The organism is Arthrobacter sp. NPDC057388 (assembly GCF_042668165.1).
Lineage (GTDB): Bacteria > Actinomycetota > Actinomycetes > Actinomycetales > Micrococcaceae > Arthrobacter.
Map to the genome: position 1 here is coordinate 1 of NZ_JBHVBL010000033.1, position 51975 is coordinate 51975.

Sequence of the window (51975 nt, forward strand, 5' to 3'; positions counted from 1 at the left end):
CCTCGGAAGGTGACCGGCCGTCGTCGTAATAACCAGAAGCGCCGTCCGGCGCCCCCAAAAAAGAGACTTACCAGCCGCGCTCGGCGAGGCGGTGCGGCTGCGGGATCTCGTCGACGTTGATGCCGACCATGGCTTCACCCAGGCCGCGGGAGGCCTTGGCGATGACGTCCGGGTCATCGAAGAAGGTGGTAGCCTTCACGACGGCGGCGGCACGCTGGGCCGGGTTGCCGGACTTGAAGATGCCCGAACCGACGAACACGCCGTCGGCGCCGAGCTGCATCATCATCGCGGCGTCAGCCGGGGTGGCGATGCCGCCGGCGGTGAACAGCACCACCGGGAGCTTGCCGGTGGCGGCAACTTCCTTGACCAGTTCGTACGGTGCCTGCAGTTCCTTGGCCGCGACGTACAGCTCGTCCTCGGGCAGGGCCGCGAGCTTGGCGATCTCGGCGCGGATCTGGCGCATGTGGCCGGTGGCGTTGGAGACGTCACCGGTGCCGGCCTCGCCCTTGGAGCGGATCATGGCCGCGCCCTCGTTGATCCGGCGCAGCGCCTCACCGAGGTTGGTGGAACCGCAGACGAAGGGAACCGTGAAGTTCCACTTGTCGATGTGGTTGACGTAGTCGGCCGGGGTCAGGACCTCGGACTCATCGATGTAGTCGACACCGAGGGACTGCAGGACCTGGGCCTCGACGAAGTGGCCGATGCGGGCCTTGGCCATGACCGGGATGGACACGGCGTCGATGATCTGGTCGATCATGTCCGGATCGGACATGCGGGACACGCCGCCCTGGGCGCGGATGTCGGCCGGGACGCGCTCGAGCGCCATAACGGCAACGGCACCGGCATCTTCGGCGATGCGGGCCTGCTCGACGTTGACGACGTCCATGATGACGCCGCCCTTGAGCATCTCGGCCATGCCGCGCTTCACACGGCTGCTGCCCGTCACGCTGTTGGCGGACGAGCCGGCTTCGTTGCTTACATCAGGTGTAGACACAAAAACCCCTATGGGTAGCTAGATGACCTTTCGCCGGCAGTGCAGGCGGCAAGGACATGCCGTTTTTTGCACACACCGGAACACCGGATCCATTGACCGGCAGTTCTAATATACTAGTCCCACCGCGGGGGCGCGGCTTAATCAGGGGCGGCGCGGCCTAATCAGGTCTGCTCGGAGTCTTCCAGCGACTGGACACGCACCGCGAGGACGCGCTGGACCACCGTGACCAGGCTCGCCAGGGCCAGCAGCACCAGGGTCGCCAACAGCACCACGGGCGGCAGCCCCACGCCGGTCAGGCCGGTGATCACCAGGACGGAGACCAGCCGTTCAGCGCGTTCGGCGATGCCCACGTTCGCCTGGAAGCCGAGGGATTCGGCTTTCGCCCGGACATAGGAAACCACCATGCCCAGAACAAGGCAGACGACGGCGGCAACGGCTATGGGCGCGTTGGCACCGCCGGTGAAAAACCAGATGGCGACCCCGGCGAAGAGGGCGCCGTCTGCCAGCCTGTCCAGCGTGGAGTCCAGGAAGTTGCCCCAGCGCCCGCCGAGGTTCTGCATCCGCGCCATGATTCCGTCGATGACGTCGGAGAAAATGAACGCGGTGATAAAGACTGTTCCCCAGAACAGCTGTCCCAAGGGATAGAACACCAGGGCGCCGACCACCACCCCGGCGGTTCCCACAATGGTGATGGCGTCCGGTGAGACGCCCATTCTTAACAGCCAGCGTGCAATCGGGGTGAACAGCGCGGTGAAGAACCCGCGGGCATGCCTATTCAGCATGCGTCTCCCCGGGCCAGGCGTCGGCGACCTGCTGGCGGACCTCGTCCAGCGTCTGCGTGATCGCCTTGGTCTGGGCGATGATCGGGAAGAAGTTTCCGTCCCCGCCCCAGCGCGGAACGATGTGCTGGTGCAGGTGGCCCGCGATGCCCGCCCCGCCCACGACGCCCTGGTTCATGCCGAGGTTAAAGCCGCCGGGATTGGCCACCTTCCGCAGCACCCGCATGGCGGTCTGCGTCAGGTCGGCGAATTCAGCGGTTTCCTCCACTGTCAGGTCCGTGTAGTCCGGGATATGGCGGTAGGGGCACACCAGCAGGTGCCCGGGGTTGTACGGGAACAGGTTGAGCACCACATAGCATGTGCGTCCGCGGTACACGATGAGCGATTCCTCGTCGGTACGGGCAGGCGCGATGCAGAACGGGCAGTCGTCCTGGTTTTTGAACTGGTGCTGTCCGCCCTTGATGTAGGCCATGCGGTGCGGAGTCCACAGCCGCTGGAAAGCATCCGGAACGCCGGCCAGGCCAAAATCGTCCGTCACTTCCGCGTCGCCCGGATAGCCCGACCCCGTGTTCTCCTGCACGTGTGCCCCCTCCGCCGCGGCTAGCTTGTCCGGTTGCGGACGGCGTCCACGATCCGCTGGACGGCCTCTTCGACGGGCACGCCGTTGTCCTGGCTGCCGTCCCGGAACCGGAAGGAGACTGCCCCCGCCTCGGCGTCCTCTCCGCCGGCGATCAGCACGAACGGAATCTTGTCCTTGCTGGCCGTACGGATCTTCTTCGGGAAGCGGTCCGAGGAGATGTCCACCTCGGCGCGGATGCCGGCAGCCTTGAGCTTGTCAACGACGTCGAACATGTAATCGTTGAAGGCCTCGGCCACGGGGATGCCCACCACCTGCACGGGGGCAAGCCAGGCCGGGAAGGCGCCTGCGTAGTGCTCGGTGAGCACACCCATGAACCGCTCCACGGAGCCGAACAGGGCCCGGTGGATCATGACGGGACGCTGGCGGGTTCCGTCAGCGGCCTGGAACTCGAGCTCAAAGCGTTCAGGCAGGTTGAAGTCCAGCTGGATCGTGGACATCTGCCAGGTGCGGCCCAGTGCGTCCTTGGCCTGGACAGAGATCTTGGGTCCGTAGAACGCGGCTCCGCCCGGGTCCGGGACCAGTTCCAGTCCGGACGCCTCTGCCACTTCGGCGAGGGTGCGTGTGGCTTCCTCCCAGGTGGCGTCGTCGCCGACGAACTTGTCCTCGTTCTTGGTGGACAGCTCGAGGTAGAAGTCGTCAAGGCCGTAGTCCTTGAGCAGGCCCAGGACGAAGTTCAGCGTGGTAGTGAGCTCGTCCTTCATCTGCTCGCGGGTGCAGTAGATGTGGGCGTCGTCCTGTGTCATGCCCCGCACCCGGGTCAGGCCGTGGACCACACCGGACTTCTCGTAGCGGTACACCGAGCCGAACTCGAAGAGCCGCAGCGGCAGTTCGCGGTAGGACCGGCCGCGTGAGCGGAAGATGAGGTTGTGCATGGGGCAGTTCATCGGCTTCAGGTAGTAGTCCTGGCCGGGCTTGCGGACCGTGCCGTCCTCGTTGTGCTCCGCGTCGATGTGCATCGCCGGGAACATGCCGTCGCGGTACCAGTCCAGGTGGCCGGAGACCTCGTACAGGTGTCCCTTGGTGATGTGCGGGGTGTAGACGAACTCATAGCCGGCGTCCACGTGGCGCTGCCGGGAGTAGTCCTCCATGGCCTTGCGGATGATGCCGCCCTTGGGGTGGAAGACCGGCAGGCCGGATCCCAGCTCGTCGGGGAAGGAGAACAGGTCAAGCTCGGCGCCCAGCTTCCGGTGGTCGCGGCGCTCGGCCTCGGCGATGCGTTCCTGGTATGCCTTCAGGGCGTCCTTGGTGGGCCACGCGGTGCCGTAGATGCGCTGCAGCTGCTGGTTGTTCTGGTTGCCCAGCCAGTACGCGGCCGAGGACCGGGTCAGGGCGAAGGCGTTGGAGATGAGCTTGGTGTTGGGCAGGTGGGGGCCGCGGCAGAGGTCGCACCACACACTGTCCCCGCTCTTGCGGTCCACGTTGTCGTAGATGGTGATGTCGCCGGCGCCGACCTCGACGTTGACACCCTCGCCGGCGTCGGCGGCGTCGTTCTTCTTGCCCAGCAGTTCGAGCTTGTAGGGCTCGTTCTTCATGGCCTCGCGGGCCTCGTCCTCGGAGACGACGCGGCGGACGAACTTCTGGTTCTGGTTGACGATCTTGAGCATCATCTTTTCCAGCTGGCGCAGGTCCTCCGGGGTGAAGGGCTCGGCGACATCGAAGTCGAAGTAGAACCCGTCCGTGATGTAGGGGCCAATGCCAAGTTTGGCGTCCGGGCGCAGCTGCTGCACGGCCTGTGCCATGACGTGGGCGGTAGAGTGGCGCAGCACGTTGAGCCCGTCGGGGGAATCGATGGTGACGCCTTCAACCTCGGCGCCCTCGGGAAGGGGCTGGTCCAGGTCCTTGAGTTCACCGTCGACCCGGGCCACCACGACATCGCGGCGCTCAAAGAAGAGTTCCGCGCCGGTGGTCCCGGTAGTCACCTTCATTTCTTCGCCATCGACGATGAGGGTGATCTGCTGGGCATCTGACACGGGTGTCTCCTATTCAAAGTTCAGGCTTCGTAGCTTGTGGCGTACGGGGACCACAGCCAGCCTCGTCAATGTTATCTGTTGCTGAAGTGGCGAACCAAAGCGCCACGGCTGGGGGCACTGGGAGCCGTTGAAAAGGGCCAGGACAGGTCAGCTTCCCAGCCCGGTGATGGCCAGGTTCCTGCTGATGCCCTCCAGAGGCCCAGGCTGTCTGATTTCCGCCGTCACGGAGCTGTGTTCGGTTTCAGGGAACGGCAGGGTGTCCACCTGGCTGAGGTCCCAGGCCATGCTGGCGCTGAGGCTGATGCCGCGCGGGCCGGTCCGCCGGGTGGTCCCGCGGATCAGCAGCAGGCGGGTGCCGAACAGCAGCGGGCCGGCATGCTCCTGGGCTTCATGGAAGAACACGGAGTCGACGCACCCGGTGCCATCGTCGATGCTGATGAAGACCACCCTCCTGCCCCCGCGCATGGGCGGCGTCTGGGTGGCAATCCTGACCCCGGCCACCAGGACCTCGGTGCCGTTGCGCAACCCCAGCAGCTTGTCCGCGGTGGTGACGCCAAGCCGTTCCAGGAGCGGCCGGTGGCTGGACATCAGGTGTTCGCTGACGTCAACAGCCATCAGGTCAAGTTCCGCCCGGACATTTTCCACCGTGGTGGGCTCCGGAAGGCCGGCCTTGACGTTCCGCAGTTCAACATCCCCCAGCGGGAGCGCGAGCTGGCCGTCAATGACGTCTGCCCCTTTCTTCGAAGGCTTGCCCTGCAGGATTTGCAGGTGGTGGACAAGGTCCGCCCGGTTGGCCGTCCCGCCGGATTCCCGGTGCAGGGAGTCGAAGGCCCCCAGCTGGGCGAGCCGCTTGATGCTTGGCTTGCTCAGCCGTGAGCGGTCCCTCAGATCGGCGAGGGAGTCATAGGGCTGGCCGGCAACGATACGTTTCAGTTCGGACCCGGAAAGTCCGAAAATGCCGTTGAGGCTCAGCCGGATACCCAGCTTTCCTGCATCTGCCCCTTCCGCGACACGCTCCACCCGGTATTCCGCGCCGCTGCGGTTGATGTCCAAAGGCAGGATGGGGATGCCCATGCGCCGCGCTTCGGCAACCAGGAGCCGCTTGGGGTACATCCCGGGGTCGTGTTCCCACAGCCCCGCAAGGAATGCCTCGGGGTGGTGGGCCTTCAGCCAGGCAGACTGATAGGTGGGAACGGCGAAAGCAGCACCGTGGGCTTTGCAGAAACCAAAGCTCGCGAACGATTTCAGGGTGCCCCAGACCTTGTCCACGACGTCCGGCAAGTAACCCCTGGCCTTTGCCTCGCGGCGGAAATACTCCTCGACCTGGGCTTCCCCGACCTCGCTGCTCAACGCCCTCCGGAACTCGTCGGCCTTGGCCAGTCCGCAGCCGGTCATCACGTCAAAGGTCCGAAGGATCTGCTCGTGGAAGACCGTCACCCCGTGGGTTTCCTGCAGCACCGGCTTGAGGTCCGGATGCGGGTAAGTCTCCGGCGCGAAACCGTGCCGGTGTTCGAGGAAGGGCCGGACCATGTCCGATTTCATGGGCCCCGGGCGGAACAGCGAGATGTCGATGATGAGGTCGTTGAACTCCCGTGGGGCCATTTTGCCCACCAACTCCCGCTGGCCGGGAGATTCGATCTGGAAACACCCCAGCGTGTGGGTGCTCCTGATCAGCTCGTACGTTGGCTCATCGTCCAGGGGCACGGCATTGAGGTCGATCAGGCCGTCCTCCCTGATGTAGTCAGGCCCGGTGCCGCCAGGGCCGGCAGGGTGGGCGCCGGCGGCCACCACTTCAGCCTTGGAGGGATGAATGCGGATGATCTCCCGCACGGCAAAGGCCATGGCGCTTTGCATCCGGACGCCCAGGACATCAAGCTTCAGCATGCCCATGGGATCCATGTCGTGTTTGTCGAACTGGCTCATGGGCAGGCCAAGGCCGCTGGGCTGGACGGGGGTCCGGTCCAGCAAAGTGGCATCACCGAGGATCACGCCGCAGGGATGCATGGAGATGTGGCGCGGCAGCCGGTCCAGCCGTTCGGTGAGGTCCACCAGCAGGTCAAGCTGCTGGTTTTCGGCAAAATTGCGCTGTTCCACCCTGCCGGCGAATTCGCGGAGTTCTGGCTTCTCCTCCAGCGCCTCCCGGAATTTCCTGGCCGAAAAGCGCCACAGTTGCTTGGCGATTTCCCCGACATCGCCGTCGTCCATCCCCAACGCCATTCCGGCGTCCCGCACCGCACCGCGAGCGCGGTAACCGTTCTGCATGCTCATCAGCGTGACGCGCTGTGAGCCGAAACGTTCGAAAATCTTCCGGTAGACGTTGTGCCGTTCTGCACTTTCGACGTCGATGTCGATGTCAGGGAGCGTGGACCTGTCACCGGAGAGGAACCGTTCGAAAATCAGGTCGTGCTGGAGCGGGTTAACCTGGCTGATGTCGATCAGGTAGTTGACCAGGCTGGATGCACCCGACCCCCGGGCCGCTGCCCTCACACCCATGTCGATGATCATGCGGGAAACCTCGGCGACCGTGAGGAAGTAGGAGGCGAAACCGAGGCGGGCAATGATCTTCAGTTCATGCTGCAGCCGGGCGCGCATGTCCGCCTCCGCCTTCCCGGAGATGCCGGGGAACCGTCGCGCAATACCGGCCTCGCAGCGCTGGGCCAGTTCTGCCAGCGGATCTCCCTCAATGCCAATAACGGCGGCCTCTGGCACCACAGGCTGCTTCCAGCCCATGTCAGATTCGGGATCCATCCGGCACCTGTCCGCGAGCGCCTCTGTTTGCGCCAGCAGCACCTGGAGGTCTGCGGTCCCATATCCTGCGGCATGGATAATTTCCTTGCCCAGCTCCACCATCTGGTCCGGGGTTTTCAGCCAGCCCTGCCCGTTGGGCTGGAGCTGCGGCGCGGCGGACAGCTCGGGAAGAGACTTGAGCGTGCGTGCTGAATCCAGGACGTCGGCTGTGGCTGCCCCGTCCTCCGCGCAGTAGCGCACAGCATTGGTAAGCACTGCCGGAACGCCATACTCCTGCGCCAGCTTGAGCATGCGGACGGCGTGGGCAGTGCTCAACGGCTCACCCGGAGCGCTGAGGTGGGTAACGATCTCCGCTGCGACGCTTCCGGCCGGCAGGGCGTCCAGCCAGCCCTTGAACAGGGTGCGGGGGCGGAGGTACCGCCGCCCGCCCAGTGCGAGGCCGACGTCGGAATCCGGCCCCAGCAGCACGGTGAGCACCGGCTTCAGGGTTTCCGGGTCCAGGACGCGCGAGGCGAGTTCAGCCCTGGTGACCGCAACGGGCACCGTTCCGCCGGCCTTGCCCGAAGTGCGGGCATGTGCGTCGGAGATCAGCCGGCACAACGCTTTGTATCCTGCCCCGTTGTTGTGGCCATGGGCCAGGACCACAACCCGGCCGGTGACCCGCGCCGCCGAATAGCGGGTTTTGGCGGACCGGGCCGCTGAAACCTGCTCAGCGGGCATCCCGGCCTCATGGTCCCCCTCGTCGTCGAACACGGACAGATCGACGCCGACAACCGGGTCAATCCCGGCAGCCATGCATGCCTTGAGGTGTTTTACGGTGCCGTACAGGCCGTCCCGGTCGGTGCAGCCAAGGGCGGTGGCCCCTTGGGCGGCTGCCGCCTGGGCGAGTTCATCGGGCCAGGAAACACCGTAGTGCGCGCTGAAGGCGGTGGAAACGTGAAGGTGAGTGAAGCTCATGCTGATTTGGGTCGGGGTACGTCTTTGGGCCGGGGCACGTCTTTGGTGCGGAGGGCGTCATGGATCCTGAGCAGCCGCCAGCGTCCGGCATGCCGCACCAGATCAAGGGTCAACGGTTCAGGTGGTTCAGTTGCCTGGATTTCCAGGGCTGGAGTGTCAGGGTCTGTGATGTCAGGATCTGTGATGTCAGGTTCTGTGGCTTCAGGGGCCGGGCTGTCAGGCATCCGGTTTCTGCCGGCAGGCAGAACCTGCACCCGCCAGATCTCATGGTCCACAAGGCCGGGTCCGCTGCCCAACGGGGCACGCCGCTCCTCGACCCACCATTGGCGGCGTTCATACCACCGCATTGGTTCAGCGCAGACCCGGTATTCCTTGCCGCCCCACCGAAGCTCGGCAGGTTCTCCGGTGGGTGCGCAAACGACGTCGACAGGCTCGCTGAACAATCCCATGGGTACCTCCGGAACCAGACTCATCCTGCTGCAAATACGCAAGCTTTGGAAGCAGGGATTCACAACAGTTATTCGAAGCAGTTATTCGAACATGTATTCGAACAACTTCAGTCTACGCCGGAGCTAGGACAAAACCCAGATGGGTGTGGACGGACGGCGGCTCACAGGGCAGGATGGTCCCATGAGTTCCAATGACGCGCTCCTGAAGCAGGTAAGCATCGCCGCCAAAGAAAGCACATTGGTGGCCAAGTTTGATATCGACGGCAGCATTCCAGCATCGGGAGCCTTTGTTGTGGGGCTCGTGGCTGCCACTCCGGATTATTCACATCAACGGAGGCTGGGAATCGAGTTCATGAACGGCGAGGCGGTCTCGATCTACTCCTTCAGCCATGACGGCACCGAGGAGAACTTCGATCTCAGCAGCGTCGAGCACTCGGGCAACACCATCACGGGCAACTTCCCGATGAGCACGGTCCTGGGGCTCGACAAGAGCCACCTCATGTCCGCGTTCAGCGAGGCCGACGGGCGGGAATTCCAGTCCGGCGTCCCCGTCGAGGAGAAGCTCTAGAGGGCTACGGCTCTACAGGGCAGGCGGCATCGGGGACCGGTCCGGATCCGCTCTTGCAGAGCCCCAGCATGCCTGCCATCGAGCCAGCGCCTGTCACCAAGCCCGCGCCCCCAGCAGGCCACATGCCTATGCGGACAGAACGCACCGAACCTGTCCGCCGCAGAGGCAACAGCTCAGCTGTTGTCGTTGTGGATTTTCATCTCGAGCTCGATGAACTTCGAGATCATGGCCCGGTACGTGGTTTCCACGATGTCCGGGTCAATTTCTTTTTTCTCGGCGGCTGAGCGTACGTGCTCGATGACCCGCTCCACGCGTCCCGGGGCGCGCACTTCGGCGTCGTCCCCCTTTAGCGTTCCCGCGATGCGGATCAGGCGCTCGCGGCGGGCGATCAGCGTGACGATCTGCTCGTCCACCTCGTCCACTGCGATCCTGACGGCGGCGAGCTGTTCCCGGTCAGCCTGGGCGGTTTTCTCGTCTCCGTGATTTGTGGCCATGTTCATGACAGTATCGAACCATGCAGCCCAGAGTCGATATTATTTCGTTGGGAGTGCGCAGCGTGGCCGCCTCCCGCCGCTTTTATGTGGATGGGCTGGGCTGGCCGGTTCACCGTGAGGTTCCCGGCGAGGTGGTGTTTATCCAGGCGAACCACGGGCTGATTCTCTCCCTGTGGGACGCCGCGCAGATGCAGGCCGAGGCCGCCGTCGATGCGCCCGCGGCAGTGCCCTGCATTACGCTCAGCCACAACGTCCGCAGTTCTGAAGAAGTGGACCGGGTGATGGCCCAGGCTGAGTCCGCCGGCGCCGCCGTCGTATCTCCCCCCAAGACGCAGCCGTGGGGCGGGTACACCGGATACTTCGCAGATCCGGACGGCTTCCGCTGGGAGATTGCGTTCAACCCCACGTGGACAGTGGACGACGGCGGCCGGGTCACCGTCTGATTGGCAGGTCCGGCCCCCGGCTCATAAAAGGCGCCTCAGAAGAGGGCCTCGACCGGTTCGATGAGATCCGGGGAGTTGTTGCGGACATTGCCCACCGCCTTGCCCACGGAATCCACCCGCCAGCCTGCGGCAACGTCCTTAACGCCGGACCGGACGAGGTCCACGAGGCCGGCGGCGTCGTCCACCTGCGGATCAAGCCACGCCGACATGGTGGCACGGCTCATCGGCAGAGGGACGCGGTCGTGGAGCGCCGTCAACTCGGCGAATACAGTGCCTTCGGTGCCTGCCGGCGGCGAGTCCGCCGTCATGATGGACATGGAAAGCAGCCATTGGCCGGGCTCACCCGGCGGCACCGCGGGGTCCTTCCACCACTCATACAGCCCGGCGAAGGCCATGGCGGAGTCGTCCCGGGGATGGACGTAATACGGCTGCTTGCTGCGGCCCTCGCCCTGTTTCCATTCGTAGTACCCGTCTGCCGGAACCGCGCAGCGCCGCGACTGGACGGCCTTGCGGAACGCCGGCTTCTCGAGGACCGACTCACTCCTGGCGTTGATCATCTTTGCGCCGATGCCCGGGCTTTTTGCCCAGGAAGGCACCAGGCCCCACCGGGCGACGTGCAGCTGGCGCGCAGTGGCCCCGTCGATAAGCCGCTCCAGGACTATGGGCGCACCATCAGTCGGCGCCACGTTCCACGACGGCGGGATCTCGGTTTCGTTCTCAAGTTCGGCATCGAATTCGGCCAGCAGATCCCCCACTGCCCGGGCCATGACGTAACGTCCACACATGGCACCAGCATGCCATCGCAACAGAGGCTGGGGAATACCGGTGCCCGGGTTACCGTTGAGGGGAAGGAACCGACAGGTCCATATCAATCAGAGGAGAGCCCGTGGACTTTACCCCCGAAGACGGCACCATCACCATGTTCTCGACCACGTGGTGCGGATACTGCAACCGGCTGAAGAAGCAGCTGGACGCCCAGGGCATTGGCTACACCGAGATCAACATTGAAGAGGTTGACGGCACGGCCGAGCTCGTGGAGCAGATCAACGGCGGCAACCGCACCGTCCCGACCGTTCTCTTCCCGGACGGCACGGCTGCGACGAATCCGTCCGCAGCCGAGGTCAAGAGCAGGCTCGCCGCATAGGGCCGACGCCACAGTTATGTTTCACCAGTAAAGGCACCGGAGAACCGGTGCCTTTACTGTTTGACTGCCTGTACTGCTCCCGTGCTGTCCGTTGTTCGCTTCTCCGGCGAGTCAGACCTTTTCGCCGATCCGGTCCGGCACCGTCCCGGGCGCGTGCACTTCCTTGCTGCGGGGCTCCTTGCGGCTTGCCAGAAAAGCCCACAGCCTGGTGTCGTCCGCATGGCTGTGGGATTCCGCATAAGCCACCGGAGCCGGTTTCCTTGTCGCGGCCTGCGGCGGCGCCGGCTCCAGTTGCACCTCGGGTTTCCGGTGCACCTCCGGCTTACGGACGGCATCCTGCCCGGTGTCCCAGCCAAAATCCGCCCGCGATGAATAGCACATCACCGACCTCCTGTTCAGCGGCTGTTCTTTAATCGTCCTCCCCTCCGCGTTTGAAAGCGACAGGCCTGGGTACGAAAAAACCGGGCGGACCCCGCCCCCGGCGACTGCCGGTCCGGCGCGTTACAGTTCGAGTTCCTTCCCGCGTTCCAAAGGATTGCTGTGAATCCAGTTTCCCCGCAGATAGGTACCGTCTTCGTTCCCGTCAGCGATATCGAGGAAGCCCGCGACTGGTACTGCGGCATGCTGGGCGTGCCCGCCGATGGCAAAGTCCTGCTCGACCATCTGTACATACTCCCGATGGAGGGGGCCGGTCTGGTCCTGGACAGCAGGATCTACTCCCCTGGCGCCGTTTTCCAGGTTCCCGCGTTCCACTTCAACACCGCCGATATCCATGCTGCCCACGCGTTTATGGAGACCCGCGGCGTGGAGCTCACGGATGTCAATGATGACCAATGGTTCAACTTCCGCGATCCGGACGGGAACGTCCTGATGATCTGCCAGATCCCTGCGGCCACGGAATAGACGCAGGAACACGGAGTAGAGGCAAGTACACAGGGTAGACGCAGGAACACGGAGTAGACGCAGGATGCAGCGCTAGGCGCGAAGGCTGCTGAAGTCGGCGGAGCCCATTGTGGCGTAATCCGCGTACGTGCGGACCACGGCATCCTCGACGGTCTGCACGTCAAGGCCGGGCACCAGGTCGTTGGCCGCACCGGCGGTCGCCGGCTCCCAGTCCAGGCCGAGGGCAGCATAACTCGCGGTCAGGACCTCACGGATGGGTGCCGAGTTTTCCACCACGACGACGGAGCTGAACAGCCAGGCACCGGACACCACACGCTGGGCTGTGCCCACCAGCTTGATCTTGTGAGCGGGGGCAATGGGCGCAAAGCCGTGCACGCTGTACTCGCCCGGGCAGTACTCCCCCGGGATCTCCCCGACGGCGGCATGCACGCCCACGTTCTGCAGGGCCTGAGCCAGCATCCCGCCGAAAAACGCGAACCGGCCTTTGGCTCCGGCGATCGCGTCGCTGTGCGGCTCCACATGGTCGATGATGAGGGTGCCTTCGTGGTAGGCAGCAGCGCGGCCCCCGGCCTTGCGGATCAGCGGCTCGAACCCCAGGTCCCGGCACGCCTGGGCGGCAGCGCCGAAGCCGGGCAGGCGGGTGTCCCGCTGGCCAAAGGCGACGGTCGGCGCGGGCCGGTACAGCCGGAGGGTGGGTCCGATGTCCCCTGCCCTGGCCTTGCCCAGCAACTCAATCCCGAAGTCGAGGTCCCGGACCGCGCCCAGGGACTGCTCCTGCCTGACGAGAGTCAGGCTTCGTGAATCAGCCCCGGCCTGCTGCATGTTGCTAGCTCCCTTATGGTCATATTGCATCGGTGAATCGCCGGCCGACCGGCCCCATCTAGGGTACGCCGGGCCGTGCCAAACTGCCGCCATGCCGGCAGTGGTCAGGATTTGCGCAGTGTGAGGATCTGTTCCGCCCGCCCGAACGGCCCGGACAGATCATGGAGCACCGTGGAGGTGAGGCCGATGCCGTCGGCGCCAAAGGAGACGGCGTTGTCCAGTCCCAGCCACTCTCCCTCCGGCCGCCGGTACATGTGGATCTGGAGGTCAAGGTTCGGGAAAGCGTAGCTGTCCCTGCCCGGAGGCACCCGCGCGGCGATGCCGTTGGCCGTGTCCACGAGTCCGAGGAGCCGGGCCATGTCCGAGCTGTCCTTTCCGTCTGTCAACGGATGCTCCGTGCGCAGCCACACTTTCCCGGCGCCGGGCCGGTGGCCCCCCGCCACCCGCATCTCCAGGGAACGGATGTAGCCTCCGGGCCACACGCTCGCGCCGTCGTAGGGCTTGCATTCTTCCGGCGAAGGAATGGGCCCGTCCTCGACGGCGGCAACTGCGGACGTGTCACTGGTGATCATCCGCCAGGCTGTAGCCCTGATGGCCACGCGCTCCGCCGCCACGAGTTCGGCCTGCACCAGCTCGATCGTGCGTCCCGGCCGGAGCGTGGTGGTGACGATTTCAAATTCGCCGCCAGGGATCAGGCCCAGGATTTCGTAGCTGAGCCGGGCCATCCGCATGTCGTCCCGGCTCTCGTGCCGCTCCAGACGGTCCGCCATGAGGCCCGACGCCGGCGCCATGTGCTGTTCGTGGGCGTTCCAGGCGCCCTGGGCGTGGATGGAGGAGCGGAAACGGCCGCCGCCGAGGTCCTGGTAATAGAACTCGCCGTCGGCAAGTTCCGGGAGTTCAGCAGTCAACGGTGACTCCTTCGAAGCGTAATGGGTAATCCCGGATCACCCTATCGCTTCCGGCGCAGGGAACCCTTCCCCGGCCGAACCCTTTCACAGCTTCCTCAAATGTCCGGCTCACAGCAGGCATAAGTCAGGTCCATACAAATGATGCATGACACCACAGCAGAACTCCCCCACCGAAGTGCGCCAGCACGGCAAACAGGTAAGAAAGCCATCCCGCCGGGCCTTCCTCACGGCAGGCGCCGCGCTTGTACTCTCCGCGGGCGGCGCCACCGCCTGGGCGCTGGACCGGTTCGTGGTCCAGCACGTGGAAATCTCCGATGTGTCGGCCTACGAGGCCGCGCAGGGTGTGTCTGCCGGGACCACCACGGCTGGGTCCGCCGCCTCCCTCACCGACACCTCCTATACGGGCAACGGCACTACCATCAAAATCTCCACGGTGGCCACCGGCAGCGGTGACGGCACCGTCACGTACTACGTTGCCGACGTCGTCCTTGACGACGCGACGACGCTCAAGTCCGCGTTCGCCAACGACAGCTTCGGGGAGAACATCACCCAGACCACCTCGGAAATTGCTGCCGCCCACAATGCCGTCTTCGCCATCAACGGCGACTACTACGGCTTCCGGGACACCGGCATCGTCATCCGCAACGGCGTTACCTACCGGGACGAGGGCGCCCGCCAGGGGCTGGCCTTCTACCGGGACGGAACCGTGAAGGTCTACGACGAAACCGCCACGAACGCCAAGGAGCTGGTTGCCGACGGCGCCTGGAACACGCTGTCCTTCGGACCGGCGATTGTCCTTGACAGCCAGGTCGCGGACGGCATCGAGGACATCGAGGTGGACACCAACTTCGGCAACCACTCCATCCAGGGCGAGCAGCCGCGGACCGCCGTGGGACTGATTGATGCCAACCACCTGGTCTTCGTGGTGGTCGACGGGCGCAGCCCGGGTTACAGCGCGGGCGTCACCATGACCGGAATGGCCCGGATCATGAAGGACCTCGGTGCCCGGACCGCATACAACCTCGACGGCGGCGGCTCCTCCACCATGTTTTTCAACGGCGCCCTGGTGAACAATCCCCTCGGCGCCAACCGGGAGCGCGGCACCTCTGACATCCTCTACATCGGCAAGTGAGGCACCGCCATGATCATCCTGATCCCCGCATACGAGCCCGACGCCCAGCTCCTCGAGCTGATTGGCGCGGTCCGCGCCGCAGCCCCTTCCCTCAATCTCGTCGTCGTGGATGACGGCAGCGGTCCGGCCTACGGGCAGATTTTCGACGGCGCCCGCCGTGCAGGCGTGCACGTCATCGCCCATCCGGTGAACCGGGGCAAGGGCTCCGCGCTGAAAACGGGCTTCGCATTCATCCTGGACCGGTTCCCGGGGCAGGACGTGGTGTGCGCTGACAGCGACGGCCAGCACAGCGTCGTGGACATCCTCCGCGTGGCCGAGCGAGCCGGAACGGACGCGTCCTCGATGGTGCTCGGCGCCCGCGCGTTCGCCGGCGGCGTTCCCGCACGCAGCCGCATCGGGAATGCCGCCACCAGGCTGCTGTTCCGGCTGGCCACCGGCGAGCGCATCCCCGACACGCAGACGGGGCTGCGGGGCTACCCGGCGGGAATGCTGCCCTGGCTCCTGACGGTGGGCGGCGAGCGCTACGAATACGAGCTGAACGTCCTCCTCGAGGCGAAGGCGGCGGGATACAGGATCGCCAGCGTAGGCATCGCCACCATCTATCTGGACCACAATGCCGGGTCCCATTTCCGGCCGCTCGCGGATTCGATACGCGTATACGCCCCGCTACTGAAGTTCCTGCTGTCGTCCTTCGCCGGCTTCCTGATCGACACCGTGGCTTTCCTCACCCTCAGCGCCGCCACCGGCTCTGTCCTGGGGGCCGTCGTCGGCGCACGCTGCCTGAGCGCCACGGCCAACTTCCTGATCAACCGCAGGCTGGTGTTCAGGCACGGCCGCGACAAGCCCGCGAGCGCCGCCGCGGCCCGGTACTTCCTGCTGGCCCTTTTCCTGCTGATGGCCAACTATGCACTTCTGACGGCGCTCGCAGGCGCCGGCGTCGCGGACCTTCCGGCCAAGCTGCTCACCGAACTGGCTCTTTTGGCCGTGAGCTACGCCATCCAGCAGCGGTTCCTGTTCGCCGCAGGTCATAAACCAGACCTTGTTCCGGCACAGCCCCGGCACAGCTTCGCCGTGAATCGTAGCAAGTAGCTAACCACGAGACCCCGGAGAACTCCCATGAACCACCTGATCCTCATCGCCGCAGACGTCATCGCCATCTGCGTGCTCACCTTTGCCCTGTATGTACGCCGCCACCGGCGCAGGGACCTGGCGGTGTCCTACCTCGGAATGAACATCGGCGTCCTGGCCGTGGCCACAGCACTCTCCGGTTCGGCCGCCGGCCTGGGGCTGGGCCTGGGCCTCTTCGGGGTTCTCTCGATCATCCGGCTCCGTTCCACCGAGCTGGCCCAGCACGAAGTTGCCTATTACTTCTCTGCCCTGGCGCTGGGCCTGATCTCGGGCATCGGCGTCGAGCCGGTCTGGCTGACGCTCTCCCTCATGGGCCTGGTGCTTGCCGTGATGTTCGTGGGCGACCACGGCCGGGTCCTTCCGGCCTACCGGCACCAGACCGTCGTCCTGGACCGCGCGATCTCCCGGGAGGACGAGCTCACCGCCCGGCTTGAGGACCTGCTAGCGGCGAAGGTCCACACGGTCACGGTGCAGGAACTGGATCTGGTGAACGACAAGACCATCGTGGACGTCCGGTACGCCTGCCTCCCCGCCCGCGAAACCCGCACCGGCATGGCCGGGATGGACAGCGCAGGTCCGGACAGCGCCGGTCCGGACAGCGCCGCCGGAAACCCCGCGGGGTGGCACGAAGCGCTTCCGTCGCCAGCCACGCAGGCTCCCGCCCCGGCAGCTGCGGCATGAGCGCCGCACCCGTGACCGCCGGGGCCGGAACCATGGATGTAACCGCCCTGCCACCGATCAGCCTTGAGGAACTCAACGCGGCGGCCGCCCTGCAGACCCGCGTGGACCGGAAGTATGTGGTCCCGGCAGCAACCGCCAGGCAGGTGCTGGCAACCTTTGGCGGCCAGGCCCGCGTCCTCGAAATGGGCGGCCTCCGGTCCTTCGCCTACGACTCCGTCTACTTCGACACCCCGCAACTGGACAGCTACCTGCTGGCCGCACACGGGCGCCGCCGCCGCTACAAGATCCGCACCCGGACCTACACGGACACCGGCACCAGCTTCCTCGAGGTCAAAACCGAGGGGACACGGGCAGCCACCGTCAAGGAACGCATCCCCTACGACCTTGCGGACCGCTCCCGGATCACGGCAGAGGGCCTGGAGTATGTCCACGAAACCCTGGCCGCAGCCGTTGGCGATGTCCCGGCCGGCACCCTCGGCCCTGTCCTGGAAACCCGATACCGCCGTATCACCCTGTACCTCCCTGAGTCGGGCAGCCGGGCCACGATCGATTCGGACGTCACCTGGCAGGCCCGGGACGGCCAGCCGTGGGTGCTGACGGGCAGCGTGGTTCTCGAGACCAAATCCGGATCGGCCGCCGGGCCGCTGGACAGGCATCTCTGGCAGCACGGTGTGCGGCCGTCCAGGATCTCCAAGTTCGCCACCGGCATGGCCGCGCTTCACCCGCATCTCCCTGCCAACCGCTGGAACCGGACACTGAGGCACAGCCTGCGGCTCGTACCTGCAGCCTGACCCGGCCCGGCTGTTCCAGCCCTTCCTTTTCCCCCTTACCCAGTCCTTCAAAAGGAACCATCATGCGTAAATTCACTAAGACCTTCTCCGTGGGCGCCTTCGCCCTGGCCCTCACCCTCGCCGGCTGCTCAGCCTCCGGAAACACGGCGTCCAGCGGAACTGCCGGCACCGGCTCGGCGTCCGGCACGCGGATTGTCACGGCAGCCTCGATCTCCGAAGACACCCACTACGACGCCGATGACCTCACCTGGGATGCGGCGAAGGAAGTCGCTGTCACCCTGAAGGGCGGCGCCAGCACGGCGGCGGCCAATGCCGCCGGGGTAAGAGTCGACGGCGACACCGTCACCATCACGGCGGCCGGCACCTACCGGCTTTCCGGCTCCCTCAGCGACGGCAGGGTGGTCATCGCCGCCGGTGAGGAGGATGTGGTCCGGGTGGTCCTCGACGGCGTGAGTCTCACCAGCTCAACGGGCTCACCGTTCATCGTCCAGAGCGCCAATGAGGCCATCGTGTTCCTCGAGGAAGGCAGCAGCAACTCGATCAAGGACGCTGCCACGTACACGGACCAGGGGACGGATGCTCCGAATGCGGCACTTTACTCCATGGCCGACCTGACCCTGGCCGGCACAGGGTCCCTGGACGTCAACGGCCAGTACAACGACGGCATCGTGTCCAAGGACGGTCTCGTCCTCGCCGCAGGGAACGTCACCGTGAACGCCGCTGACGACGGCATCCGCGGCAAGGATCACGCCGTGCTGCTGGACGGCACCTACTCGGTCACGGCCGGCGGCGACGGCTTCACATCGGACAACGACACCGACGACGGCCGCGGCTGGCTGCTGGTCAACGGCGGCAAGCTGACCGTCAACGCCGGGGACGACGGCGTCAAGGCGCAAAACCAGCTTGCCATCGCCAACGGATCGGTGACGGTAGCCGAATCCTCCGAGGGCCTGGAATCCCAGCACATCGCCATCAGCGGCGGCGCGGTGGCCGTGACCGCCAGCGACGACGGCGTGAACGCCTCCGGAGGCGCTTCGACCGCAACACAGGGCGGCGGCATGGGCGGCGGGCCCGGCGGCGGCGAAACCGTTGGCGACTACTCAGTGGACATTTCCGGGGGCTCCCTCACCATCAATTCGGCGGGCGACGGCCTGGACTCCAACGGCAACGCCTCCATCTCCGGTGGCACCGTGGTGGTCAACGGCCCCGAAAGCAACGGCAACGGCGCCCTGGACGTCAACGGCGAGCTGGCCGTCAGCGGAGGAACCGTCGCCGCGGCAGGAAGCGCAGGCATGGTGGTCACACCCGGAACAAGCTCCACCCAGTCAGGCGTGCAGGTCACGTTCACCTCCACCCAGCCGGCCGGCACCACCGTTCAGCTTGCCGGCGCCGACGGCAAGCTCGTGGCCACGTTCGTGACCACCAAAGCCAGCGCCTCCCTCGTCTTTTCGTCGCCGGCCATCGAAGCAGGCAAGCAGTACACGGTGTTCACCGGCGGGACGGCGAAGGTCGGGTCAGGACTGGGCGAGGGCTCCCTCGACGGCGCCAGCGAGCTCGGGACGGTCACGGCCGGCGAGTACACCCAGGGACACGGGCCGGGCGGCAGGTAAACAGGCCGCGGGACACAGGCCCTGGCGTCCGGCGCGGGAGATTTTGCCGCGCCGGACGCGCGCTTAACGTCGCGGCCTCCATATGATGATCTGGATAGACTCGCCAGACAGGTCCTTCTAGCAGCCCTCGGAAGAGGTGTTCCACCGATGAGAGTTATTAGCTACAACCTCCGCAAGCACAAAGCGAGTGGCGAACTGATGAGTCTGGCCCGCAATTTCGGGATAGACGTCCTCTGCCTCCAGGAATGTGACTCATCCGACCTGCCCGACACCCTCGGCCCGCTCCACCTGGCCGACTACACCAAGGGCAACCGGCTGGGCCTGGCCATCTACTACCGGACAGACCGCTTCACGGCCCTGGACACTCAGACCTTCGCCCTGAAGAAGTCCATGCATGACCGTGTGATGGCGCCTGCGCATGAGCGGCTGATCGGGACGCGCATGGTGGACAACGAAACGGACCACGAGCTTGTGGTGGGATCGTTCCACGCCGCCCCGCTCACTGCCTCAAACTCGCTGCGGCGCAAGCAGATCCACGCCGCGCATGCCGAGCTCCTGAGCATGGGCACCGGGCTTATGACCCTGATGGTGGGCGACTTCAACTACCCGTTCTTCACCAAGAGCCTTCACACGCACATGAAGAACTCCGGCTACGCCCTGTCGCTGAGCAACCGCAGGACATACACCCGCTACAAGGTGTTCAAGGGCCACTTCGACTTTGCGACGTCGTTGGGCCTGGACATTGAAAGCGTGGAGACCCTCCCCCGGGGAAAATCGGACCACCTGCCCATCCTGGTGACGGCCGAATACGGCGCGGACCGGGCTCCGATCAAGGGGCTGCCCGTTTCCTGAGGCCAAAGTCCCCGGATTCATGCGGTGCGTCCGTGTTCTCCCGCACGGGGATAACCTCGATCCGGGCGCCGGGTCCGACGACGACCAGCACCTTCTCCCCAGTCACACCTTCGAGCGCGGCCACGACAGCTGCCGGCTGCGGCCCGCCGCTGTTGGGTTCCCCGGGCTCCGGGCGTTGGGAGTCTACGGCTGGGCCGGTCCGCAGCCAGACCGTCACGTCCGCCCCGGTCGCCTTCCGGATGGTCTGTGACAGCGGCTCCGGATCGGAGCCCGTCACCAGAATGACCTGGCCGATGGCGCTGGCCGGACCGGCCCCTTTGACTGAATCTGCGCCGCTCTCCGGCTGCGGCGCCCGTTCCCCTCGCCAGACACTGTAGTGATAGGCGGCCACGAGTGCGGTGGCGGTCAGCAGTCCGAGCGGCGCCCGGATCCGTCCCACCAGGTTTCCGGAACCCAGCGGATCCAGCAAAAACTCAAAGGCCTGGTAACCGGCAACCAGCAGGGCGACCAGCGCCACGACAGCGCTGATGCCGAAAATGGCCACCAGGTAGATCCGCCGTGCAGCGCCCCTGGAAGGAACAGCACCCCTGGAGGGCACACCGCCCGATTCATCGGCGCTCACCAGTCCGCTGCGGTATGCCGGTCGCCAGGCCCGCCACCAGACCGCCCCGCCAACGGCGAGTGCACTGATGCCGCCGAGCAGCAGTGTGCGCGTTCCCGTGCCCGCGAGGGTTGTTTCGGCAAAGCCAAGGGCCGCGTTGACGACGACTCCCACGCCCGAGGCAGCAGCGGTCAGCCCCGCTCCCGACACCAGCAGCAGCCCCGTCTCCGCCAGCCTGCCGGACCGCTCGGCCGTGACTAGCCAGTAGTAGCGCCAGACGAGTGCCCCAACGGCCGCCGCGGCCAACGCCGGGCCAAGGGGATCAACAAGCCGGACAGTCTCATCCGAACGGTCCAGGGCCAGCCGCAGGAGGACGAACACCGCCGTGATGGCGCCCGCCACTGCCGTGAGGCAGCCGCCCAGCACGCCAAAGACTGCAGCAGCCACGGCGGCCAGCGCCGAGGAAAGGCGCCGGGCTTCGCCGCGGACCCAGTGCCACCACCAGACCAGGAGTCCTCCGCCGGCCCAGAAGAGTGGCTGCAGCACGGAGACCCACCACGGCTGTCCCAGGTCCTGTGCGCCTGACAGCCCCCGCAGGGCTGCGTCAATAAGGTTGCCGAGCGCGGTCACGGCTCCGCCGGCACCTATTAGCAGGCCGAAGACAGACCCCGCGAGCGCGGGGACGGTGTCCAGCCGGCGGGGCCCCTTCCCGCGATGCTGCCACATCCACCAGTGCCAGGCCCAAACCGCAGCCCACACCAGACCCGTGGCGAGGGACGAGCGCCAGTGGGCGCCCTCAATCCCCCGGGGTTCACCCGCAGCGCCGGACGCGGCAGGGGCCAGCAGTCCCGCCAGCTCGGAGGCAGCGCCGAGCAAGGCAGTAACGGCGGTGATCAGGGCCACCGCGTAGACCCCTCCGACGTAAAGACCCCAGGCAACCGAGGACCGCTCAGCTTCCGAACCCTGCCGGCGCCAGACAAGCCACCACAGCACGGCGGCCATGCAGCCGCCAACGAGCCCGAAGGCGAGGGACCGGGCCAGACCACCGGCGTCGTTCCCCGCCGGGGTAGTGCCCAAGGCAAACAGCCGCTCCAGCAGGCCTCCCACACCGGAGGTGCCGACCAGCACGAGGACAAACAGGAGTGAAAACACCACCAGCCGCCGCACCGTGGCCAGGGCGGACGGTGCCGCCGCCACCGAACCCGTCCCCGCCCTGCTCATGGCTTCGCCGGAACCGGGCAGATGCTGAACTGCCACGGGGCAGTGGAAACAAGCCAGTTGCCGTTCACCCGTTCAAGGCCAAACACGGCCCCGGTCTCATACTCGGAATTTCCGAACGGGCCGCTGCCGCTGGAGGTGGCAAGGACGACGTGCACCTCCGCCGTGTCGGCATGCTCCACAGTGGACACCAGCGTGACCCGGGGTGCGCCCGCCGCCGGACGTTCCACCTGGGTACAGGGCCCGTCCGGCTGCCCGGTTCCGTAACGTCCGTCAGTCGAATAGCGCCTGGTTGCCGCCTCGTCGCCATCGAGGACGGCCGCGGCGTACCGCTGGACCACACCCGCGGGAGTGTTCTCGGGCAAAAGCTCCGTCTGGCCGCGGAAAAACACCACGGCGAGCGCCACGGCCACGAGACCGGCAATGATGGCAAGGACTGCGATCAGGGTCCGGTCAGGCCGTGGGCGTGTGGGCATCCGGGCAGCTAGGTGGTGTGGTGCTCGACGGTAAAGTCGCCGCCCGGGTACAGGATGGTCTCGTGGCCGTCGTCAAAACGGACGTGGTACGGCGGCGTTCCGTTCGGGCCCTTGACCTCCAAAATCTCACCGTGCCGGTCCGAGGACTCCACTGTCCTGCCCCGGATGATGATGCGGTCTCCCTGGGTTGCCTGCATGGCAATCACCTCCCAGCCCTAGAGTACGATGCTCTTCCCTCCGGTGGAACAGGCTCCGGGTACGGCCTGCGGACTGAAAACGGGTTAAGCCCGTCCGCCCGTGTGGCGGATGCAGAAAGGGGTCCAGGGGCGGGCTTCCAGCCGCCCTTCGGGGATCTCTTCCCCGCACACCGTGCAAATTCCGTACGTGCCCGCTTCGATCCGGTCGAGCGCCGCATCCACCTCCGCCAGGCCGGACCGGCTTTGGTCCAGGAGAGCCGACGCCTGCGACAGTTCAAAGGCGATGGTGGCTCCCTCGGGATCGTGCTCGTCGTCGACGTTGGAGTTCTGCCGGGCGGCATTGGCCGAGGAGATGTCTGCGCGAAGGGCCGGCAGGAGGGCGACCTTCCTCGCCCGCTCCTCCTCCAGCAGCAGCCGGAACTTCTCAGAATCGACCATGGCTAAACCTCTCCGGCATCGGAGCCGTTCAGCAGCCTGCCCCGCAGCTCCGGCCAGGAGGCGGCAAAGGAAGGATGCAGGTCAATGCCGGCCACTTCCTCGACTGGGATCCAGCGCAATTCGATGCTCTCGGGGTCACTGATGGCCGGTTCGAACGGTTCGAGCACGCGCGCCGCAACGGTGGTGTAGGTCCAGTAACCGACGTCGAACACGGACGTGAAGAGCACCCTGACGTTTTGTTCCGGTACAGCCGCCTCCTCGAAAGCCTCCCGCAGGGCGCCCGCCACGGCGTCCTCGCCCTGGTGCAGTGCGCCGCCAGGAAGTCCCCAGGTTCCGCCGTGGTGGCTCCAGGTGGCGCGGTGCTGCAGCAGGACCCCCTTCCGCTCATCATGGACCAGGAGCCCGGCTGAGCCGAACCGGCCCCAGAACCGCCCGCGCTCTCCCTCCACCCAGGCATCGCCCGGGTCGCGGGGGCCGAGGGGACGGCGGGGGTCACCGGGCGAGGGCGGGACTATTTTCTCCATCGTCCCAGTCTGCCTCATGGGAAGATGCTTCGATGAGCCTTCGCCTGGTCTTCGTTGCCGATACCCATGTCCCGAAGCGCGCCCGGGCGCTCCCTGACCAGGTGTGGGCCGCCGTCGACAGCGCCGACGTGGTGTTCCACGCCGGCGACTGGGTCAGCGAGGCGCTGCTCGACGAGTTCGAACAGCGAAGCCGGCACCTGGTCGGCGTGTACGGCAACAACGACGGCGACGGACTCCGGCAGCGTCTGCCCGAAACCGCCAGTGTGACACTCGACGGCGTCCGGTTCAGCATGATCCACGAGACCGGACAGGCCAAGGGCCGCGAGCAGCGCTGTGAAGCGCTGTTCCCGGATGCCGATGTGCTGGTTTTCGGCCATTCCCACATTCCCTGGGATACGGTGGCGCCCGGCGGAATGCGCCTGCTGAACCCGGGCTCGCCCACCGACCGCCGCCGGCAGCCTGCGTGCACGTACATGACCGCCGTCGTTGTGAACGGGCGTTTGGACGACGTCCTGCTGGTGACGGTCTGAACGGGGTTTGCGGTAAAGCGGAGCTCAGCGCCCGCCGTAGGCCATGCTCAGGAAAAGTGCTTTGAAGGCCTGGCCCTCGGTGCCGGCGAGCCAGGCCTTGGCGGCGTCGTCGCTGGCGAAGGGCTTCGTAAAGTGGGCCTCTGCCACCAGGACGTCCTCCCCGACCCGGATGATGCCGTCGAGTGCAGCGGAGTTCCCGGCAGCGGGAGCACCGGCCGTCAGGTGCATCCGGTAGGTCGGTTTGCCGTCCATCCGGTCCACATAGAAGGAGTAATTGGCCGCAGGTGCAGCCTGCCCGCTAAGACCGGGGACCGGCTCTGACTCGAAGACGGTCCTGCTGACCGGATGGCTCACAGCATCTGCAGTCTTTCCCAGATACACGGTGACCTCATTGGTGCTCTGGGGGTCGGAAAGGGTTGCGGTACTTGACCCCTGCGGCATCCCGCCGCCCTCGGCAAGTCCGGCATGCCACTCGAGCGGATACTGAAGGGAAAGCGGGCCGTTAGGGAAGGTGAAAGGGATCAGCTCTCCAGAGTAGCCAGGAGCAGGGCTGCCGGGACCTGTCGGAGCGACGGCGGAGGGCGGGGTGTCGCCGGATGCGCCCGGCGGGAGGCCGGACCCGCAACCGGTCAGGCCCAGAGCAACGGCGGCACCCAAGGAGGCAATCAGGTACGGGCGGTGGACATGGCGCATGGGGTGCCTTTCGATCACGGACGAAAGATGGAAGGCGGGAAAAGGGAAGGGAGCCCCGCCGCAGTACCGGCGGAACTCCCTCGAAATCTCCGCTGCAGACGGAGAGTCAGGCGTGGTGACCTGAGTGGTCAGTCCTTCTTAAATGCGTCCTTGACCTTTTCGCCGGCCTGTTTCAGATCGGCCGCGGACTGGTCAGCCTTGCCCTCGGCCTCAAGCCCCGGGTCGTCGCTGGCCTTGCCGGCGCCTTCCTTGGCCTTGCCGCCAAGCTTCTCTGCTGCATTGTCGATTTTGTCGTCCAGACCCATGCCACTGTCCTTCCGTCTGCGCAGCCTGCTGGGTGCAGGCCGGCTCGTGCTCCCAGTCTAGGTCCGGCAACTGGCGGGGTGAAGGGCAGCTGCCACTTAGGTGCCCTGGCCCGCCAGGAGCCTGTCGGTGGCCGGGTCGGCTTCCCCGTTGAAGAAGTGTTCCAGAACGCGGCCTAACACCTGCTCCTCCGGGGCCGCCCGCAGGAAGAGCGTCATGGAGGACTGCAGCTTCCGGGCGTCGATGCCGCCGAAAATCTCGGTGGCGCCGCGGTTGCTTACGTTGTCCACCGCGGCGGCACACTCGACCAGCCGCCGCCCCAAAACGGGGTGCCGCAGGTAGGCCCGCGCTTCATCCAGGGATGCGATGGCGTACCTTCTGGAGGTGGCGCTTTGCCCCAGGCCCGCGATCTGGGGAAAGACGAACCACATCCAGTGGCTCCGCTTGCTGCCTGCCCGGAGCTCCTCCAGGGCCTGGGTGTACGTGGCACCGTCGTCCTGCGCGGTGACGAACCGCTCCAGGTCGTGAGGGTCGTTCATGGCGGTTCCTAACTGGAGACGTCCCGTTCAATGTCCTCGGCGAGGTCGTCCACATCCTCGGGGCGCATGCTGATGCCGGCATCGTCCAGCCGTTCCTCCAGGACGTGGCTCACCTCGTCGTCCACGTGGCCCAGCCGGATCTCGTCGCGCACCTCCTCGGCGATGTCCTCGACGGTCTCGGGGCTTTCAGGAGCTTCCGGGGTGCCAGCAGCTTCCGCCGCAACGTCCGCGTGGGGATTCTCAGTGAAGTAGTCATCGCCGGTGGCAGCAGATTCAGTCATATCCCATGGTGACGGCGCCACTCAGATGCGGTCAACAGGCCCGGCAGGAATTGCATCGGCCGCACAACGGAGCCGGGGAACGGACCCGGACATGGATATGTTTCAGTCATCCGCCTGTAACGCGCGCTGCCGGAGGCCGCTTTCACGGCACCCGATCCCGTTTTCCCCGCCGTTCCGGGCAAGTTCTCGCGGCATGCACGAAGAATGGTTCCTGCAGAAAGGCGCCGTTAACAAAACTGAAACACGGCAGTCACGCGGGCTTTACGTTGCCACGATTTTTGAAACCCCTGTGTAACTTGCCGCGCCCAGACCCGAAACATAACTCCACCAATATCAATGAGGGGCGTGGCGCCGGCATCAGCGGTCCGCGGAGAGGAAGAGTTTCCTGGGAAGGGAAAGCGCGTGGAAATTACTGCGGCGAACGTTTGGATGATGGTGTCGGCGGCACTGGTGCTGCTCATGACCCCGGCACTGGGCCTGTTCTATGGGGGCATGACCCGGGCCAAGGCCTCCCTCAACATGATCATGATGAGCTTTGTGTCCGTCGGCATCGTGGGCGTCGTCTGGGTTCTCTGGGGCTACTCCATGAGCACCGGTGAAGGCGTTCTCGGCGTCTTCGGCAATCCGTTCGCCAGCTTCGGCCTGAACGGCCTCATGGGCGCCGATCTCATCAAGGCAGGGTTCGCCGGAACATTCGCGATCCTTACTGTGGCCCTCATCAGCGGCGCGATTGCCGACCGTGCCAAGTTCACGGCATGGGTCCTCTTCGTGCCGATCTGGATCACTGCCGTCTACTGCCCGCTCGCTTTCATGATCTGGGGCGGGGGCCTCATGAGCCAGGGCGGTGCAGTGACCGCCATCTTCGGCCAGGTCATCGACTTTGCCGGCGGCGCCGTCGTCGAGATCAGCTCCGGCATCGCCGCGCTCGTCCTCGCCCTGATCGTCGGCAAGCGCCATGGCTTTGGAAAGGACCCGGGGCACCGCCCGCACAACGTCCCCTTCATCATGCTGGGTGCCGGGCTCCTCTGGTTCGGCTGGTTCGGCTTCAATGCCGGTGCCGCCACCACCGCAGAGCAGGCCGGACTGATCTGGGTCAACACGCTGGTCACCCCCTGCGCCGCCATGCTGAGCTGGCTCGTGACGGAGAAGATCCGCCACGGCCACCCCACCTCCCTGGGCGCAGCATCCGGCGCCGTTGCCGGCCTCGTGGCCATCACGCCGTCGTGCGCCAACATCAGCCCAGTGGCCGCCATCGGCCTGGGCCTCGTGTCAGGCGTGGCATCGGCACTGTTCGTCGAGCTGAAGTTCAAGTACGGCTTCGATGACTCCCTCGATGTGGTCGGCGTGCACCTGGGCTCCGGCCTGGTCGGCACCCTCGCCCTCGGTTTCATTGCGCTGCCCGTCAACGGCGAAGGCGGCGGGCTCTTCTACGGCGGCGGCGTCCAGCAGCTCATCGCCCAGACGGTTGCCGTTCTCATCACGCTCGCACTCTCCGGTCTGATGACGGCAATCATCGGCCTCGCAATCCACAAGACCATCGGTTTCCGGGTCAGCCATGAGGCTGAAGTCGCCGGCGTTGACCGGTCCGAGCACGCAGAGAGCGCCTACGAGTTCGGGAGCATGGGGCACAGCCAGTTCCACCCCCTCCGCCAGCACATCCACACCGTCCCGGCTGCCGCCGTCGCAGTTGCCCGCCCTGCCGGCGGCCCGGTCAACGCGGACGCGGAAGACGCCGTCGGTACCGGTTCGCCGGAAGCTGCCGAAGAGCTGCAGCCCGCTTCAGCTGCCGTTTAGTACCTGCCCTGCCCACTGGCCACAGAGGCCACTGGCCACAGAGGCGGTCAGGCTCCCAAGCCGCGGAATGTGGGCCGGAGCTCCGGCCGCCGCTCCGCCACAGCCTCCAGCACGGTTGTCATCGCCTCCTGGTCAGGGCCGCCGTCGGAGCCGCCGCCCTGCCCCGGCGACAAGTCCGCCACGATCCGGGCCCGGCGCACGAAGGCGTCCCAGTCCCCGCCACCGGCCTTCAGTGCCCGCAGCGGCGCGATCAGTGAGGCACGGCGCAGCCAGACGTCCGGGTCCCCTGCCCATCGGTCAAGGACGGTATCTGCCCGCATGCGCGGCTGGCCGGCGAGCCCCTCCACCAGCGGTCCAACGACGTCGACGGCGAGCGGGTCCACGAGCGTCGGCAGATGCGCCTCCCGCACGAAGCCCTCCATCCGTGTCAGGTCGGAGTTGGTCAGCAGTTCCACCTTGGACTGCAAAAGGACGACAGCGGCCAGGCGCCGCTCGTACACAGGCACCTCCCAAAGTTCGGAACTCAGTGCCGTGACCTCGTCGTGGGTCAGTCCGGTGTGTCGGCGGAGCGCGTCCCGCACTGTTCCCCGCACGGCGCCCACCGACGCGCCGTAATATTGCATCCCGCTGCCGAACCGGTGACGCAGGTCCTCGGCCCGGTACCACGAGGCCTCGCGCTGCAAAGTGTCATCCACGAATTCGCCGGCAGCACTCACCCGCCCATTCTTTCGGTCCGGGCGGCGGCGCGTCCACCTGCCACGCTCCCGTCCAAGGCAACAGCCGGACTGCGGCGGGAACCGTATTTCCCGGCGGCGTCACAAAAATGTACACGCAGGTCAGTCCGGGAAATCAGCCCCGCAGCCAGTCCGGCCCGGCCCGGACGCTTTGCGGGATTTGGTAACGATCAAGTAACGTTGACGCCTGTTCCGCTAGGGACGGCCCCAATGGGGCCTCCGGGACCCGCACCGGGCTCCGGACGCGCAGGGCGGCTTTTCCGCCGCTCCGGCTCCGTCGACCGGGGCCCAGAAATGCTTCGTGCTTTTCTTTTCCACCTTGATTGTGGCTGCCTTCTGCGCGGCAGCCGTGTGCCCGGAGGGGTCTTTTGCTTAAGAGAAACATAGCCATCGCCATCAGCATCGGTGCTTTATCACTGACCGGTTGCAGCCTCGCTCCCTCCGCGGAGCAGGCATCCGGGCAGGCTGCTGCCGCCACAGGAACGGCCGCCACCAGCCAGGCCGTCGCTCCTGGCTCAGCCACCGCGAAGAAGGCGTCGGCTGTCTCACCGTCGAGTGCCGCCAGCCTGGCTGCAGCCAAGAAGGCTGCCGCACTCAAGAAGGCTGCCGCGGCGAAGGCTGCTGCCGCCAAGGCCAGCGCGGCAAAAGCTGCCACCGCCAAGACTGCAGCGTCAAAGGAAACTAATGCCAAAGCCGCGGCGCCGGCACCGGCGGCTCCCGCCGTCGTCGCCCCTGCCGCTGCGGCGCCCGCCGCTGCCGCCAACTCCGCCGCGCCGAAAGCTGCGGCCGTTCCCGCCCGACCCGCTCCGGCACCGGCCAAGGCCGCACCGGGCACCGCGGGCAACGGCACCCAAGCTGCCAACGCCCTCGGCTGGGGTTCAGTTGTTGCCGGGGACGAATTCAATTACACGGGCACCCCCGACCGCACCAAGTGGAGCGTGTACAACAGCGCCGGGCACGCAGGCAAGGGCGTGCGCAGCCCCCAGGCCTGGTCTGTCGCGAACGGTGTTGCAACTGTCAGCGGCGACTCCGCCGGTACCACGGGCGGCATGTCGGCAAAGTTTGCCAACCAGAAGTACGGCCGCTGGGAAACCCGCATGAAGACGAACAAGCGGGACTCCGAATACCACCCGGTCCTCATTCTCAATCCGGTCATCGAGTCCTCCACCTGCGACGAGGTTGACTACGCGGAGAGCACCGCCGATACAACCCTGGTGAAGTTTTTCCTGCACTACGCATGCAGTGGCGAAAAGCAGACGTACTCTGCGAAAGCAGTGGATACCACACAGTGGCACAACTACGCCGTGGAATGGACGCCGGCCGGCATCACCGGCTACATCGACGGCGTGAAGACCTTCACCGACACCAACCCTGCCCACCAGCCTTCCGGTAGCGTGCACCAGACGCTGCAGCTCGACTGGTTCCCCGACGGTACCAGCACCACGCCGTCCCAGATGCAGGTCGACTGGGTCCGCGTCTACAAGTAAAGACACTGATTGCCCAACTGGGTAGCAGGTCGGGGCGTTCCGGGAACGCCCTGATCTGCTACCCAGTTTTCGTTCCGGGACCGCCTCCAAAAAATTTTTTGAATCTACCCGCGTCTGGTCCCTGATCCGCCTTATTTTGTCGTACCCCGTTGGCAGACTGTGGTCATGGAGGTTCTGGGGAATCCAGCAGTGACAGCGGGGGCGCCGCGTGGCGTCGCTCCGCTTGCTGCCGCGGTTCCGGAGGCCGATGTTCCGGAGGCCCTGTTTGCAGGCGCAGTTTTCCCTGGCGACACGGTTCCGCACGGTTGGTCTTCCGGCGAGGTCTTTCCCTTCGACGAGTTCGCGGGCGACTGCTTCGCCGGCGACGACTTTCCCTATGGCGCCGATCCGGAGTCCGCGTATCCGGAGGACCCCTTCCCCGGCGGGGAGTATGACGACGGCGACCTCCCGGAAGACCCGTTCCCCGAAGCGCTGTTTTACGAGGCCTCGTTCACCGGTGGCGATCACTCGGGCGGTGATGCTCCCGGGCTGGGTCTCGACGGCCGGGTCGGGGCCGTGAAGACGCTTTTGCGGGCCGATCTCACGGCCGACGGGCCCGGGCTGATCGACCAGACCGCGCTGCTGGAGAAATTCAAACGCTGGGCCACCGGGCAGCAGGCCCGGCTCGCGGTCGAGTTTGAGGCCAGGCAGCGGCAGGAACTAGCCGAATTCGCGACTGTGGACGATCCGGCGCAGGCTGGACTTGGGCAGGCCGCTTCCGGGCTGGCCACCAGCAGCGCCCTGGCGGCTGAGGAGTTGGGCAGGAAGCGGCCCAAGGACGCGGGTCTGGGTGTGGCTGAGCAGATCGCCCTGGCCCGGGGCGAGTCACCGCACCGCGGCGGCCGGCTGCTGGGCATGGCCAAAGCCCTCGTCATCGAAATGCCCCACACCCTCACCGCCCTGGATACCGGCCGGCTCAGCGAAGAAAAGGCCATGCACGTGGTGAAGGAAACAGCCTGCCTGACCGTCGAAGACCGCGCCGCCGTCGACGAGGAACTCGCCGCCGACACCGGGACCTTCGACGGGGTGGGGACCCGCGGCGTTATCGCCGCTGTCAAGGCCGCCGCGATCCGGCGGGATCCGCGCTCGGTCACCCAGCGGGCCAGCCACGCAGCGTCCGAGCGGGGTGTGAGCCTGCGCCCGGCCCCGGACTGCATGACCTACCTCACCGCGCTGCTGCCCGCCCACGAAGGCGTCGCCGTCTACACGGCACTGACCCGGCAGGCCGACACCCTCCGCTCCGCCGGGGACCCGCGCTCCAAAAACCAGGCCATGGCCGACACCCTCGTCGAATCCATCACCGGCACCCCCCGGCGGGATCAGCGGCATTGACATCAACCTCGTCAGGACCGACCGCACCCTCCTCCAATCCGACTCCGAACCCGCCCGCCTCACCGGCTACGGCACCGTCCCCGCCGCATGGGCCCGCGAACTCCTGGCACCGGGACACGCAGCCAAGAGGCGCCACCGGTCAACCACCGCCGATTCAAACGCTGCCGGCTCAAATAGCTGCCACGAGGACGCAGTGCAGGAAACAAACGCAGCTGCGGAACTGAAGGTCTGGCTCCGCCGGCTCTACACCGCCCCGGACACCGGCGATTTGGTGGCCATGGACTCCAAACGAAGGCTCTTCCCGCCACCGCTGCGCCGCTTCATCCAAGTCCGCGACGACACCTGCCGCACCCCCTACTGCGACGCACCCATCCGCCACCACGACCACATCGTTCCGTGGCACGACAACGGTCCGACATCCCTCGAAAACGGCGCCGGACTCTGCGAAGCCTGCAACCACACCAAAGAACTCCCTGGCTGGCAATCCCGCCCCAGACCAGGACCAAGACACACCATCGAAATCACCACCCCCACCGGCCACACCTACCGGTCCATGGCGCCCCCGCTACCCGGAACAACACTGACGGGAACGTTGTAGGGGCGTCCGAAGATGCGGACCCCTTGGGGCTGGTGCGCTACGAGCGCTGACGCCCGCGCCTGTGAGAGACTCGGTCACATGCGCGAACTCGTCGTTCTTGGCACCGCATCGCAAGTGCCTACGCGGACGCGCAACCATAACGGTTACCTGCTGCGGTGGGACGGTGAGGGCCTGCTCTTCGATCCTGGCGAGGGCACGCAGCGGCAAATGATCCATGCTGGCGTCTCCGCCAACCAGATCACCCGCATCTGCCTCACCCACGTGCATGGCGACCACTGCTATGGGCTTCCCGGCGTCCTCTCGCGCATGGCGCTGGACGGCGTGAAGCACCCCGTGTACCTGCACTATCCCGCTTCCGGAGAGGAAGTCGTCCGGGCGCTCGTATCGGTGGCTTCGCCCGGCATCGACCTCCGTCTGCAACCCCACTCAGAGGGCGGGGAAATCGCTCCGGGGCTGGAGGTTCGGCCTCTGCGGCACCGCATTGAGGCCTACGGCTACCGGCTGACCGAACCGGACGGACGAACTATGCTGCCCGGGCGGCTGGCGGCGGCCGGCATTTCCGGACCGGATGCCGGCCGGCTGCAGCGGGAGGGGACGCTGCGGGGTGTGCGGCTGGAGGACGTCAGCACTCCCCGCAAAGGCCAGGGTTTCGCATTCATCATGGACACCGCACCCTGCGAGGGAGCCGAAAGCCTGGCCGACGGCGTCGACCTTCTGGTCACGGAATCGACATTCAGCGACGAGGACGCAGCTTTGGCAGCCCAGTATGCCCACCTCACAGCAGGCCAGGCCGGGGAGCTGGCCGCGAGCGGCAGTGCCGGAAAGCTGGTCCTCACGCATTTTTCGTCCCGGTACGGCGACGTGAATTTCCTCGCCGAGCAGGCCCGGGCGCGGTCGGGAGGGGCCGCCGTCGTACCCGCCAATGACCTGGACCGGATCGGCCTTCCCAAGCGCCAGCGGCCACCCTCCTGACCGGCGGCCAGAGGCAGTCCGCAGAAAAAGTAGAATTAACCAGACATGCAATGTTCCTACTTCGATGCCGCCCGCTGCCTCTCCTGCACCCACATGGGCAGGCCCTACGACGAACAGCTGGCCGGCAAGCAGCTGCACTGCCAGACGCTCCTCTCTGATCCCACCTCCCTGGAGTGGCTTCCGCCTGTCGGGAGCCGCGAGTCCGGCTTCCGCAACAAGGCCAAGATGGTGGTGGGCGGCACTGCCAGGAACCCCACGATCGGGATCCTTGACGCCGAGGGCCGGGGTGTGGACCTGCGCGAATGCGGTGTCTGCTCGCCCGGCCTGCTCGCCTGTTTTCCGGTCCTGGCCGCCTTCATCACCCGCGCCCATCTCACGCCTTATGATGTCCCGCGGCGCAGCGGCGAACTCAAGCACCTGATCATCACCGAATCCCCCGACGGCGAGGTCATGCTGCGCCTGGTCCTGCGTTCCGAAAAGCTCTTGCCGCGGATCCGGCAGCACCTCCCCTGGCTCCTGGCCGCCCTGCCGCAGGCGAAGGTGGTCTCGGTCAACCTGCACCCGGAGCACAAGGCTGTCCTGGAAGGCGACCGCGAGATACTGCTCACCGAACAGTCCACGCTGCGGATGCGGGTAAATGAGCTCGACCTCCACCTCCGCCCGCAGAGTTTCTTCCAGACGAACAGCGATATGGCGGCAGCTCTGTACCGGCAGGGGCGCGAATGGGTCAGCGAACTGGCACCGGCCTCGGTCTGGGACCTGTACTGCGGCGTGGGCGGCTTTGCCCTGCACTGCGCTGGTCCGTCGCGTAAGGTCACCGGCATCGAGACCAGCAGCGAAGCCATTGTCTCGGCCAGGCTCAGCTCCAAGGAGGCAGGGCTGCAGGGCATGAGCTTCCAGGCGGGAGATGCCACAGCCTTTGCCCTCGCCGCGGACCAGGCTCCCGAACTGGTCATCGTCAATCCGCCGCGGAGGGGCATCGGCAAGGAACTGTGCGGCTGGCTGGAATCGTCTTCTGTGCAGCATGTGGTCTACTCCAGCTGCAATGCGCAGTCGCTGGCACGTGACCTGGCGGCACTGCCCTCCTTCACCGCACGGCGGGCCCGGGTGCTGGACATGTTCCCGCAGACGACGCACTACGAAGTGATGGTGCTGCTCGAACGGGCCTGACCGGTCCGCATTCTTGATCCGAACATCGGCAAAAGTTTCTCCTCTCTTGAGGTCCCCGCGCGAAAGTGTCCGGTAAGCCGCGCAGCAGAGTCGCGGCACCAACCGATGGGCGAGGCATGCAGGGGACAGCAGCAGGCGGTGCGAAGTGACCGGAACCGAAGACACCCCCGTCCTGGATGCCGGTCCGCTGCAGGTCCTCGCCAACGAAGTGGGTCCTGCTTTCGCGGAGGCTTTCATGGACGACTACCTGCAGATGCTGCCGGAGCGCGCATCGAACATCCTCCGGGCCCTGGCCGGCGGTGACCCGCGGATGGCCGCAGACGCCGTCGTCAGTCTCAGGGCCACCTCCGCCATGGCCGGAGCCCTCCGGCTGGAGCGGTGCTGCAAGGAACTGGAATCACGGATCCGGCGCGGGCAGCGGCTGGAACCGGACGCGGTCAGGGCAGTGCTATATGCAAACATCCGCCTGTTGGTGCGCGAAGCCGGACGGCAGGGGCATCTGCCGCAGTCCCGGCCGAGAGGCCAGGAGTTGAAGCAGCATGGGCCGAAGCAGCAGGACCCTGAGCAGCAGGACTCTCAAAGGAACGGGCTCAACTAGGCCGGAGCCGGACTAGAATCGTCGCACCAGATCGCCTGAAGAGCAGCCGGACGGCTGCACGGTTTGCAGGAGGATTTCCATGAGCCGCACGAGCATCAGTCCAGTCACCCCCGTCGCCGCCACAGCTGCACAGACCATTTTCCGCGTGGGCCTGGGCAGCGTCCTTATTGCCCACGGCACCCAGAAGCTCTTTGGCTGGTTTGGCGGTGGCGGCATCGAGGGAACCAGCCAGGGGATGCACGCCATGGGGTTCCGGCCGGCGAAGCCGAGCGCCGTCCTGGCCGGCCTCGGTGAAGCGGGCGCCGGCCTCGCCCTGGCGCTGGGACTGGGGACCCCGGCTGCAGGCGCGGCTGCCGCCACGACCATGGGCGTTGCTGCCAGCGTGCACGCCCCCAACGGCTTCTTCGCCACCGAAGGCGGTCTTGAGTATCCGGCCGTCCTGGGCCTGGCGGCCGCATCCTTCACGATAGGCGGGCCGGGCAGCTTCTCCCTCGATTCCGTCACCGGCCATGTCCTGGACCGCCCCTGGATGCGGGCCTTTGCCCTGGCTGTCATTCCGACGGCGATCGCGGTCCAGGTGTATCGCCGGCAAAAAGCCCTCGCCCACGACACCTCTGGTTCCGGCTCCGCCGGTCCGGAGGCAGGCGGAAACACCGCCACGGAAGGCTCCGCCGGCACGGACACCACAGGCTAGGCAGCGGCTAGACGTACTTCTTGAACCACGCCAGAGTGTCATTCCAGGCGGCCGTTGCCTGTTGCTCGTTGTAGCGGTCGCCTGTGTCGTTATGGAAGGCGTGGTCGACGCCGGGATAAACCTTGAGATCGTGGCGGACACTGGTCTTGTCCAAGGCATCCCGGAGCTGCGGCATGGGGCCGGTGATCCGGTCATCCAGTTCAGCGTAGACGCCGAACACCGCGGGCTTGATGGAGGGCACCTTGTCCAGATCGGGCGCGGGTCCGTAGAAGGCGGATGTGGCTTTGAGGCCGGTTATCTCCACCGCGGACTGCCAGGTGATGCCCCCGCCGAAGCAGTATCCGGTCATGGCGATCCTGCCCTGATCCACGAAGTCCTGCTTCTGCAGGTAGTCGAATCCAGCCGTGAAATCTGCGACGTGCCGCTGTGCGCCCGCCTGGGTGAGCGCACCTGGAACGGCATCCCGGTCCAGGCTGGCTGTACCGCCTTCCCTGCTCAGCAGGTCGATGGCCAGTGCGGCATAGCCTTCCTTCGCGAAACGCCGGGCGACGTCCTGGATGTGGGGAGTCAGCCCGCGGTTCTCATGGCACACCAAGACGGCGGGACCGGGCTTGCCCGCCTCGGGCCGGGCGAGGTAACCACTGATCTCGGTGCCGCCCGACGCGAACTTCACCGTCGACGTCGTAATTCCGGCTGTTCCCTCTGGAACGGACAGCGGGCTTTTTGCTCCCGGAACAGCGCCGCCGGAGGCGGTGCCCGTGGCTGAACCCGAGGTGGGGTTGGGAGTGGGCATGGGATCGGTGCTCCGCGGAACTTCCTGCGGCGTGCATCCGACGAGGAGCATCGCCGCGGCAGCGGCTGCCATGCTGCCGGTGATGAACGCCACGCGGCGGGTGAAGGTGTGTTGGCTCAGGGCCCCGGCACGGTAATCGTCGAAGAATTCCTCGATCAGGTACTTCTCAAACTTGCCAAGCTGGGTCATCACGGCCTCCTTGAGTTTTTGCCGCTATCCTCCTCCGAACGCCAAGGGCCGGGCAAGGGTGTCGCCGGCAATTTAGGCATCGGGACCGCTTTTCAGGCCTTTGGCATATGCAGCCTGCCCGGCGTGCTGCAGACAGTCGGCAATGATGCTGACCAACCGGACTCCCAATGTGACCGGCGGGTTCCAGCGGGTATCCACGACGCGGTCAAGATTAGCATCGTCAACAGTCTTCAGGACTTCGATGGTCTGCCGGTGGACGGCGTCGTAGTACTCGAGCAGAAGTCCGCCCGGGACCCGCACGGCGTCAACCTTGTCTGACGAATGGCCGTAGCCGGTGTCCCGTTCGGGAAACGGCAAGCCGAAACGGCCGGCAAAACCTCGCGAGGTCCAGACCTCCGGCAGCCCGGCAGCCGAGGCGACCTGTGCGTCCTCCACCCGGCCGAGGTGCCAAAGCAGCCAGGCGATGGAGTTGCCGTTGCCCGAGGGACGGCGGACCAGGGCTTCGTCGTCGATCCCGTCGAGCGTGGCCCCCACAATTTCGCGGATCCGGCCGAAGCCGTCCAGCAGCAGTTCGTTGGATTTCATCAGGTCCCCTTACATTTGGCTGTGGGCGGCGACGGCGGGATCAGAACCGATGCGGGCACCGGCTTCGAGGGCGGTGATCGCGCTAATCTCGCCTGGCGTCAGGACGACGCCGGCGGCGGCCAGGTTGTCCCGCATGCGGCGGCTGTCGGCTGACTTGGGAATGACGATGGTGCCCTGGGCCAGGTGCCACGCCAGTACAACCTGGGCAGGGCTGACGTTGTGCTTTCCGGCTGCGGATGTCACTGCCTCAGCGTTCAGGTCCGCACCCTGGCCCAGGGGACTGTACGCCTCCACGGCGATGCCCAGGGAACGGCTCTTCGCCGCCAGTTCGTGCTGCTGGAACGTCGGATGCAGCTCGAACTGGTTGACGGCCGGAACGACTTCCGCCGACTTGAGGAGTGTGTCCAGGTGGTCCGCCAGGAAGTTCGATACGCCGATCGCGCGGATCTCGCCGGCTGAGTGCAGGGTTTCCATGGCTTTCCACGCACCGGTGAAAAGGTTGCGGGATGGCACCGGCCAGTGGATCAGGTACAGGTCAACGTAGTCAACGCCCAGTTCCCGGCGGCTGTTGTGGAAGGCTTCCCGGGCCGAGCCCTGCTCGCCGTTGCGCAGCTTGGTGGTGAGAAAGATGTCTTCCCTGGGGATTCCCGAGGCGGCAATTGCTGCACCGACGGCGGCCTCGTTGCGGTACGCGGCTGCCGTATCGATGTGCCGGTAGCCTGCCTCCAGTGCGTCCTCCACAACACGCTGCGTCTCTTCCGGCGGGATCTGGAAGACCCCGAACCCGAGTTGGGGGATCCGGACGCCATTGTTCAGGGTGATATTCGGAATGGTGCTGGCAGGCGTCACGGGCATCCTCGGCTTCTCTCGGTAGACGGGCGGTCTCCCTAGAGTATGCCTGCCGGGGCAGTGGCGCGGGGCCACCTGGACCATTGGTATGACTCCAAAGAAGACATGCGCCCAACACGGCCAGCGCAATAGTCCAGGTTGTTCCCTGCCGTTTCAGGCCCGCTGCGGGATGAGATCCCAAGACCATTTCACATCACGACGCCGGCTGCGCGCCATACTGGTGTCGTGGCCTGACGGCAGCGCCACATCGAGGGGGGAAAGCCATGAGCAGGGAGACAAGCCAGAGCGGGCCGCACTGGCGGCGCGTCATGGCAGCCCTCGCCAACCACGACGCCCGGAGGGCGTACGCGCAAATCGTGCTCGGCGTCCAGGATTCGCCTGCAGGGCTGTCCGGCCGACGGCGGGACCGGGCCGTTGCCGCCCTCCTCGAGGCAGGCCTGGTCGAACGGAATGCCGGCGATGAACTGCACGCGTCAGAGTCGATCTTCCGGGACCTCCTCACGCAGCAGCCCAAACGCCAAGCCAAGACCGGAGTTGCCCGGTTCATGCGCCTGGGAAGGATCGACCGGTATCCGGCCAACCAGGCGGAGCGGCGGGAGCTTTTGGCCTGGATTGCCGGCGACGCCTTCAGGCAAGGCGAGGAGCTTACGGAACGGCAGGTCAATGAGCGGCTACTCGCTTACACCGACGATGTAGTGCTGCTCCGCCGCTATCTGGTCGATTTCGGCGTGCTGGACCGCACGCCGTCGGGATCCTCCTACTTCCTCCGCCAGGAGGGATAGGTCCACTCCCCCGGCCGTTCAATTCCTGCCGTTCAGTCCCCGCGCGCTTTGCGGGTGGCCGCCTCGTTGGCCTTCTGCAGCGCCTCGACAAGTTCGTCCTTGTCCATCTTGGAACGCCCCTCGATGTCCAGCTCCTGGGCCCGCTTGTAGAGGTGCTCCTTCGAGGCGTTTGCGTTCACACCCCCGGCGGTCGGCGCGCGTGAATCCAGGCCCTCCTCCGCGTGCGGGTCTGAGGGGCCGCGCTTCTCCTTGGGTTCCCAGTGGTCGCCCACTTTCTCATAGCTGTGTTTCAGCGCTGCGAAGGCTGTCCGGGCGGCACGGCTCTCGTCGTTGTCATAGGACTCCAAGGCTGAGTCGTACGTCTTGGCAAAAGTGTCCTGGGCCTTCTGGTCCGAACGCTGCAGCGTCGAGGGAAGCTCGTCCTTGCGGGCGTGATCGTTCTTCCCGGTCTTGGGCATGCCACCCACGCTCCTTCCAGGGGCAGATCCTGTGGATGAATCCAGCATTGCACCAAAACCGGCATCCACGAATGATCTGACTAATCCAAATTCTCCCCGTGTGGCCGATGGTGGGCCCGCAGCCCGGTTGGATAGGCTGGCGCAAACATGTTGGGGGAACACGTGTTTGGGGGAGCATGGGAGCGCGGTCATGACTGAACAGGAACGTATTTCCGAACCGGCCGCTGCGGTCGAAGCACAGGTTGCGAAGCTGACGGCGCAGCACGCCCGGCTGGCCGGGTCGCTCACGGCCATTCAGGCAGCCATCGAGGCCCGGCTTCGGGACGACGGGCTCAACTACCACCTCGTAAAGGGGCGCGTAAAAACCGCCGAGTCGGTCAGGGGGAAGCTGAGCAAAACCGGCACCGACGGAACCCCGAAGTACCCGAACGGACTGGACGACCTGGACGATATCCTCGGCGTCCGCGTGATTACCTACATAGAGCCTGACGTCGCCAACGTTGTGACCGCCCTGGCCGGGCAGTTCCGGGTTTTGGAGACAACCGACAAGAAGGCCCAGCAGGTCAACAAGGGCGTCCTTGGATATGCAGCCCACCATCTAATACTTGAAGTAGGGCCGGACAACACACCGGGCGGATGCGCCGGCTGTATCGGCCAGCGGTTCGAGGTCCAGGTGAAGACCGTCCTGCAACACGCCTGGGCGGAATTTGAGCACGATATCCGGTACAAGGCTGTCGGGGCGATTCCGCCGGCCATCGACAGGGCGTTCACCCTGGCTTCGGGCCTCATTGAGCTGGCGGACAACGAATTCGTGAAAATTCATGAGGCAGTAGCCCGCGAAGAAGCGAATCTGCCTGCCGACGCCCAAGGCCGTGCTGAGCCCATCACGTCGGATGCGCTGTCGGAAGTTCTGTTGGCCGAGCTCCCGGATCACCCGCGCAGCAAGAAAGAACAATACGACTGGCTGGTGAATCTCCTCAACGCCATGGGCATTACAACCGTGGAAAAGGCGGTGGGGCTGATCGGCAGTGCGGACTGGAACCATGTGCGGGAAAGAATGGCGTACAAGTTTCCAGCCGGGCACGTTCGGATCGTGGATGATCTCCTGCTCAAGGAATTCGGGGACCAGTACATCAAGGAAACGAAAAGCCTCGGCGACGACCGTGCCCGCGAGTCTAAGCTACGTTTCCGCCTCAAGAAACTGGAGTCTTCCTGACAGCTTTGCTGATCAGTGCCTGGCTGCTACGCATCCTCTGAATCCAGGTCGAAGTCGGGGAGGTCCAGCAGTCCCAGGTCCTCCAGCACGGATGGGTCCTCATAGATGGCAGCAATGCACCTGACCAGGGCGGGCGGCACCCGGAAATGCGTGTCGATCGTCAGGATCCCCTGCCCGGCGAGCGCCTCCAGCTGGCCCATGGCCGCGGTCTTCAAGGACTCGACCGTGGCTTTCTCTTCCGGCGACGCTCCTGTCCGCGGGTCCAGCACGGCATCCGTGCGCGGAGGATCTTCCGAAGCCGCTGCAAGAAGGATTGACGCCACCGTGGCAGCAACGAGGACTTCCCACGGCTGTTCGGCGTCATACCCGAGCACGGAGACTGACAGGAACTGCTCGACGAAGAACGCAAGCTCCTCCAGCCGGTCCGAGGTGGCGCGGGCCTGGAAGACGGCCGCTGCTTGCGACGGCACTGCCTTCGTAGGGCCGACCTTGATCAGCTCAGTGCCGGCCAGCGCTTCCCACACCTGTGCCAGCAGCGGCACCTCATACATGCTGCGGACGGCGGGCACCGGTTTCTCCGATGCGCCGTTGCCGTCCTGTGTAGCTCCGGCCTGCCGGGCTCCGTCCTGTTTGGACGCGCCCCTTGCTTTCACGCCGAGGCAGCCCGCCGCCGCCTCGATGTCCTTTGTCCGGAGGGCACCTGTTGCGGTCACCGGCTTTGCATCACCGATCCACTGCAGCAGTGCCGTGGTCCGCTGGATCAGCGGGAGCTCCGAAAAGGCCTTGACGGCGTCCTCGTCGGAGATGACCGGCACGTCGACGAGGCGCCAGTCGTCGGTCTCCCCAAGGAGGGCGTTGAGCAGGTCAAGGACCTCGGCGAGCTGATCGGCCGATCCTGACCACCGGTCCGTCTCCGCGAGAAAATCGACGAACCCGTGCACAGCCACGATGGCAAACTCACCACGGTCGTCTTCGTCGTCGTCTCCCGCCACGGCTGCAAGATCGGCGGCGAGCGCGTCGGCCAGAATTGCAGGGTCAAGGCTCGTCAGGTCGGCAGCAGCCACGCGGTCCATGTACCGCCCCATGACGCTTTCTACCACTGCCAGGCAGTCCAGGGCGGCGGAAGCGGCTCCCGGAGTCCCGTCGTCGAACCACCTGACAAATGCCGGTGCAAGCGAGTCCACCGCGCGCCCGGCCCGGAAGGAGCTCAGCGAAGCGGGCGACGAGCCGCGTCCGGCCAGACCCGGACCGCCAGCGGCGCCCTTGCGCTTGTTCCGGTTCCTGCCGTTCTTGCTCATGCTGCCCCTGACTGATTGCGCGTTGGTTCCTACGACGACGGTACTGACCTTTCGTGCGGCGTGCCACCAGGCGCGCTGCACGGGACGGTGTGAGCCGCGCCGCTAGGATTCCCGCGTCAGGCTGCGGTTCCGCCCCTGGTAGAGACGGCGGTAGCTGGAGGGTGTGGTGTCCAGTTCACGCATGAAGTGGAGCCGGAAGTTGGCTGCCGTCCCCAGTCCGGTCCTGTCGGCAACCGCCTGCACGGTCAGGTCCGTCGTTTCGAGCAGCCGGCATGCTTCGGCGATGCGCTGGCTGGTGAGCCAGCGCATCGGGGTAGTTCCCGCCTCCGCCAGGAACTTCCGGGCGAAGCTGCTGGGCGCCCAGCCTGCATGGGCTGCCATGTCGACGACGGTCAGCGGCTCCGCGAGATGCTGCCTGGCCCAGACGCAGGTTTCGGCGAAATGGGTCAGCGGTGCGGCGACCGGGCGCTCGATGAACTGGGCCTGCCCGCCCTCGCGGTGAGGGGCCACCACCATCCGCCGGGCGATGCGGTTCGCGGCCTCGGTGCCGTGGTCCCTGCGGACCAGATGCAGGCACAGGTCAATGCCGGCCGCGACACCGGCGCTGGTGCTTACCCCTCCCTCGTCGATGTACAGAACCCCGGCGTCGACGGCGACTGCCGGGTGCAGGGCCTGCAGGCGCTGGGCGTTTCGCCAGTGCGTCGTGGCGCGCTTCCCGTCAAGGAGGCCCGCAGCCGCAAGTGCGAAGGCCCCTGTACAGACTGAAACCATCCGGGCACCGTTTCCCGCGGCCTCACGGAGCGCTTCGCAAACGCTGGCCGGAGGATCGGTGAGCGGGCTGTAGCCCGGCACCACAATGGTGTCGGCGGACAGCAGGGCCCCGAGCCCCTCTGCGGCATGGATGGCGTATCCCGTGGTGGTCGGGACAAGGCCGGATTCGGCAGCGCAGACGGTGAAGGAGTAGAGCCTCCTCTCGTCCTCATGACCGAAAACCTGTGCAGGAATCGCCAGGTCAAAGGCGACGACCTCCGGCAAGGCCAGGGCAACGACACGGTGCATGAGGCCACTGTACCCACGCCGCTCCGGCCGGGACCCGGTCCGGCAGGATCCTTTTCATACCGGCTGCTTTTCCCACTCCCCTGCGCCGCCGCCGGTTGGCACCCTTAGCCCATGAACAACTTTCGTCACTCGGTGAAGGCTGCCGCTGATACTGCTTCAAGCCAGCCCACACCACCGGCCCAGTCCAAGCACCGCCGGCGGCTTCGTGCCTTGGGCTTGACGGCAGCCATTGCGGCAGCCGTCCTACTTGCCTCCTCCGCTGCCAACCTCGCCCTGAACCAGGCAGAGCAGTCCGCCAGCGCTCACTACGGGCAGAGGGTGCAAACGAGCCATGGTGCCGCCAACGTCGTGCGCACCCCGGGGAACGGCAGAGCCCGGCAGTCCATCGTGCTGCTCAGCGGCCTCGGAACACCGGCACCGGCGCTGGACTTTGCACCGCTCATCCGGGAACTCGGGGACTACGACGTCGTGGTTGTTGAAGGCTTCGGCTACGGGTACAGCGACCAGCCTTCGGTGGAGCGAAGCATCGAGAACATCACGTTCGAACTCCATGAGGCCCTGGCCAAGGCGGACGTGCCCAGGCCTTACGTCCTGGGCGGCCATTCAATCGCCGGTTTCTACACCCTGGCATACGCCAACCGGTACCGGGACGAGGTCGCCGCCGTCGTCGGAATCGACCCGACTTTGCCGGCCGCCCGGACTCTCCACGCAGACCAGACCACGGTCCACGGCGGCGGCATCAACTGGGAAGGCATGGTGGCCGCCAGCGGCCTGCTTCGCTGGGTCACCATGCTCGCACCCGGTCTCGTTGAACCTGAGGGCACCGCCTATACCGCCCATGAACGGGAGCAGATGCGCCTCATGGCCAACTGGAACTTCGGCAACCCCGCCGTCGTCGACGAGACCAACCGGATCGCCGATAATGCCCGCAAGGTGCAGGCCATGCGCTATCCGGACGGCCTGCCCGTGCTCACGTTCCTGGCATCCGCAAAGGAACCCGCTCCGGATCCTGCGCTGCACGAAAGCCGGCTGCGCAACGTCCGGCACCACGAGATCGTAGTTCTCCCCGGCGGGCACTACCTGCACTGGACCCATGCGCCGGAGATGGCCGGCAAGATCAGGGCCTTCGTAACAGCTAATACGTCACAGACTGGTTAGCGGCCCGGACTGGCTTAGGTCCGTCCTGGATGCATTAGGTCCTGATGCCACCGGCCGGCGGTTCCTGTGTGGGCGCAGGACTGACGTCGGCCCCCTCCAGGAGCTGCTGCTCGCCGTGCACCACCTGATTGATATAACCGGTGAGGCGGTTCGCCTCGTCGCGGTAGTCGCTTGGGTCGGCCAGGGGCATCGTCGCCTGGACAAACAGGGTCCCGTTCTTCGCTGCCACGCGGAGGAAATGGGCAGGCTGCCTGCCCGCCCTGATGATGGTGGCGATCACGGCGTAGGTCTGGTCGGCGTCTGTGAACGCCGAGGCACGGTGGTACGTCGCCGTGAAGGAACCATCCGCCACCGTCAGCCTGGCGGGGGAACAGTCCGGCAGCTGGAAAATGGAGGGGAAGGCCAGTGCCAAGGCAGCATCACGGTCTGCGCTGACTGCGACGAACACGGGCTCGGCACGGGTCCCGCTGAAAGTTCCTGCGGCTGGCAGCCCTGCAGACGTCAACATGGCCCACGCCAGAACATCCGAGCACTCGGCCGGGCTCACCCGTGCCGCACCCGCACCAAAATGCAGCGACTGGTTCTCGTCCCACAGCTGTCCCCCGGTAAGGACCTCACCGGCAGTTCCTCCCGGTCCAGTCACCAGCCCGGCCAGGATCTCCACCTCGGCCTGGGAAAAGAGGCGGGCACCTTTCGCGGGGGCGGCCGACGGCTTGGCGGTTCCGTCCCCGGGAGCTGCCTGCCGGCTGGCTTCAACGCCGCCGGTCTCTCCGGGCACCGGCTGGGGCGACTCGAGCGCTGCCCCGCCGAATGATCCGGGAGCGCAGGCAGTCAGCAGGCTCAGCAAGAGCGTAATCCCGTACAGACCGCGCACTATCTTTGCCGGTGCCTTCATGTTGCCCCCTACCTCGACCGGATGTGAGCACATCATATGCCGACACCGGCGGCCGGCAGCGGTGCAAGGCGCTAGAGGATGTATCGCCCTCTCCTGGCTGCTCAGGTTAAGAACTGGCCTCGGCGCGCGATGATTCCTGTGTGCGGGCGCGTACCCGGGTCGGACCGATTCCACACCTCCGTAACTTCAAAACCGGCCCGGGCGAGCCTGCTGGCCATCGCGTCTGCGGACAGGAAGTAAGCGGTCGTGACAGCGTGCGGAAGGGACTCGCCGTCGGGTCCCTCAAAGAATCCAAGAAGGACTGTCCCGCCGGGTGCGATGCAGCGTGCGAACTCCCCCAGGACGGGCTCGAGATCAGTGGGTGGAAGGCGGCGATCTGGTCAGCAGATCTCCCACATCACAGTCCAGCACGTCGCAGATCGCGGTGAGAGTGGAGAAACGTATCGCCTTCGCCCTGTCGTTTTTGAGCACCGAGAGATTCACCAGGCTTACTCCCACCTGTTTGCTCAGCTCCGTCAGGGTCATGCCCCGCGCCTCAAGGAGTTCGTCGAGGCGGCAGTGGATGTCGGAGGAGTCGCCGGCGGGCATCAGACCAGCCCCTCGGTATCTTTCTGGAGACGGCGGCCGTACTGGAAGAATCCGGCGACCAGGAGCAGCACAAGGCCAATCGCCAACGGTGCGATGTTGAACTCGGCGACGAAAATGTAGGACTCCCCCACGGCACGGGCGTTCACGCCGATCATCTCCGCAAGCCGGGTCCGGCCAACCCCATCCAAGACCTGGCCAACGGTCCCCGCAACGGCAAGAACAACTCCGGCAGCCCCGACCAGATCGGCGGACCTCGCAGTGAAGAGGACCCTGCTCTGAAGCCGGTAGGCCAGCAGGAACAGCAGCGCCAGGACCGCCAGGACCCCGACCTGGTTCAGCCCGTAAGCCCAGGCCAGGCTCGTGGCGGGCCCGGAAGGCAGCACGGGGATGCTCGCTTCCAGCGACGTGAAGTGGCCCGTAGCCTCCAATGACAGGCCGGGGGCTTCCTGGTGGGAGGTGGCCACCGGAAGCTCGAGGGTCACCGGCCCGGTGAAGAGGCCGACAATGCCGAATACTGTTGCGGCCGTTGTCAGGAGTGCTCCGGCGGCGGCAGCGACCATCAATCCAACTGCGTCGATTCGCGACACGATTTTCTTTGGCCCGGTTTCAGCGGCGGCAGCGCGTTTCAGTTTCATCGATCCCCAATTATCGAATTTCGTTAATAACGACATTCGATAATATAGCGGATCCATCAGAAGAAAGCGCAGAGGGACACCCCGAGCGCATTGCCGCGGACCGCTCGCGCAGCCCAACGAGCCTAGGACAAGCCAGCAAAGGGCCGCACGCTCAGCGTGCGGCCCTTTGGACTGTTGTTGTGCAGACAGAACAGAAAGAACTAGAAGTCCCAGTCCTCATCCTCGGTGTTGACTGCCTTGCCGATGACGTAGGACGAACCCGACCCCGAGAAGAAGTCGTGGTTCTCGTCCGCGTTCGGCGACAGGGCCGAGAGGATGGCCGGGTTCACGTCCGTGACCGAGGCCGGGAACATGGCCTCGTAGCCCAGGTTCATCAATGCCTTGTTGGCGTTGTAGTGCAGGAACTTCTTGACGTCCTCGGCCAGGCCGACGCCGTCGTAGAGATCGTGCGTGTACTGGACCTCGTTTTCGTACAGCTCGAAGAGGAGTTCGAAGGTGTAGTCCTTGATCTCCTGGCGGCGAGCCTCGGAAACGGTCTCCAGCCCGCGCTGGAACTTGTAGCCGATGTAATAGCCGTGCACGGCCTCGTCGCGGATGATCAGGCGGATCAGGTCAGCCGTGTTTGTCAGCTTGGCTCGCGAGGACCAGTACATCGGCAGGTAGAAGCCGGAGTAGAACAGGAAGCTCTCGAGCAGCGTGGAGGCCACCTTGCGCTTCAGGGGATCGTCGCCCTGGTAGTAGTCCATGACGATCTGGGCCTTCTTCTGAAGGTTCTCGTTCTCGGTGGACCAGCGGAAGGCGTCGTCGATCTCCTTGGTGGAGCACAGGGTGGAGAAGATCGAGGAGTAGCTCTTGGCGTGCACGGCCTCCATGAAGGCGATGTTCGTGTACACGGCCTCTTCGTGCGGGGTGAGCGCGTCCGGGATCAGGCTGACGGCGCCGACAGTGCCCTGGATGGTGTCCAGCAGGGTCAGGCCGGTGAAGACGCGCATGGTCAGCTGCTGCTCGGCCGGGGTCAGCGTGTTCCAGGACTGGACGTCGTTGGACAGCGGCACCTTCTCCGGCAGCCAGAAGTTGTTGACGAGACGGTTCCAGACCTCCACGTCCTTATCGTCCTGGATGCGGTTCCAGTTGATGGCCTCGACGTGGCTCAGCAGCTTGACCTTTTCGGTCATGTCATCCCCTAAAAAGTTGGGTGGGTTCTTACTTAAAGCGTACGACGGCGGGCGGGCACCCGCCGTCGTACTCTCACGGTTTAGTTGAATCTACAATTACAGGGCGCAGCTGACGCAGCCCTCCACCTCGGTCCCTTCCAGCGCGAGCTGGCGCAGGCGGATGTAGTAGAGCGTCTTGATGCCCTTGCGCCAGGCGTAGATCTGGGCCTTGTTGATGTCGCGGGTGGTGGCGGTGTCCTTGAAGAACAGCGTCAGCGACAGGCCCTGGTCCACGTGCTGGGTGGCAGCGGCGTAGGTGTCGATGATCTTCTCGTAGCCGATCTCGTACGCGTCCTGGTAGTACTCCAGGTTGTCGTTGGTCAGGTACGGCGCCGGGTAGTAGACGCGGCCAATCTTGCCTTCCTTGCGGATTTCAATCTTCGCCGCCACCGGATGGATCGAGGAGGTGGAGTTGTTGATGTAGGAGATTGAACCGGTCGGCGGCACGGCCTGCAGGTTCTGGTTGTAGATGCCGTGCTCCATGACGGAGGCCTTCAGCTCGCGCCAGTCATCCTGAGTGGGGATGTGCGTTCCGGCGAACAGCTCGCGGACGCGCTCCGTCTCCGGGGCCCACTCCTGCTCCGTGTACTTGTCGAAGAACTCACCGCTGGCGTACTTGGACTTCTCGAAGCCGCCGAACGTCTGCCCCGTTTCGATGGAGAGCCTGTTGGAGGCACGCAGCGCGTGGAACAGCACGGTGTAGAAGTAGATGTTGGTGAAGTCCAGGCCCTCTTCGGAACCGTAGTGGACCCGCTCACGCGCCAGGTACCCGTGAAGGTTCATCTGGCCAAGACCGATCGCGTGGGACTGCGCGTTGCCCTCGGCCACGGACGGGACCGAGTTGATGTAGGACATGTCCGATACTGCGCTGAGGGCACGGATGGCCGTCTCGATCGAAGCACCGAAGTCCGGCGAGTCCATGGTCTTGGCGATGTTCATGGAACCGAGGTTGCAGGAGATGTCCTTGCCGACGGTCTGGTAGGTGAGGTCCTCGTTGTAGAGGGACGGCGTGGACACCTGCAGGATCTCCGAGCAGAGGTTGCTCATGGTGACCTTGCCGTCGATCGGGTTTTCCCGGTTTACGGTGTCCTCGAACATGATGTACGGGTAGCCGGACTCGAACTGGATCTCCGCGAGGGTCTGGAAGAACTCGCGGGCACTGATCTTGGTCTTCTTGATCCGGGAATCGTCCACCATCTCGTAGTACTTCTCGGTGACCGAGACGTCGGAGAACGGAACGCCATAGACGCGTTCGACGTCGTACGGCGAGAACAGGTACATGTCCTCGTTCTTCTTGGCCAGCTCGAACGTGATGTCCGGGATGACGACGCCGAGGGAGAGGGTCTTGATGCGGATCTTCTCGTCCGCGTTCTCCCGCTTGGTGTCCAGGAAGCGGTAAATGTCCGGGTGGTGGGCGTGCAGGTACACGGCACCGGCGCCCTGGCGGGCACCAAGCTGGTTGGCATAGGAGAAGCTGTCCTCGAGGAGCTTCATCACCGGAATGACGCCGGAGGACTGGTTTTCGATCTGCTTAATCGGGGCGCCGTGCTCACGGATGTTGGTCAGCGACAGGGCCACGCCGCCGCCGCGCTTGGAGAGCTGCAGCGCGGAGTTGATGCCGCGGGCAATCGACTCCATGTTGTCCTCGATGCGCAGGAGGAAGCAGGAGACGAGCTCGCCGCGCTGGGCCTTGCCGGCGTTGAGGAAGGTGGGCGTGGCCGGCTGGAATCGGCCGTCGATGATCTCGTCAACCAGGCGGGTGGCAAGTTCCTCGTTGCCGCGGCCCAGGTGCAGGGCCACCATGCAGACGCGGTCCTCGTAGCGCTCCAGGAAGCGCTTGCCGTCGAAGGTCTTCAGCGTGTACGAGGTGTAGAACTTGAAGGCGCCCAGGAAGGTCTCAAAGCGGAACTTCTTCTTGTAGGCGCGGTTGAACAGGTCACGGATGAAGTTCATCGTGTACTGGTCGAGGGTCTCGCGCTCGTAGTACTGGTTCTTCACCAGGTAGTCGAGCTTCTCCTCGAGGTCATGGAAGAAGACCGTGTTGTTGTTCACGTGCTGCAGGAAGTACTGGTGGGCGGCCTCGCGGTCCGCCTCGAACTGGATCTCGCCGTTCGGACCGTACAGGTTCAGCATCGCGTTCAGCTCGTGGTAGCCGAGGCCCTTGTAGGCAGCGGGGAGCGCGGGCTTCTCCTGCTTTTCAACAGCCGTGTCCATGGACGCGTCCTTTCCTCCGGGTCTGGTTACTTCTGTGTCTGCGACAGTCGTGTCCAAAACTCTTCCAATCCTTCTTGTACACGGGAAACGTCTTCCGGCGTACCCATGAGCTCAAACCTGTATAGGTGGGGGACCTTGCACTTGGCGGCGATGATGTCGCCTGCCATGCAGTAGTTGTCCCCGAAATTCGTGTTTCCGGCCCCGATGACGCCCCTGAGCAGGCGCCGGTTGTCCGGGTTGTTCAGGAACCTGATGACCTGCTTCGGCACGGAACCCTCGCCGCCTGTCCCGCCGTAGGTGGGAACCACGAGCACGAACGGCTCACAGGCAACGAGGGGTTCTTCCTTCGCATGCAGGGGAATCCTGGCGGCGTCCGTACCAAGCTTTTCGATGAAGCGCCTGGTATTTTCGGAGGCCGAGGAGAAGTAGATGAGGCTGCTGTGGGTCTGGTTCACGGGCGGTGTCTGGTTGACGGGCGTCGTGTTCGCAGCACGGGCTGCGGCCGGCGCATCGGCAAGAGCCGGCGCAGCCATGGAAGTCACCTCATCTGGTTGGGAATTTTCTGCCGGAAACGGCGCGGGCGCAGCCTAGGCCACAGAAGCGGAGGCGCTCAGCGCCAGCTCTTCGATCTTGTCCGGACGGAAGCCGGACCAGTGGTCCTTATCCGTCACGACGACCGGAGCCTGCATGTAGCCAAGTGACTTCAGGCGCTCGAGGGCGTCCGCGTCCTGGGAGATGTCCACGCTCTGGTAGGCGATGCCCTTCTTGTCCAGCGCACGGTAGGTGGCGTTGCACTGTACGCAGGCCGGCTTGGTGTAAACCGTTACGGTCATGGTTCCTGTCCCCTTTGTTGAAGTCACTGCTGCTGCACTCTTCTGAGACCTTGCTGGTGTCTCTGTATTGAAATCTCTGGCATCGTTGCGGTGGACTCTGCCCGGACCTACTGTCCGGTACTGGCTGCGCCGGTCTCCCGCTCAATCTGTATGTCGATACTACATGTAGTGCGCGGCCCCGGATGGGACCCCTAGATGATGTATTACAAGTATGTCATTTAATGCACTTTTAATCCACAGGCAGGGACCCTCAAAATGTCCGGATTTCCGGCATTTTGGCGGACGGAATCCACACCCTGTGGAGTAGTTAGGCACATTTAAACACCAGCGTGTCGCGCTGCGGACGGCGTGTCGCGGCGCCACCGAAACGTCCGGTTAAGTGGGCAGGCACACAGCTAAGTGGGCAGGCACACAGCGCAGCGCTTCTTTTTCCTGCTGCCGGACGGCCGGAGTAAGGTTGGCTGGTGGTCAACCCCGTGCATTTGAGGACGCTTCTTGAGGTCACGCGGCTGGGTTCCTTCGCGGCCGCCGCCAGCCGTCTTGGCTACACTGCCTCAGCCGTCTCCCAGCAAATGTCCGCCCTGGAACGGGACACCGGCGTCCGGCTGTTCCAGCGCTCGGCCCGGAGCGTGGTTCCCACGGATGCGGCCATGGTGATGGCGCGCCACGCGGCGAAGGTCCTTACCGACATCGAGGCGCTGATGGCCGCGGCATCCAAGACGCAGGACACCACCAGCCAGGAGCTCCGGCTGGGCATCTTCCCGAGCCTTGCCACCTACGTGCTGCCGCGTATCCTGCGCAGTCCCGCCTGGAAGGGCCTCGGCATCGAACTGAGGGTGTCCGTGGCCGAACCCGCCCAGACCATCCAGGGGCTGCGGACTGGCGGAGACCTCGATGTGGCCCTTGTGTACCAGGTGGGGCAGTCCGGACTGGCCTGGCCCCACACCATCAACCGGCAATGGATTGGTGATGACAACTTCCGCGTGGTCCTTCCCGCAGGCTGGGGTTTCCGTACCGACGCGAAGGTGGCAGCGGATCATCTTTCGGATATGCCGTGGATCATGCACCACCCCGGCACAAGCGATGCAACCGTCATTGAGCGGCTGTTCGCAGGCTGCAACCTGCACCCCCGTGTGGTGGCCTACAGCGACGACTTCCACGCCAGCCTCGAGATGGCCGCCGCCGGTCTGGGGGCGGCACTGGTGCCGGAGCTTGCGCTGCTCCACCGGCCGGCCGGCGTCGTGGTGCTGGACGTTCCGGAAATCCGGCTGGCCCGCAACGTCTTCGCGCTGCTGATCAACGACAAGAAGACCGCCCGGGTGCAGCTGTTCGTGGACCTGCTGGCCGAAACATTGGGCACACTGGGGTCGTCAGTTAAATGACCGCCGATGCTGGAATGCTCTGCTTTTCGGGTCTATGTTGAAGATATGACCACCAAGGTAGCGAGCCAGCACTTCGGAGTAATCGAGCTGAACCACGGCAGGGACCATAACATTGCCGCGGAGCACGAGCTGGCCGGCCAACGCCTTGAGCTGGATCTGAACATCAATGCACACGACCACTTCGATGAAGCGGCGATGCACAAAGTGGACTACCGGCTCCGCTACCTCCCCGAACTCGTGGACGAGGTCAGGGAAATGATCGCCGAGGAACTCGAGCAGGAGGGCACCAGCCCGCAGGAATACCTTCGCTTCCACTGCAACGCGATCAAGGACGAGCACCTGCAGAAGGTCTTCGGCGTGAAGGACAAGAGCCAGCTCACCAATGCCGTGTTCCTGAAGGCACTGAAACTCGGGCATGTGGGAATCTACCCCGGCCAGCCCGAGCGGTACTTTGTCATGGACTTCACCCTGGGCGAGCACTTCACCGACGAGGTCCTGGTGGCCTCCGCGGACGAGGACGGCGTCGTCGACGACGAGATCGTCTGGGAATCCTGATTAAACGCCGACGGCGGGATGTCACCGGATGGTGACATCCC

The 51975-nt window shown here is 65.4% G+C and carries 56 protein-coding genes and 1 pseudogene; 23 read left to right on the top strand and 34 right to left on the bottom strand.

Translation table 11 applies throughout. The annotated features are described in order from the left end of the window. Window positions 1-67 precede the first annotated feature (67 nt). From pdxS to ACFUTU_RS15115, 6 genes are all read right to left on the bottom strand, one after another. Window positions 68-994 carry a pyridoxal 5'-phosphate synthase lyase subunit PdxS gene (gene pdxS / locus ACFUTU_RS15090; protein WP_377965640.1) on the bottom strand — a complete coding sequence of 309 codons (927 nt, stop codon included), beginning with the start codon at window positions 992-994 and terminating at the stop codon, window positions 68-70. 161 nt (window positions 995-1155) lie between these two features. Then, complete coding sequence (pgsA, locus tag ACFUTU_RS15095) at window positions 1156-1776, bottom strand: phosphatidylinositol phosphate synthase (protein WP_377965642.1); 621 nt, start codon at window positions 1774-1776, stop codon at window positions 1156-1158. After that, window positions 1766-2353, bottom strand: coding sequence for an HIT family protein (locus ACFUTU_RS15100; protein WP_377965644.1), 588 nt, complete (start codon window positions 2351-2353; stop codon window positions 1766-1768). Before ACFUTU_RS15100 ends, pgsA begins: the two co-directional genes overlap by 11 nt. Before the next feature lie 20 nt (window positions 2354-2373). Then, on the bottom strand, window positions 2374-4338 hold the full coding sequence (gene thrS, locus ACFUTU_RS15105; protein ID WP_377965743.1) for a threonine--tRNA ligase: 1965 nt from the start codon (window positions 4336-4338) through the stop codon (window positions 2374-2376). A gap of 192 nt (window positions 4339-4530) precedes the next feature. Continuing rightward, the gene (locus tag ACFUTU_RS15110; RefSeq protein WP_377965646.1) at window positions 4531-8088 is read right to left on the bottom strand and encodes a DNA polymerase III subunit alpha; all 3558 of its coding nucleotides are present in this window, start codon (window positions 8086-8088) and stop codon (window positions 4531-4533) included. After that, window positions 8085-8537, bottom strand: a complete 453-nt coding sequence (locus tag ACFUTU_RS15115; protein ID WP_377965648.1) for a hypothetical protein — start codon at window positions 8535-8537, stop codon at window positions 8085-8087. The genes ACFUTU_RS15110 and ACFUTU_RS15115 overlap by 4 nt, the downstream gene beginning before the upstream one ends. 181 nt (window positions 8538-8718) lie before the next feature. Between ACFUTU_RS15115 and ACFUTU_RS15120 the strand changes: the two genes are divergently transcribed. Next, window positions 8719-9105: a hypothetical protein gene (locus ACFUTU_RS15120; protein WP_377965650.1), complete on the top strand. Its 387-nt coding sequence runs from the start codon at window positions 8719-8721 to the stop codon at window positions 9103-9105. 173 nt (window positions 9106-9278) lie between these two features. On the opposite strand, the gene ACFUTU_RS15125 is transcribed toward ACFUTU_RS15120, so the two are convergent. Beyond that, window positions 9279-9605, bottom strand: coding sequence for a chorismate mutase (locus tag ACFUTU_RS15125; protein ID WP_377965652.1), 327 nt, complete (start codon window positions 9603-9605; stop codon window positions 9279-9281). Window positions 9606-9619: 14 nt separating this feature from the next. Here ACFUTU_RS15125 and ACFUTU_RS15130 point away from each other — a divergent pair, with 14 nt between their 5' ends. After that, window positions 9620-10042: a VOC family protein gene (locus ACFUTU_RS15130; RefSeq protein ID WP_377965654.1), complete on the top strand. Its 423-nt coding sequence runs from the start codon at window positions 9620-9622 to the stop codon at window positions 10040-10042. 35 nt (window positions 10043-10077) lie between these two features. Here ACFUTU_RS15130 and ACFUTU_RS15135 read toward each other — a convergent pair whose 3' ends face one another. Then, window positions 10078-10827, bottom strand: a complete 750-nt coding sequence (locus tag ACFUTU_RS15135) for an SOS response-associated peptidase (protein ID WP_377965656.1) — start codon at window positions 10825-10827, stop codon at window positions 10078-10080. A 101-nt stretch (window positions 10828-10928) separates the two neighbouring features. Between ACFUTU_RS15135 and ACFUTU_RS15140 the strand changes: the two genes are divergently transcribed. Beyond that, window positions 10929-11186: a mycoredoxin gene (locus tag ACFUTU_RS15140; RefSeq protein WP_078028863.1), complete on the top strand. Its 258-nt coding sequence runs from the start codon at window positions 10929-10931 to the stop codon at window positions 11184-11186. 111 nt (window positions 11187-11297) lie between these two features. On the opposite strand, the gene ACFUTU_RS15145 is transcribed toward ACFUTU_RS15140, so the two are convergent. After that, window positions 11298-11567: a hypothetical protein gene (locus ACFUTU_RS15145; RefSeq protein WP_377965659.1), complete on the bottom strand. Its 270-nt coding sequence runs from the start codon at window positions 11565-11567 to the stop codon at window positions 11298-11300. Between the two features lie 159 nt (window positions 11568-11726). Here ACFUTU_RS15145 and ACFUTU_RS15150 point away from each other — a divergent pair, with 159 nt between their 5' ends. After that, window positions 11727-12089 (top strand): VOC family protein, encoded by a 363-nt coding sequence (locus ACFUTU_RS15150; protein WP_377965661.1) that lies wholly within the window; start codon window positions 11727-11729, stop codon window positions 12087-12089. Window positions 12090-12161: 72 nt separating this feature from the next. On the opposite strand, the gene ACFUTU_RS15155 is transcribed toward ACFUTU_RS15150, so the two are convergent. Continuing rightward, a complete protein-coding gene (locus ACFUTU_RS15155; protein WP_377965663.1) occupies window positions 12162-12911 on the bottom strand; it encodes a biotin/lipoate A/B protein ligase family protein in 750 nt (249 codons plus the stop codon). A 104-nt stretch (window positions 12912-13015) separates the two neighbouring features. Then, on the bottom strand, window positions 13016-13819 hold the full coding sequence (locus ACFUTU_RS15160) for a thioesterase family protein (protein ID WP_377965665.1): 804 nt from the start codon (window positions 13817-13819) through the stop codon (window positions 13016-13018). A gap of 145 nt (window positions 13820-13964) precedes the next feature. Between ACFUTU_RS15160 and ACFUTU_RS15165 the strand changes: the two genes are divergently transcribed. The 6 genes from ACFUTU_RS15165 (at window position 13965) to ACFUTU_RS15190 (ending at window position 20013) form a co-directional block, all read left to right on the top strand. Continuing rightward, a complete protein-coding gene (locus ACFUTU_RS15165; RefSeq protein WP_377965667.1) occupies window positions 13965-14951 on the top strand; it encodes a phosphodiester glycosidase family protein in 987 nt (328 codons plus the stop codon). A gap of 9 nt (window positions 14952-14960) precedes the next feature. Further along, window positions 14961-16040, top strand: a complete 1080-nt coding sequence (locus ACFUTU_RS15170) for a GtrA family protein (RefSeq protein ID WP_377965669.1) — start codon at window positions 14961-14963, stop codon at window positions 16038-16040. Window positions 16041-16067: 27 nt separating this feature from the next. Beyond that, window positions 16068-16760, top strand: a complete 693-nt coding sequence (locus tag ACFUTU_RS15175) for a DUF4956 domain-containing protein (RefSeq protein ID WP_377965671.1) — start codon at window positions 16068-16070, stop codon at window positions 16758-16760. Next, complete coding sequence (locus tag ACFUTU_RS15180; protein ID WP_377965673.1) at window positions 16757-17551, top strand: polyphosphate polymerase domain-containing protein; 795 nt, start codon at window positions 16757-16759, stop codon at window positions 17549-17551. The genes ACFUTU_RS15175 and ACFUTU_RS15180 overlap by 4 nt, the downstream gene beginning before the upstream one ends. 62 nt (window positions 17552-17613) lie before the next feature. After that, window positions 17614-19161, top strand: coding sequence for a carbohydrate-binding domain-containing protein (locus ACFUTU_RS15185; protein ID WP_377965675.1), 1548 nt, complete (start codon window positions 17614-17616; stop codon window positions 19159-19161). Window positions 19162-19308: 147 nt separating this feature from the next. Next, the gene (locus ACFUTU_RS15190; RefSeq protein WP_377965677.1) at window positions 19309-20013 is read left to right on the top strand and encodes an endonuclease/exonuclease/phosphatase family protein; all 705 of its coding nucleotides are present in this window, start codon (window positions 19309-19311) and stop codon (window positions 20011-20013) included. Here the strand turns inward: ACFUTU_RS15190 and ACFUTU_RS15195 are convergent. The 5 genes from ACFUTU_RS15195 to ACFUTU_RS15215 form a co-directional block, all read right to left on the bottom strand. Next, complete coding sequence (locus ACFUTU_RS15195; RefSeq protein WP_377965679.1) at window positions 19991-21871, bottom strand: DUF5671 domain-containing protein; 1881 nt, start codon at window positions 21869-21871, stop codon at window positions 19991-19993. The genes ACFUTU_RS15190 and ACFUTU_RS15195 overlap by 23 nt on opposite strands. Then, the gene (locus ACFUTU_RS15200; RefSeq protein WP_377965681.1) at window positions 21832-22308 is read right to left on the bottom strand and encodes a hypothetical protein; all 477 of its coding nucleotides are present in this window, start codon (window positions 22306-22308) and stop codon (window positions 21832-21834) included. Before ACFUTU_RS15200 ends, ACFUTU_RS15195 begins: the two co-directional genes overlap by 40 nt. Window positions 22309-22316: 8 nt before the next feature. Continuing rightward, window positions 22317-22505 (bottom strand): DUF1918 domain-containing protein, encoded by a 189-nt coding sequence (locus ACFUTU_RS15205; protein ID WP_076803859.1) that lies wholly within the window; start codon window positions 22503-22505, stop codon window positions 22317-22319. Between the two features lie 84 nt (window positions 22506-22589). Continuing rightward, window positions 22590-22943 carry a TraR/DksA family transcriptional regulator gene (locus tag ACFUTU_RS15210; RefSeq protein ID WP_377965683.1) on the bottom strand — a complete coding sequence of 118 codons (354 nt, stop codon included), beginning with the start codon at window positions 22941-22943 and terminating at the stop codon, window positions 22590-22592. Between the two features lie 2 nt (window positions 22944-22945). After that, window positions 22946-23467 carry an NUDIX domain-containing protein gene (locus ACFUTU_RS15215; protein WP_377965745.1) on the bottom strand — a complete coding sequence of 174 codons (522 nt, stop codon included), beginning with the start codon at window positions 23465-23467 and terminating at the stop codon, window positions 22946-22948. A 32-nt stretch (window positions 23468-23499) separates the two neighbouring features. On the opposite strand from ACFUTU_RS15215, the gene ACFUTU_RS15220 reads away from it, so the two are divergent. After that, window positions 23500-23997, top strand: a complete 498-nt coding sequence (locus tag ACFUTU_RS15220) for a metallophosphoesterase family protein (protein WP_377965685.1) — start codon at window positions 23500-23502, stop codon at window positions 23995-23997. Window positions 23998-24021: 24 nt separating this feature from the next. Here ACFUTU_RS15220 and ACFUTU_RS15225 read toward each other — a convergent pair whose 3' ends face one another. The 4 genes from ACFUTU_RS15225 to ACFUTU_RS15240 form a co-directional block, all read right to left on the bottom strand. Then, window positions 24022-24690 (bottom strand): hypothetical protein, encoded by a 669-nt coding sequence (locus ACFUTU_RS15225; RefSeq protein WP_377965687.1) that lies wholly within the window; start codon window positions 24688-24690, stop codon window positions 24022-24024. A gap of 128 nt (window positions 24691-24818) precedes the next feature. Next, complete coding sequence (locus ACFUTU_RS15230) at window positions 24819-24995, bottom strand: CsbD family protein (protein ID WP_377965689.1); 177 nt, start codon at window positions 24993-24995, stop codon at window positions 24819-24821. A 96-nt stretch (window positions 24996-25091) separates the two neighbouring features. Beyond that, window positions 25092-25532 (bottom strand): DUF1810 domain-containing protein, encoded by a 441-nt coding sequence (locus ACFUTU_RS15235; protein ID WP_377965691.1) that lies wholly within the window; start codon window positions 25530-25532, stop codon window positions 25092-25094. Window positions 25533-25540: 8 nt separating this feature from the next. Continuing rightward, window positions 25541-25813, bottom strand: coding sequence for a hypothetical protein (locus ACFUTU_RS15240; protein WP_377965693.1), 273 nt, complete (start codon window positions 25811-25813; stop codon window positions 25541-25543). A gap of 402 nt (window positions 25814-26215) precedes the next feature. Here ACFUTU_RS15240 and ACFUTU_RS15245 point away from each other — a divergent pair, with 402 nt between their 5' ends. Next, window positions 26216-27607: an ammonium transporter gene (locus tag ACFUTU_RS15245; RefSeq protein ID WP_377965695.1), complete on the top strand. Its 1392-nt coding sequence runs from the start codon at window positions 26216-26218 to the stop codon at window positions 27605-27607. Window positions 27608-27654: 47 nt separating this feature from the next. Here the strand turns inward: ACFUTU_RS15245 and ACFUTU_RS15250 are convergent, their stop codons facing one another. Continuing rightward, window positions 27655-28323, bottom strand: a complete 669-nt coding sequence (locus ACFUTU_RS15250) for a DNA alkylation repair protein (RefSeq protein ID WP_377965697.1) — start codon at window positions 28321-28323, stop codon at window positions 27655-27657. A gap of 386 nt (window positions 28324-28709) precedes the next feature. On the opposite strand from ACFUTU_RS15250, the gene ACFUTU_RS15255 reads away from it, so the two are divergent. The 6 genes and pseudogenes from ACFUTU_RS15255 to ACFUTU_RS15280 all read left to right on the top strand — a co-directional run bounded on the left by ACFUTU_RS15255 (window position 28710) and on the right by ACFUTU_RS15280 (window position 35231). Further along, window positions 28710-29828, top strand: a complete 1119-nt coding sequence (locus ACFUTU_RS15255; RefSeq protein ID WP_377965699.1) for a family 16 glycosylhydrolase — start codon at window positions 28710-28712, stop codon at window positions 29826-29828. Between the two features lie 555 nt (window positions 29829-30383). Beyond that, window positions 30384-31797, top strand: a pseudogene (locus ACFUTU_RS15260) (HNH endonuclease). A gap of 78 nt (window positions 31798-31875) precedes the next feature. After that, a complete protein-coding gene (locus ACFUTU_RS15265) occupies window positions 31876-32769 on the top strand; it encodes a ribonuclease Z (RefSeq protein WP_377965701.1) in 894 nt (297 codons plus the stop codon). A gap of 45 nt (window positions 32770-32814) precedes the next feature. After that, window positions 32815-33939, top strand: coding sequence for a 23S rRNA (uracil(747)-C(5))-methyltransferase RlmC (rlmC, locus tag ACFUTU_RS15270; RefSeq protein WP_377965703.1), 1125 nt, complete (start codon window positions 32815-32817; stop codon window positions 33937-33939). 145 nt (window positions 33940-34084) lie between these two features. Continuing rightward, window positions 34085-34537 carry an Hpt domain-containing protein gene (locus tag ACFUTU_RS15275; RefSeq protein ID WP_377965705.1) on the top strand — a complete coding sequence of 151 codons (453 nt, stop codon included), beginning with the start codon at window positions 34085-34087 and terminating at the stop codon, window positions 34535-34537. Between the two features lie 79 nt (window positions 34538-34616). Beyond that, window positions 34617-35231 carry a DoxX family protein gene (locus tag ACFUTU_RS15280; protein WP_377965707.1) on the top strand — a complete coding sequence of 205 codons (615 nt, stop codon included), beginning with the start codon at window positions 34617-34619 and terminating at the stop codon, window positions 35229-35231. Window positions 35232-35238: 7 nt separating this feature from the next. Here the strand turns inward: ACFUTU_RS15280 and ACFUTU_RS15285 are convergent, their stop codons facing one another. The 3 genes from ACFUTU_RS15285 to ACFUTU_RS15295 all read right to left on the bottom strand — a co-directional run bounded on the left by ACFUTU_RS15285 (window position 35239) and on the right by ACFUTU_RS15295 (window position 37629). After that, on the bottom strand, window positions 35239-36213 hold the full coding sequence (locus tag ACFUTU_RS15285) for a dienelactone hydrolase family protein (RefSeq protein ID WP_377965709.1): 975 nt from the start codon (window positions 36211-36213) through the stop codon (window positions 35239-35241). Window positions 36214-36285: 72 nt separating this feature from the next. Beyond that, a complete protein-coding gene (locus ACFUTU_RS15290; protein WP_377965711.1) occupies window positions 36286-36798 on the bottom strand; it encodes a DUF664 domain-containing protein in 513 nt (170 codons plus the stop codon). 9 nt (window positions 36799-36807) lie between these two features. Then, complete coding sequence (locus ACFUTU_RS15295) at window positions 36808-37629, bottom strand: aldo/keto reductase (RefSeq protein ID WP_377965747.1); 822 nt, start codon at window positions 37627-37629, stop codon at window positions 36808-36810. A gap of 281 nt (window positions 37630-37910) precedes the next feature. Here ACFUTU_RS15295 and ACFUTU_RS15300 point away from each other — a divergent pair, with 281 nt between their 5' ends. Beyond that, window positions 37911-38429, top strand: coding sequence for a DUF2087 domain-containing protein (locus tag ACFUTU_RS15300; protein WP_377965713.1), 519 nt, complete (start codon window positions 37911-37913; stop codon window positions 38427-38429). 32 nt (window positions 38430-38461) lie between these two features. On the opposite strand, the gene ACFUTU_RS15305 is transcribed toward ACFUTU_RS15300, so the two are convergent. After that, window positions 38462-38887 carry a ChaB family protein gene (locus ACFUTU_RS15305; RefSeq protein ID WP_377965715.1) on the bottom strand — a complete coding sequence of 142 codons (426 nt, stop codon included), beginning with the start codon at window positions 38885-38887 and terminating at the stop codon, window positions 38462-38464. Between the two features lie 190 nt (window positions 38888-39077). Here ACFUTU_RS15305 and ACFUTU_RS15310 point away from each other — a divergent pair, with 190 nt between their 5' ends. After that, entirely contained in the window at window positions 39078-40103 is a 1026-nt protein-coding gene (locus tag ACFUTU_RS15310; protein WP_377965717.1) for a GTP pyrophosphokinase family protein, read from the top strand. A 26-nt stretch (window positions 40104-40129) separates the two neighbouring features. On the opposite strand, the gene ACFUTU_RS15315 is transcribed toward ACFUTU_RS15310, so the two are convergent. Both ACFUTU_RS15315 and ACFUTU_RS15320 read right to left on the bottom strand, forming a co-directional pair. Further along, complete coding sequence (locus ACFUTU_RS15315) at window positions 40130-41401, bottom strand: hypothetical protein (protein ID WP_377965719.1); 1272 nt, start codon at window positions 41399-41401, stop codon at window positions 40130-40132. A 102-nt stretch (window positions 41402-41503) separates the two neighbouring features. Beyond that, on the bottom strand, window positions 41504-42460 hold the full coding sequence (locus tag ACFUTU_RS15320) for a GlxA family transcriptional regulator (protein WP_377965721.1): 957 nt from the start codon (window positions 42458-42460) through the stop codon (window positions 41504-41506). A gap of 111 nt (window positions 42461-42571) precedes the next feature. Here ACFUTU_RS15320 and ACFUTU_RS15325 point away from each other — a divergent pair, with 111 nt between their 5' ends. Beyond that, window positions 42572-43618 carry an alpha/beta fold hydrolase gene (locus ACFUTU_RS15325; protein ID WP_377965723.1) on the top strand — a complete coding sequence of 349 codons (1047 nt, stop codon included), beginning with the start codon at window positions 42572-42574 and terminating at the stop codon, window positions 43616-43618. Window positions 43619-43652: 34 nt separating this feature from the next. Here ACFUTU_RS15325 and ACFUTU_RS15330 read toward each other — a convergent pair whose 3' ends face one another. The 7 genes from ACFUTU_RS15330 to nrdH form a co-directional block, all read right to left on the bottom strand. Beyond that, window positions 43653-44513: a hypothetical protein gene (locus tag ACFUTU_RS15330; protein WP_377965725.1), complete on the bottom strand. Its 861-nt coding sequence runs from the start codon at window positions 44511-44513 to the stop codon at window positions 43653-43655. A gap of 354 nt (window positions 44514-44867) precedes the next feature. Next, entirely contained in the window at window positions 44868-45101 is a 234-nt protein-coding gene (locus ACFUTU_RS15335; RefSeq protein ID WP_377965727.1) for a helix-turn-helix domain-containing protein, read from the bottom strand. After that, the gene (locus ACFUTU_RS15340; protein WP_377965729.1) at window positions 45101-45688 is read right to left on the bottom strand and encodes a hypothetical protein; all 588 of its coding nucleotides are present in this window, start codon (window positions 45686-45688) and stop codon (window positions 45101-45103) included. The genes ACFUTU_RS15335 and ACFUTU_RS15340 overlap by 1 nt, the downstream gene beginning before the upstream one ends. 248 nt (window positions 45689-45936) lie before the next feature. Further along, a complete protein-coding gene (gene nrdF / locus ACFUTU_RS15345; protein WP_377965731.1) occupies window positions 45937-46911 on the bottom strand; it encodes a class 1b ribonucleoside-diphosphate reductase subunit beta in 975 nt (324 codons plus the stop codon). Between the two features lie 96 nt (window positions 46912-47007). After that, window positions 47008-49164, bottom strand: a complete 2157-nt coding sequence (gene nrdE, locus ACFUTU_RS15350; protein ID WP_377965733.1) for a class 1b ribonucleoside-diphosphate reductase subunit alpha — start codon at window positions 49162-49164, stop codon at window positions 47008-47010. Between the two features lie 26 nt (window positions 49165-49190). Next, on the bottom strand, window positions 49191-49697 hold the full coding sequence (gene nrdI, locus ACFUTU_RS15355) for a class Ib ribonucleoside-diphosphate reductase assembly flavoprotein NrdI (protein ID WP_377965735.1): 507 nt from the start codon (window positions 49695-49697) through the stop codon (window positions 49191-49193). 54 nt (window positions 49698-49751) lie between these two features. After that, on the bottom strand, window positions 49752-49997 hold the full coding sequence (nrdH, locus tag ACFUTU_RS15360; RefSeq protein ID WP_377965737.1) for a glutaredoxin-like protein NrdH: 246 nt from the start codon (window positions 49995-49997) through the stop codon (window positions 49752-49754). Between the two features lie 464 nt (window positions 49998-50461). Between nrdH and ACFUTU_RS15365 the strand changes: the two genes are divergently transcribed. After that, the gene (locus tag ACFUTU_RS15365) at window positions 50462-51379 is read left to right on the top strand and encodes a LysR family transcriptional regulator (RefSeq protein WP_377965739.1); all 918 of its coding nucleotides are present in this window, start codon (window positions 50462-50464) and stop codon (window positions 51377-51379) included. Window positions 51380-51424: 45 nt separating this feature from the next. Continuing rightward, on the top strand, window positions 51425-51934 hold the full coding sequence (locus tag ACFUTU_RS15370; protein ID WP_377965741.1) for a DUF2004 domain-containing protein: 510 nt from the start codon (window positions 51425-51427) through the stop codon (window positions 51932-51934). Window positions 51935-51975: the final 41 nt, after the last annotated feature.

What these genes read in the sequence shown, in the direction of transcription:
- pgsA (WP_377965642.1), bottom strand. Translation starts at nt 1,776, where the DNA reads ATGCTGAATAGGCATGCCCGCGGGTTCTTCACCGCGCTGTTCACCCCG.
- thrS (WP_377965743.1), bottom strand. Translation starts at nt 4,338, where the DNA reads ATGAAGGTGACTACCGGGACCACCGGCGCGGAACTCTTCTTTGAGCGC.
- ACFUTU_RS15110 (WP_377965646.1), bottom strand. Translation starts at nt 8,088, where the DNA reads ATGAGCTTCACTCACCTTCACGTTTCCACCGCCTTCAGCGCGCACTAC.
- ACFUTU_RS15115 (WP_377965648.1), bottom strand. Translation starts at nt 8,537, where the DNA reads ATGGGATTGTTCAGCGAGCCTGTCGACGTCGTTTGCGCACCCACCGGA.
- ACFUTU_RS15120 (WP_377965650.1), top strand. Translation starts at nt 8,719, where the DNA reads ATGAGTTCCAATGACGCGCTCCTGAAGCAGGTAAGCATCGCCGCCAAA.
- ACFUTU_RS15125 (WP_377965652.1), bottom strand. Translation starts at nt 9,605, where the DNA reads ATGAACATGGCCACAAATCACGGAGACGAGAAAACCGCCCAGGCTGAC.
- ACFUTU_RS15130 (WP_377965654.1), top strand. Translation starts at nt 9,620, where the DNA reads ATGCAGCCCAGAGTCGATATTATTTCGTTGGGAGTGCGCAGCGTGGCC.
- ACFUTU_RS15135 (WP_377965656.1), bottom strand. Translation starts at nt 10,827, where the DNA reads ATGTGTGGACGTTACGTCATGGCCCGGGCAGTGGGGGATCTGCTGGCC.
- ACFUTU_RS15145 (WP_377965659.1), bottom strand. Translation starts at nt 11,567, where the DNA reads ATGTGCTATTCATCGCGGGCGGATTTTGGCTGGGACACCGGGCAGGAT.
- ACFUTU_RS15155 (WP_377965663.1), bottom strand. Translation starts at nt 12,911, where the DNA reads ATGCAGCAGGCCGGGGCTGATTCACGAAGCCTGACTCTCGTCAGGCAG.
- ACFUTU_RS15165 (WP_377965667.1), top strand. Translation starts at nt 13,965, where the DNA reads ATGACACCACAGCAGAACTCCCCCACCGAAGTGCGCCAGCACGGCAAA.
- ACFUTU_RS15170 (WP_377965669.1), top strand. Translation starts at nt 14,961, where the DNA reads ATGATCATCCTGATCCCCGCATACGAGCCCGACGCCCAGCTCCTCGAG.
- ACFUTU_RS15175 (WP_377965671.1), top strand. Translation starts at nt 16,068, where the DNA reads ATGAACCACCTGATCCTCATCGCCGCAGACGTCATCGCCATCTGCGTG.
- ACFUTU_RS15180 (WP_377965673.1), top strand. Translation starts at nt 16,757, where the DNA reads ATGAGCGCCGCACCCGTGACCGCCGGGGCCGGAACCATGGATGTAACC.
- ACFUTU_RS15185 (WP_377965675.1), top strand. Translation starts at nt 17,614, where the DNA reads ATGCGTAAATTCACTAAGACCTTCTCCGTGGGCGCCTTCGCCCTGGCC.
- ACFUTU_RS15190 (WP_377965677.1), top strand. Translation starts at nt 19,309, where the DNA reads ATGAGAGTTATTAGCTACAACCTCCGCAAGCACAAAGCGAGTGGCGAA.
- ACFUTU_RS15200 (WP_377965681.1), bottom strand. Translation starts at nt 22,308, where the DNA reads ATGCCCACACGCCCACGGCCTGACCGGACCCTGATCGCAGTCCTTGCC.
- ACFUTU_RS15205 (WP_076803859.1), bottom strand. Translation starts at nt 22,505, where the DNA reads ATGCAGGCAACCCAGGGAGACCGCATCATCATCCGGGGCAGGACAGTG.
- ACFUTU_RS15210 (WP_377965683.1), bottom strand. Translation starts at nt 22,943, where the DNA reads ATGGTCGATTCTGAGAAGTTCCGGCTGCTGCTGGAGGAGGAGCGGGCG.
- ACFUTU_RS15215 (WP_377965745.1), bottom strand. Translation starts at nt 23,467, where the DNA reads ATGGAGAAAATAGTCCCGCCCTCGCCCGGTGACCCCCGCCGTCCCCTC.
- ACFUTU_RS15220 (WP_377965685.1), top strand. Translation starts at nt 23,500, where the DNA reads ATGAGCCTTCGCCTGGTCTTCGTTGCCGATACCCATGTCCCGAAGCGC.
- ACFUTU_RS15225 (WP_377965687.1), bottom strand. Translation starts at nt 24,690, where the DNA reads ATGCGCCATGTCCACCGCCCGTACCTGATTGCCTCCTTGGGTGCCGCC.
- ACFUTU_RS15230 (WP_377965689.1), bottom strand. Translation starts at nt 24,995, where the DNA reads ATGGGTCTGGACGACAAAATCGACAATGCAGCAGAGAAGCTTGGCGGC.
- ACFUTU_RS15235 (WP_377965691.1), bottom strand. Translation starts at nt 25,532, where the DNA reads ATGAACGACCCTCACGACCTGGAGCGGTTCGTCACCGCGCAGGACGAC.
- ACFUTU_RS15240 (WP_377965693.1), bottom strand. Translation starts at nt 25,813, where the DNA reads ATGACTGAATCTGCTGCCACCGGCGATGACTACTTCACTGAGAATCCC.
- ACFUTU_RS15265 (WP_377965701.1), top strand. Translation starts at nt 31,876, where the DNA reads ATGCGCGAACTCGTCGTTCTTGGCACCGCATCGCAAGTGCCTACGCGG.
- rlmC (WP_377965703.1), top strand. Translation starts at nt 32,815, where the DNA reads ATGCAATGTTCCTACTTCGATGCCGCCCGCTGCCTCTCCTGCACCCAC.
- ACFUTU_RS15280 (WP_377965707.1), top strand. Translation starts at nt 34,617, where the DNA reads ATGAGCCGCACGAGCATCAGTCCAGTCACCCCCGTCGCCGCCACAGCT.
- ACFUTU_RS15285 (WP_377965709.1), bottom strand. Translation starts at nt 36,213, where the DNA reads ATGACCCAGCTTGGCAAGTTTGAGAAGTACCTGATCGAGGAATTCTTC.
- ACFUTU_RS15290 (WP_377965711.1), bottom strand. Translation starts at nt 36,798, where the DNA reads ATGAAATCCAACGAACTGCTGCTGGACGGCTTCGGCCGGATCCGCGAA.
- ACFUTU_RS15300 (WP_377965713.1), top strand. Translation starts at nt 37,911, where the DNA reads ATGAGCAGGGAGACAAGCCAGAGCGGGCCGCACTGGCGGCGCGTCATG.
- ACFUTU_RS15305 (WP_377965715.1), bottom strand. Translation starts at nt 38,887, where the DNA reads ATGCCCAAGACCGGGAAGAACGATCACGCCCGCAAGGACGAGCTTCCC.
- ACFUTU_RS15310 (WP_377965717.1), top strand. Translation starts at nt 39,078, where the DNA reads ATGACTGAACAGGAACGTATTTCCGAACCGGCCGCTGCGGTCGAAGCA.
- ACFUTU_RS15315 (WP_377965719.1), bottom strand. Translation starts at nt 41,401, where the DNA reads ATGAGCAAGAACGGCAGGAACCGGAACAAGCGCAAGGGCGCCGCTGGC.
- ACFUTU_RS15320 (WP_377965721.1), bottom strand. Translation starts at nt 42,460, where the DNA reads ATGCACCGTGTCGTTGCCCTGGCCTTGCCGGAGGTCGTCGCCTTTGAC.
- ACFUTU_RS15325 (WP_377965723.1), top strand. Translation starts at nt 42,572, where the DNA reads ATGAACAACTTTCGTCACTCGGTGAAGGCTGCCGCTGATACTGCTTCA.
- ACFUTU_RS15330 (WP_377965725.1), bottom strand. Translation starts at nt 44,513, where the DNA reads ATGAAGGCACCGGCAAAGATAGTGCGCGGTCTGTACGGGATTACGCTC.
- ACFUTU_RS15335 (WP_377965727.1), bottom strand. Translation starts at nt 45,101, where the DNA reads ATGCCCGCCGGCGACTCCTCCGACATCCACTGCCGCCTCGACGAACTC.
- nrdF (WP_377965731.1), bottom strand. Translation starts at nt 46,911, where the DNA reads ATGACCGAAAAGGTCAAGCTGCTGAGCCACGTCGAGGCCATCAACTGG.
- nrdE (WP_377965733.1), bottom strand. Translation starts at nt 49,164, where the DNA reads ATGGACACGGCTGTTGAAAAGCAGGAGAAGCCCGCGCTCCCCGCTGCC.
- nrdI (WP_377965735.1), bottom strand. Translation starts at nt 49,697, where the DNA reads ATGGCTGCGCCGGCTCTTGCCGATGCGCCGGCCGCAGCCCGTGCTGCG.
- nrdH (WP_377965737.1), bottom strand. Translation starts at nt 49,997, where the DNA reads ATGACCGTAACGGTTTACACCAAGCCGGCCTGCGTACAGTGCAACGCC.
- ACFUTU_RS15370 (WP_377965741.1), top strand. Translation starts at nt 51,425, where the DNA reads ATGACCACCAAGGTAGCGAGCCAGCACTTCGGAGTAATCGAGCTGAAC.